Origin of the sequence: Streptomyces sp. L-9-10 (genome assembly GCF_004151105.1) — a bacterium.
Classification (GTDB): Bacteria; Actinomycetota; Actinomycetes; order Streptomycetales; family Streptomycetaceae; genus Streptomyces.
Genome location: NZ_PHRF01000048.1, coordinates 114,842 through 172,293 on the forward strand (window position 1 = coordinate 114,842; position 57,452 = coordinate 172,293).

Below are 57,452 nucleotides of genomic sequence, written 5' to 3' on the forward strand. Positions count from 1 at the left end.
TTCGTTCCAGCATCCGCCCGTCACGAGCCGCCGACAACTCAGGTGCCGTGCCCGGCGCCCCGCTCCTCGCGGATCTCCGAGACCACGTGGGCCACGGCCTGCCGTACCGCCTCGGTCTCGGTCAGGAAGTGCCAGTAATCGGGATGGCGGCCCTCCAGCGCGGCCACCGCCCGGTCCAGCCGGGCCACGGACTGGTCCAGCGGACGTGCGTGACGGGGCTCGGGCGTGTTCCGCCCGGTCATGGCCAGCCGCTGGGCGTCCCGGATCGCGAACCGGGTGCGGTCGATCTCCTGCTGCGGGTCCTTCGACACGGCGTTCAGCCGCCGCAGCCGGTCACCGGCGGCGGAGACCGCCTCGTCCGTACCGTTCAGCAGCGCCCGCGCGGTACTGAGCAGCGAGGTCGCGTCGGCCCACCGCTGCTCCTCGCGTGCCGTGCCGGCTTCCTTGAGCTTCTCCTCGGCCTGGTGAACGCTGGTCGCCGCATGGTCGGGGACCTGCTGGAGGTCCTGCCAGCACGCCGCGGTGAACCGGCGGCGCAGCTCGCTGAGCACCGGCTCCACCGTCCCCGCCCGGGTCGTCAGGGCCTGCGCGCGGGTACGGAGCGACACCAGCCGGCGGTCGATCTCCTGGGCCCGCTCGGGCAGCCGTGCCGCCTCGGCCCGTACTGCCTCGGCGTCGCGCAGGACCCGGTCGGCGCGCTGGAGCGTCTCCGCCACGCCATGCTGCCCCGCGCCCTGGTTGAGCTTCGTCAGGTCGGGCCCGAGCGCGGCGAGCCGGGCGGCGAGATCGTCCGCCCGCAGACCGGAGGCGCGCACCGCGTCGAGGGCGTTGCTCGCGGCGAGCAGCGCCTGCCGCGCCCGCTCCACGGCGGGGGCGAGCCGCGCCAGCTGCGTCTCGGCCTTGTCGAGCAGCGGCCCGAGCCCCTGCTCGAACCGGTCGAGATCGCCCTTGACGCGGATCAGCTCGTCCTTGGCCTTCGTCAGTTCGTTGCGCGCCTTGGACGCGGCGGACGGCTCCAGATCGTCGCGGTCCAGATCGTGCGCGTCGACGGCCTCGATATAGCCGTGGCTCACCTCGTCGATCCGCTGCCCCAGCGCCGCGAATCCCTCCACGGCCCTGCGGGCTCCCGGCGAGCTGTCCACCGCCGTGATCGTCTCTATCGAGATCCGCAGATCGCGCTGCGCCGTGTCCAGCTCGTAGAAAGCGGCAGCCGCGGCGTCCTTCGCCGCCTGCGCGTCCGCGCGCTGGCTCTCGCCCCTGCCGCCGAACCACCTCCGCGTACCCCCGCCGGCGAAGGTCAGCGGCAGCGCCGCCACCACCAGGGGCACCGGCAACAGCATCAACGTGAGGACATCACGGACGGCACTCGCTTTCGCTTTCGCTCCTGCGTGCGGCTGCGCGTGTGTCGCCGTCACATCCCTCTCCCGTGCCGAGTTCACCCTGCCTGGTTCATTGTCCCACCAGGTAGAGACGAACACACGGGCCGGTTAGTTCGCGGTTCGGATGGTGATCTTCCCGTTGTCGGTGCGGGCCTTCAGGATGTGGGCGCTGCTCTTGCTGGTCGGTACGCCGGCCTCGACCGAGCCGTTGTCGGTCGCGGTGGTCACCGCGTAGGAGGTCCCCGAGCTGGGCAGACGGATGTCGATCCGGCCGTTGTCCGCGATGGTGTCCACGCTGTCCGGTACGACGGCGAGTCCGATCCGGATCGCTCCATTGCCCGACTTCGCGGTCACGGTCCTGGCGGAGACGTTCTCCGCCGTGATCTTCCCGTTGTCGCTCTCCAGGTCGAGCGGCCCGCTGGAGTCCCGTACCGTCATCGCGCCGTTGTCCGAGGTCAGCTTCAGCGCGGTGGTGAACCCGGTGGCGGTGATCTGCCCGTTGTCGCCCGTCAGCGTCACCGCCACCCCGCGCGGCACCTTCACCTTGTGCAGCGACTCGCAGTTGCTCGCGACGGCCCTGCACTTCACCTTGAGCGTGAGCGTGTCGCCCGTCATCTTCCAGCTGGCATGGGGCCCGCTGCCCATGAACACCCAGCCGTCGACCTGCCGGGTCACCTCGACGTCCTTCACATCGGCGGGGACGAGTTCGACCGCCGCGTTCCCGGTGTCGACGGTGAGCGTCTTCCCCTGGAACGGGAACGACTTGGTCTCGACGGGGGCGTCGGAGGCGTTCGCGCCGCCGCACCCGCTGACGGCGAGTGCGATGAGCACGGCTCCGCCGGCGGCGAGAAGCGTACGAGAGCGGTGATGGCGTGTGGCCACGGTGATCGTCCCCCCAGAGAGTCCTTTGGCGCTGCCGGAGCCTACGGCCGAGCCGATGGCTCTCGGCGCGTCCTGGCCGGGCGGCGTCGGTGCCGCGTCCCGGCTGCGCCACCACCGTACGAACGGAAACCACCGAAGCCGATCCGGCCGCCCACCGTCTCCGGGGTGGGGATACCCCCCGTACACCGCGCCCTCCGGTACCGCGCCCCGCATACGGTTTGCGGCGCCGCCCGGTGGGCCATGTACGCTGTTGCCTCATCCACGGGTGCGTAGCTCAGGGGTAGAGCGCTGCTCTTACAAAGCAGATGTCGGCGGTTCGAAACCGTCCGCGCCCACCACAGCTCCAGGTCCTGACCTGGAGCGGAACCCTCTCGGGGGTTCGGAAGCGGCCCCGGACTCGTCGTCCGGGGCCTTTTGCGTGAGCGATGCGTGAGCGGCTGTGTCAGACATCCCGTTCGACGCCGAGCGGCGCCATTGGCGTCACTGGAGGCAGCCTTTCCGGTGATTGCCCAGCGCCTCGCGCGGCGGACAACTGCCGTGCGGGTATGGCGTCTCAGCAAGGGATCCACCCCGAACCCGCAAGGAGCGCCATGTACGCAGCAGTCCGCCGGTACGAAGGGGTAACCGATCCTACCGAGGTGGGCCGCCTCGTGAACGAGGGATTCATTCCCCTCGTTCGCCAGATCCCCGGCTTCGTGGCCTTCTACTGGATCAATCCCGGGAACGGAGTGGTCTTGTCGACCAGCGTCTTCCGGGACCAAGCCGGTGCCGATGAGTCGATCACGAGGGCGTCGGACTTTGTGCGGGACAACCTCTCGTCACTGCTTCCCAACGCTCCCCAGGTCATGGCCGGAGAGGTTGAGGCACACGCCTAGTCCGCGACCGGCAGCCTTTGCGCGGCGGGGCGCACCTTGCCGGGAGGCGGCCACCGGTGAGGCCGCGATGTCGTTGGCGTGATCAGTCACGGATACGTCACTCCTCAGACGCGCGCACCGACCTCGCGCAACGATGACCCCCTCTCATCCGCGCAGTCCTGGGGGGACCATGCGCACCATCCGTACCTCTGTCGCCGCGGCCATCGGGGCCTTACTGATCACCGGACTCGTCGCCGTCCCCGACGCCGCACGCAACCAAGTGCAGCGCCGTTGACAGCCCCAAGGCCGACCGGCCGGCCTCGCAGCGCTTCACGTACAAGGACGTCACCACCACCGAGGCCCAGGGCAAGACCATCAACACCGCCCTGAAGGACCTCGGTTTCTGTAACGCCCGACATCACCATCCCGGCCCGGCTGCGCACCGCGAGAACGCAGTCCTCACCGACGGCTGACGAGTGCGCCGCCGCCGAAGCGGCGCGAGGGCCGGCCGAAGCGGCCGTACGGTCATTGCCGAACGTAGTCGCGTGCGGAACAATGGATCAACGCGCTGGTCAGAGCATCCCGGAGCCACCCGGACCGCGTGAGCGGTGCGACACATCACCCGCTCCGGCCTGGCCTGGCCTGTCCGGACGACCGTGGACGAAGGGGCCGATCGCCATGTACCAGGCGCCGAAGCGGTCCGTCGCGTGAGTACGAGGGCCGGGGTTCTCGTACGGCCACTGACCGCCGCGCACGCCGCTCAGGTGCTGGCGATCTACCAGGCCGGCATCGAGGAGGGCGACGCGACGTTCGAAACGGCCGCCCCCTCCTGGGACGCCTTCGACGCGGGGAAGCTGGCCGGGCACCGTTTCGTCGCGCTGGCGCCGGACGGCGAACAGGTGCTGGGGTGGGTCGCCGTCGCCAAGGTGTCCGGACGGTCCGCCTACGCCGGGGTGGTCGAGCATTCCGTCTATGTCCGTCCCGAGGCCCGTGGCCAGGGGGTCGCGCGTTCGCTGCTCGACGCGCTGATCGCCTCGACCGAGGCCGCCGGGATCTGGACCATTCAGGCCGGTGTCTTCCCCGAGAACACCGCGAGTCTGGCGCTGCACCGGCGCGCGGGCTTCCGGCTCATCGGCACCCGCGAGCGCGTCGGCCGTCGGCACGGGGTCTGGCGGGACGTACAGCTCATCGAGCGCCGCAGCCCCGTCGTCGGCTGAGCGGGGGGCTGCGCGGGGGGCTGAACGGGGCCGAGCGGGACAGCCGGGTACGTGGCTACGCTGGGCGCGTGGCAGGCATGCGTGTGGAGCGTCTCGATCACCTCGTCCTCACCGTCGCCGATATCGAGGCGACCGTCGATTTCTACACCCGGGTTCTCGGTATGGAGCCGGTCGTGTTCGGCGGCGGGCGGCGCGGGCTGGCCTTCGGGCAGAGCAAGATCAACCTGCATCGGGCGGGTCACGAGTTCGAGCCCAAGGCCGAGCGGCCGACTCCGGGCAGCGCGGACCTCTGTTTCGTGGTCGCGGACCCACTCGAACGGGTGATCGCCGAGCTGGCGGCGCAAGGAGTCCCGGTCGAGGAGGGCCCGGTGGAGCGCACCGGTGCGCTGGGGCCGTTCGTCAGCGTGTATGTGCGCGACCCCGACGGCAATCTCATCGAGCTCAGCAACTACCCCGGCTGACGGACTCTCCCGCGCGGCCGGGCGCCGACGTGGTGAGAGACCGGCGTCCTTGGGCGCACACTGGGGCCATGAGCAACTACCAGGGGCCCGCGACTCTCGTCGCCGGTGACTCCGAGATCGCGGTCGAGGCCACACTGAGCGCGAGCCTGTCGGGTGAGGTGCGCCAGTGGGGCGGCAGCGTACAGACCGGGGAGGCGGGGGAGGCCCTGCGTGCGGCGCTGGACAGCGGAGATGTACGCATCAGGTTCCCCGACGGCCAGGAAGGCGCCGTCGTGGCCACGCATACGGCCATCGGCAGTGGGCGGCTGAGGGTTTCGGGGAGCGGCACGATTCCGTTCTGATGCCGGGACGGGCGCCAGGGCAGGTCCGCGCCTGCTCGCCACCGCCGTTACGGTCCGCTTCCGTCGCAGGCCGGGACCGTCCTGTTCGGGGGCCTGACGGGCGCACACCGCATCGGTCACACTGGAAACATGTGCCGCAGCATCAAGACCCTCCGCCCGCCCGTCCTCCCCGAAGAGGCCACCGAGGACGACATCCGCGCCGCCGCCCTCCAGTACGTACGCAAGGTGTCCGGCTTCCGCGCGCCCGCCGCGCACAATCGCGAGGTCTTCGAACAGGCCGTCGCCGAGATCGCGGAGTCGACCGCGAAACTGCTCGGCGGGATCGAGGTCCGGGGCGGAGCGGCCCGTACCGCGCCCCGGGCGGTCGACGCGTCCCACGCGGGCCAGGCGTCCTAGACGGTCGCCGGGGCCGGTGCCGGGCGTCGTATGACGTACGCGGCGAGCGCGCCCGCCGCGAACAGCGCCAGTACGGACACGCCCGCGCCGACCCAGGTCGTGCCGAGCCACTGGCCGCCGAAGTAGCCGAGGCCCGCGCTGTAGCCCGTCCACGCGACGGCCGCCAGCGCCGACCAGGGCAGGAACTCCTTCACCTTGCGGTGGGCCGCGCCCGCGCCCAGGGAGACCACCGAGCGTCCGGCCGGTGCGAACCGGGCGATGACGACGAGGATTCCGCGGCCCCCGCTGAGCGCCCCGCCGAGACGTTCCTGCGCGGTGGTCAGGCGGCGGGAGCGGGCGATCGCCCGGCCGAGCCGCTCACCGCCGCGCCGGGCGAGCCGGAAGGCGGCCAGATCGCCGAGTACGGACGCGCTGAACGCGCAGAGCATCAGCAGAAGCAGCGAGGGCACTTCGTCCGGTACCTGCGTCACCGTGCCGGTCGCACCCGCGACCGTGGTCGTACCGGCGGCGGCCGTCGTCGTGCCCGCCGCGGCGGCGGTGGCGGCCGTGATCACCAGAACACCGCTGGGCAGCACCGGAAGGAATACGTCCAGCAGTACGGAGAGGGCCACGACGGCGTAGATCCATGGGCTGCCCGCCAGCGACCCCAGACTCTCCAGCACCTACGTCACTTCCCGCCCGGTCCCGTCGACAGCGCCTCGATGTCGCGGGGGAGCGGCGGTGGCGGCTGCGGATCAGCCAGCGTACGCGGGTGCGGGAGGGGCGGACCGACCGGGTCGGCCGGGACCCGGCGAGGACCCCGCAGGCCGGTGCCCGGACCCGGCGGGCGGTCCGGGCACCCGGTGGGTCCGGTGCGGATCAGGCGGCCACGGCCGCGCGCTGATCGCGCCTCTCCTCTCCGGACCCGCCCCCGGCGCCGCGCGTTCCGAACAGCTGGTCCAGGGCGAACGCGCCCGGTCCGGTGAAGACGATGAGCAGGAACGCCCAGCAGAACATGGCCGCCGGTTCGCCGTTGTTCTCTATGGGGAAGAGGCCGTCGCCCTGGTGCACGTTGAAGTACGCGTACGCCATGGAGCCGGAGGCCAGCAGCGCTGCCACCCGGGTGCCGAGGCCGAGCAGTACGAGGGCCCCGGCGACGAGTTGGATGACGGCGGCGTACCAGCCTGGCCAGGCGCCGGCGGGGACGGTGTCCTTGGCGAAGTACCCGAAGAGCGAAGCCGCGCCGTGGCAGGCGAAGAGGAGTCCGACGACCACGCGGAACAGGCCGAGCGCATAGGGCTGGGCACGATTGAGGCGTGCGTACATGGGGGGTGTACTCCTTCGATCATTGGTCTGGACCGATGAGAAACTCCTTCCTCACGTTAGGGACGCCTAATCAATGCTTGCAAGTTCAACATTCAGCTGAGGATCAATTCGCGTCGCGTATTCGGGGCGCGGTATGTCCGGTGTCTGCAGGGTGGCACGTGCCACCGCGTCGGAGTCCGAGAGCATCACCGAGTCGACCCCGGGGCGCGCTCCCGCCGCCGTCACCCAGTGGACTCCTTCCGTGGGCACACCGAGCGCGAACCTCCGCGGGTGGGCTTCCCCCCGACGGTCTATCAGGCGGTATGGACGGCGCGTTACATCCAGCCCACCGGTTTCGTAACCGCCGATCCGGTGCGGCCGGCACTGACCGGTCTTCAGGAGGCGGGAGAGCAGCGGATCGCAGCTGCGCCTGAGATCCGGTTCCGGAAGCCGGGCTTCCACGAGCGTCGTGGCGTGGATCAGCGACCCCGGGACGTCGCGGGACTCGGCGGTGAACACACCGTCCCCCGTCCGTACGGTCGTGCGCGGGCCGATCACGTCCAGCACCCCCGCGTCGATCAGGGCCGCCATCTCCTCGATCCGGCGGCGTGGCGGCCCGATGGAGAGGAAAGCGTTCAGAGGCGTGTACCAGCGGTCGAGATGATCGCGCCGGGAGGTGCCGGAGAGACCGGCGTGGTCCACGATCTGCCGTACTTCGTTGCGGAGGTCGCGCAGCACGTCCAGGGCCGCCTTGGCCGGGCCCAGGACATTGCCGAGCGCCGCCTGGGCCGCGTCCTCGCGGAGACGGGCGAGGAGCCAGGCGCGGTGATCGGCGGGATCGCGGAAGGTCTCCCCGTGGTGCGGGCGCGAGATCCGGTCCCAGGACCAGCGGTCGGCGGGGGCGATCCCCGCCTCGTCGAGGACGGCGGTCTCCTGCGGGCTGCCGTGGGGCGCGGCGAGGAACCGGTCGAGGACGCGTTCCCACGAGCCCGCCGGGCGGGAGGACGCGCGGAGCGTCGCCTCGTAGAAGACCGCCTCCACCTCCTTGGCGACCAGTGGCCATATCTCCCGGAGGAAGTCCGGCGGGTCGCCCTCGTCCGCGCGTTTGCGGAACACCGCGATCACATCCGGGGTCAGCAGCAGCGGGAGGTGCCGGCCGGAGGGCCCCTTCGCGTTGTCCCCGCGTGCCTGGTACGGGACACCGCGCCGTGAGCCCGCGTACAACTGCGGTTCACGCCCGGACGGGTGGTATACGAGAACGCCGTCGGCGTCGCGTGTGAAGAGGCCGCCCCGGCCCGCCGTCAGCAGCGCCATGTGGTCGAAGAAGTTCAGCCCGAGTCCGCGCAGCAGCACCGGTTCGCCGGGGGCGACCGCCGAGAGATCGACATCCGCGGGGTTGGCGGGCGGCAGGTAGCGGAGCCGGTGACGGACCGCGTACTCCGCGAGCGCCGCCTGGGTCTGGCCGGAAACCACCGGCAGATGGCCCTGCGCGAGCACAACGGCGCTGAGGCCGGAAATCGTCGTGCCATCGTCGAGAAAGAGGGTTTGCGTGGGGCGGTGCGCGGTGGAGCTACCGGGTGTTTGGGGTGAAACAGGTGAGGCGGATGGGTTTGACGTGTCCAGAGCCGCGCCGTCGTTGTCGTCATCGAGCCGGATCGCACGGGCCCGGTGGACGATGACCGTCACGCTCTCCGGAGCGTTCTCTACCGTTCTGTGGAAAGCCCATTCCAGATATCGGCCATAGGCGGCACGGCTCGGATAGTCGTCGGGGCCGAGCCGTTCGTCCGGCCGGGACGTGGCCCACTCGTACAGACTCGGACCCGGGAGTATCGGACCCTCGCACTCGACGCTGTCGTCGGTGAAGACGGTCACCTGTGAGGCGACGGTGTTCATCAGCAACTCGGCGGACTGGTCGGTGCGCCAGACGAGCCCCGCGCCCGGGGGTGCGGGGTCGATGAGATGCACGGTGAGGGGCACGTCCGGAGCCAGTTCGGGTACGGACGCGCAGAGTCTTTCGAGGACCGAGGTGCCACGGGGGCCGGCGCCGACGACTGCGAGAGAGCGGGGCAGGGGCTGCCGTACATCGCACAAAGCTGTGACTCCCGGGGCGGGTGGGGTGCTGGAAGCGAGTAGTCCGCTCATCATGCCGTTCGTGCGTGGCGAGTTCGAACCCTTGGGTCAAACATCACGCCGTGTGGGAATGATCACGGCAACGTTGTCGGCGGAACGGGGAACCGCCGTAGGGCCCCCGGCGTCGGACAGTCGTCAGGAGCCCCGTCGGGGCGTCAAGGACCTTTCCTGTACGGTCACCAGCTCCGCGCCGGGCGTCCGGCCCGCTTCAGGGGCGCGCCCGCGCGCGCGGGCCTGTTCCAGGCGCAGATCGGCGGAACGGCCGCGCAGCGTCAGGGTCATCAGCTGATTTCCGAACCAGGGCCCGCCCGTTCTGCGCCAGTTGACGGCCGACCGCGCGACCCGCCCGTGCCGGACCAGCACATGCCCCAGCCGCCGGGCCACCCCGCTCCAGCCGAAGCGGAAGCCCAGCTTCATATAGCCGGGGATGGAGTTGTGCACGGGTGAACAGGTCAGCTGCACGACCCGCGCGTCCGGGCCGTGCGGACCGTCGGGGCCGCCGGACAAGCCGTGGGGGCTGTCCGGGCGGCCGTCCGCCGTCCAGGAGGGCTCGGCCACATACGCGTGGTGCACATCGCCGGACAGGACGCACACCGTCGCCGGGGCGTCGGGGCCGCTGCCCGCCTCCGCGATCAGCGCCGCCAGCTCTTCGAAGGAGTCGGGGAAGGCGGCCCAGTGCTCCAGGTCGGCCGCTCTGCGCAGCCGCTCGCCGAACCGCGCCCAGCGGGGGCCGCGTTCGCCGCCGCAGAGGGCGGAGTCCCAGGACTCGACGTCATGGATGAAGGGCGGCAGCAGCCAGGGCAGTGAGGTGCCGATCAGAAGGTGGTCGTACGGTCCGCGCGCGCCCGCGCCGTCGGGGCGTCCGCTGCCGGGGCGTCCGCTGTCCGTGTCCGGGTCCGGACCGCCCGTACCCCGGCCCTTCGGGCTCCGGCCGTCCAGCACCTGGTCGCGTACCCAGCGCGCCTCTGCCTCGTCCAGCATCGCGCGGTCCTGCTCCGCCAGCACCCGGGCGGCGCGGGAGTCGACCATCAGGAGCCGCGTACGCCCGAAGTCGCGCCGGTAACTCCAGCGCGCGCACGCCGGATCGCGGTCGGCCTCGGCGGCGAAGCGCCGCAGCAGTTCCGTGCCGTCCGGTTCCGCGCGGACCGCCGCGTACAGCGTGTCCGCCGCCAGTTCGGCGGGGGAGAGGTTGCCGAGGTGCTGGTAGACCCAGTACGACATCAGGCCGCCGAGGACCCGCTCCTGCCACCAGGGCTTCGCCCGCGTGTCGGCCAGCCAGGCGGCGCTGGTGTTCCAGTCGTCGATCAGATCGTGGTCGTCGAAGATCATGCAGCTGGGGACGGTGGAGAGCAGCCACCGTACGGCGGGGTCGCTCCAGGACTCGTCGTAGAGGTGGGTGTACTCCTCGTAGTCCGCCACCTCGGCGCCCGGCGGCTCGCTCAGATCGCGGCGCTCGGCCAGCCGCCGCCGCGTGGCCTTCGACGTCTCGTCCGCGTACACCTGGTCGCCCAGGAGCAGCAGGACGTCGGGGCGCGCGGCGGCGGGGTCGCCCGCGATACGCGTGGCGAGGGTGTCGAGCGCGTCCGGGCCGATCGGGTCGGGCTCGTCGTGCGGCGGTGACGCCCAGCGGCAGGAGCCGAAGGACACCCGCAGTTCGGCGGCGGGTACGGCCGGGGTACGGATCGTGCTCGGCGGGAACCGCGAGTCCTCGGGCGGCCAGACACGGCGGTCGTCGAGCAGCACCTCGTAGGGGGTGTCGGTGCCGGGGGTCAGACCCGTCACCGGGATCAGCGCGTAGTGGTGGCCGGCGATGTGGAACGTACGCGCGGTGCCGAACGCGCCGTCCCCGCAGCGGACCTCCGCCGTGGACGGCCGGTCGGCCTCGACCCATACGGTCGCGGTGCCGCCGCCGTCCCCGTCGACGTACCGCAGCAGTGGTCCCAGGCGCAGCCGGGTCATAAAAGCCTCCTCCGTCGCCCCGTACGGTACGGAACGACCGTACGGAGTCGACGGGAGGGACTACGGGACCGCTGAAGTGGTTGCTCAGCAGCCGTTCAGGGCGCTCTGGAGGGCGCTCTTCTCAGCGGAGTCGATCTTCAGGTTGTAGTAGTACTTCACGTGCACCCAGGCGCGGACGTAGGTGCACTTGTACGCGGCGCGCGACGGCATCCACTTGGCCGGGTCCTGGTCGCCCTTGGACTGGTTCACGTTGTCCGTGACGGCGATGAGCTGCGGGCGGGTCAGGTCGTTGGCGAAGGCCTGCCGCTGCGCCGTGCTCCAGCTGTTCGCGCCCGACTTCCACGCTTCGGAGAGCGGCACCATGTGGTCGATGTCCAGGTCGGACGCGGCGGTCCAGGTGGCGCCGTCGTACTCGGAGTACCAGGAGCCGCTGACGGCGGCACAGCTGGAGTCCTGCTGGACGTTCGAACCGTCGCGCTTCAGCACGACCTCACGGGTGTTGCAGGCGCCGGACTGGGTGATCCAGTGCGGGAACAGGTCGCGGCTGTAACCACTGGAGGAACCTTCCGCCTGAACGGTCAGCTGGCCGAGGTAGCTGCGCGCCGTGGAGGCGCTGACCGGGGTGGGCATGGCGGCCTGCGCCGAGGGGGCGGTGAGCAGGGTGGTGGCGGTGGCGAGAGCGGCCGTGGCGGCGAGGACGCCTGCACGGGACATTCGACGCGCGTAGACACCGGACATGTGAACTCCCTTGGAGTGGGGGGAACCTGACAGGACCATGCGGGGTGGTACGGGTGGAGCCGTGGGGGGCTGGACCATGCGGTACCTGGGCCGTACGTACGGGACCGTGCGGGGCCGTGGGCCCGGCCGCCATCGTGGTCGCGGTGGGTTTCCGGAAGGTGGGCTTCAGGTAACAGAGTGACGACATGAGCACGTCACATCAAGGGGGTCGGGGGAATCGGCTCTTCCTGAGGGGTGGGCAATTGTGTTCTATCCGGGCGAGGTTGGTGAGATCGGCGCGGGGCGGTACGCCGGCGCGCGGCCGGGCGCGCGGGGCGGACGGTCGTACGGTGCATGGCCGGGCTGTACGGGCCGGTGCGCCGTGGTGCGGCCGGGCGCGGCATAGGGTGGGCCCGTGCTGCTGCGGGTCGATATCACGTTCGGGGTCGTGCTCGGCGCGCTGCTGATCGTGGCCGTGGCGGTGGCCGCGTTCGCCCAGCTGGGCCGGGCCCGCGAAATCGCCGTCGCCGGTGTCAGGGCCGCGGTCCAGCTCGGCGTGGTCTCCCTGGTGATCGGGTGGGTGGTCGGCGCCGTACCGCCGTTGCTCGGCTTCGTCGCGCTCATGTACGCCGTCGCCGTATGGACCGCGGGCCGCCGGGTCACCGGCAACAGGACCTGGTGGTGGGCGGCCGTGCCGATCGGGGCGGGGGTGGCGCCCGTCATGACCGCGGTGCTGCTCACGGGGGTCGTGCCGGCCAAGGGCATCGCGATCATCCCCATCACCGGCATCCTCATCGGCGGCGCGCTCACCGCGACGGTGCTGGGCGGACGGCGGGCGCTCGACGAACTGCGCGCGCGGCGGGGGGAGGTGGAGGCGGGGCTCGCCCTCGGGCTGCTGGACCGTGACGCGCGTATGGAGGTGGCCAGACCGGCCGCGGCGGACGCGCTGCTGCCGGGGCTCGATCAGACGCGGACGGTGGGGCTCGTGACGCTGCCCGGCGCGTTCGTGGGCATGCTGCTGGGCGGCGCGTCACCGGTACTGGCGGGGGCGGTCCAGCTGTTCGTGCTGGTGGCGCTGATGGCGGTGCAGGCGGTGGCGGTCGGCGTGGTGCTCGAACTGGTGGCGCGGGGGCGGCTGCACCGGGACGAGTGAGTCCCGTGCGCCGCGCCCGGCTCCACACCTCGCGCGATGCCGGGCCCCGGACACCGGGGGACCCGGACCGGCGGATCAGCCGAAGCGCAGCGCGATCTCGCCCGACGGCAGCGCTTCCACCCGGAGTCGGGTGAGGTCCTCGACATGAGCGTCCGGCGACATCGCCTTCGCGCGCGGGCCCACGCCCACCACGCGCATACCGGCCGCCCGTGCCGCCTCGATGCCGGCCTCGGAGTCCTCGAAGACCACGCAGTCCTCCGGCGCGAAGCCGAGGGTCGCCGCGCCGAGGAGGAAACCCTCGGGGTGCGGCTTGCTGGCGCTGACGTTCTCGGCCGTGACGCGCGTCGTGGGCATGGGGAGGGCCGCCGCCGTCATACGGGCGTCGGACAGGGCGACGTTCGCCGAGGTGACCAGGGCGTGCGGGAGTTCGGCGATGGCGGACAGGAAGGCCGGGGCGCCGGGGATCGGGACGACCCCCTCCGTGTCGGCGGTCTCCTGGGCGAGCATGACGCGGTTGTCCGCGTAGTTCTGCTCCATGGGGCGGTCCGGGAGCAGGACGGCCATCGTGGCGTACCCCTGGCGGCCGTGGACGACCTTGAGGACCTCCTCGGGGTCCAGGCCGTGCTCGCGCGACCAGAGACGCCAGCAGCGCTCCACGGAGGCGTCGGAGTTGACGAGAGTGCCGTCCATGTCGAGCAGGAGGGCACGGGCGGTCAGGACGGACGTCGTGGTGGAAGCGGTGGCCGTCATCGGCGGACTCCAGAGCGCGGAAGCAGAGGCAAGCGGGGCCGGCAGGGCGAGCGGGGTGGGGCGGGACGAGAAGGACGCGCGGTGTGAGCGGTGCGGGCGGGACAAGTGGCTCCGCCCGCCGGTCAGGGTGAACGGGCGGAACCACTTTGTTTCGTCATTATACAAAGCGGCTCAGTGGCGGCGACCGGCACCCCTGGTGTCGGCCTCCAGGGCCCGCCTGGTGTGCGGTCCGTAGACGCCCCGAGGATCACCGTCAATCTGTTTGTACGACTGATAGAGCGTGACGGCACCCGCAACGCGGTCGTCGTACCGGCCGTCGGGGTCGCCGCGGAAGAGCCGGATCTCCGCCAGGCGCAGCTGAAGCCTCACGACCTCCGGCCCGGAGTCGCCCGGTCCGAGCGAGGTGCCCGCCGGTGTCCGGTCGGGCTCCCGCGACGGCTCGTTCACGGGCTCCGGGGCGGAGGGTGAGGCCGACTTCGTGCCGGCCGGCCGTGACGCGCTCGGGGCCGGGGCGGGCGGCGGGGGCGCGGCGGCCGGTGGTGTCGCCGACGGGGTCGGTGTCGGGGTCGGTGGGGGCGTCACCGGCGGCGAGGTGTCCGCCGGGCTCATCGACGGCAGCCAGGTGTGCGCCGCGTCGGGCCGCGCCCGTTCCTCTCCGGCGTCCTGCGAGAGGACCTTCCCGGCGAACGCCACGGTGCCGATCACCGCCACCGCCGCGGCGCCGATCGCCACCGCTCGGTACGGCTTGCGCCGGACGGGCGGCGGCGCCGGATGATCCTCGCCGGCTCCGGCCGGTGGCGGCGGCGCGGCGGGGCCGCCCGCCGGCGCGAGCGGCGGCAGCGGGCCCGCCGTACGGAACGACCGCGGCGGCTCGGACTGCGCGTCGAACGTCACGTACGGCCGTATCCGCAGCGGATCGAAATCCTCGGCCGCCGCGATCTCCGCCGCCCGCCCCGCCGCGTTCCCCGCCGCCGTCCCTTTCGCGTTCCCGCAGTCGCAGCCGGGTCTGTCGTCCGCGGCCCGCGGCGTACCGCAATCGGGACAGAGCTGTCCGGTCAACGTGGGTCCCCTCCCCTTGAACTGCCGCCGATTATGCAGCCCGTATCCGAACGGAGTGCGACGCACGGGCGTCCCGGTGGGACCCCGGCGCGCGCGGAGCGCGTGAGGGGTAGGTGCCTCGTAGGGCATAACGGGACAGAACGGTTCGAAGCGGCCAGGATGGAGATTCGGCGAACCCGAGGAGATGCCCCATGGCTCAGAAGGAGATACCCCCATGGCCCAGGAAGTGAGTACCCCGACCCTGAGTCCGGTCCCCGGCGAGGGCCAGAACCCGCGCGGGGTCCTCGTCGCCATCGGCGCTCTGCTGCTCGGCCTGCTGCTCGCCTCGCTCGACCAGACCATCGTCTCCACCGCGCTGCCGACCATCGTCAGCGACCTCGGCGGCCTGGAGCATCTGTCCTGGGTGGTCACCGCCTATCTGCTGGCCTCGACCGCCGCCACGCCCCTCTGGGGCAAACTCGGTGACCAGTACGGCCGCAAGAAGCTCTTCCAGATCGCGATCGTCATCTTCCTCATCGGATCCGCGCTCTGCGGCATCGCCCAGAACATGCCCCAGCTCATCGGCTTCCGCGCACTCCAGGGGCTGGGCGGCGGCGGGCTGATCGTGCTGTCGATGGCGATAGTCGGCGACATCGTGCCGCCGCGCGAACGCGGCAAGTACCAGGGCCTGTTCGGGGCCGTGTTCGGCGCGACCAGTGTGCTCGGCCCGCTGCTCGGCGGCTTCTTCACCCAGTCGCTCAGCTGGCGCTGGGTCTTCTACATCAATCTGCCCATAGGCATCGTCGCCCTGCTCGTCATCGCGGCCGTGCTGCGCATCCCGGTGCGCAGGACCGCGCACGCCATCGACTACCTCGGCACCTTCCTGATCGCGTCCGTCGCCATCTGCCTCGTGCTCGTCGCCTCGCTCGGCGGCACCACCTGGGCATGGGGCTCGCCCGAGACCATCGGACTCGCGCTCCTCGGGCTGCTGCTCCTCGCCGTCTTCGTACGGGTCGAGCGGCGCGCGGCCGAACCCGTACTGCCGCTGCGGCTCTTCCGGCTCAGGACCTTCACGCTGGTCGCGCTCATCAGCTTCATCGTCGGCTTCGCGATGTTCGGCGCGATGACCTATCTGCCGACGTTCCTCCAGGTGGCGCAGGGCGTGAGCCCCACCCTGTCCGGGGTGCACCTGCTGCCCATGGTGCTCGGACTGCTGATCACCTCCACCCTCTCCGGGCAGATCGTCAGCCGCACCGGCCGCTGGAAGGTCTTCCCCGTCCTCGGCACCGGCATCACCGCCGTCGGACTCCTGCTGCTCCACCAGCTCACCGAGTTCACCGGCACCTGGGTGATGAGCGTCTATCTCTTCGTCTTCGGCGCCGGTCTTGGCCTGGTCATGCAGATCCTCGTGCTGGCCGTCCAGAACTCCGTCAGCTACCAGGACCTCGGCGTCGCCACCTCGGGCGCGACGTTCTTCCGCTCCATCGGCGCCTCCTTCGGCGTCGCCGTCTTCGGCACGATCTTCAGCAACCTGCTCAGCGGCAAGATCAACGCCGCGCTGGCCGGCCGGACGCTGCCGCCGGGCGTGGCACCGGCCGACATCTCGTCCGACCCGCACGCCATCGGCCGGCTGCCGGCCGCGCTGCGGCCCCCCGTACTGCACGCGTTCGCGACCTCCATCACCGACGTCTTCCTGTACGCCGTGCCGGTCGTGCTCCTCGCCTTCCTCGTCGCGTGGTTCCTCAAGGAGGACAAGCTGCGCGGCTCGGTGACGGCTCCGGAGATCACCGAGACCCTGGCGTCCAACCCCGTCGAGCGCTCCTCGCGCGACGAGTGCGCCCGCGCCCTGTCGCTCCTCGGCACCCGCGAGGGCCACCGGCGGATCTACGAGACGATCGGCGAGAAGACGGGGTACGACCTGCTCCCGGCGGCCAGTTGGCTGCTGCTGCGCATCCGGCGCCATGGCTCGGTCGAACCCGCCCTGCTCGCGGACGTCACGCCCGTACCGCTCAGGACCATCACCGACGCGTCCCGGCAGCTGGAGATCCGGGGGCTGGCGCGGCGCGAGGGGCTGGGGCTGAGGCTCAGCGACCGGGGCGCGCGGGCGGCGGAGGTTCTGGCGAAGGCGCGCGAGGATTCCCTGTCGGAGTTGCTGGGCGACTGGTGGGGGCCCGACCGGCCGACCGATCTGGTGGCGCTGGTGCACGAGCTGACCAGCGAGATGTGCGGCTCGGACGGCGAACGGCCACGCGTCCCCGGACCGCCCGGGGACCATGTCGCCCGACCGCCCGACCGCCCGTCGGGCCACGTCGCCCGACCGCCGGTCTGACGGTCCGTCAGGCCGCTCGTCCGACCGCCCGTCCGGTCCTCCGTCCGGCGGCCCGTTGTTGGCCGCGCCCGCATCCGGCTGTTTGAGGAGTGGAATCGGGGCAACCCGAGGGGAAGAGCGATCCGTCACCCTCGGTGCCGTGTCGTGCACGACGGGCCCTGGCCCAGCCGAGCCGGAACAGGAAGGCAGACATGTCCACCGTACTGATCGTCGCAGCCCTGACCGTGGCCCTTGTGAGCGTGGTGGCCGCGGTCCTGTACGCGGGAGCCGGCAGGGGAGGCGGGCGCGGCGGGAGGATCGGGCGCGGAGGACTGAAGCGCCGGTTCGGCCCCGAGTACGAGCGCGTCCTCGCCCGGCACGACGGCGACTCCAAGGCCGCCGAACGTGAACTGGCCGCGCGGGTCGAACGCCACGGCGGCCTGCGTCCGCGCACTCTCGCCGGGGAACGGCGCGAACAGTACGTGGCCCACTGGGCCGGTCTCCAGGAGCGCTTCGTCGACTCCCCGCGCGAAGCGGTCACGGCGGCCGACGAGTTGGTGGTCCGGCTGGCGGAGGAGCGCGGCTATCCCGCGGGCGACCGCCGCGACGACCAGTTCGACGCCCTCTCCGTCCATCTTCCGCACCAGGTGAACGGATACCGCGTGCTGCGTCACATGGCCGCGGAAGAGGGGCGCACCGCGAGCACGGAGGAGCTGCGCGAGGCGATCGTCGGCGCGCGTGAGCTGTTCGAGCGGCTGATCCTCGCCCACGCCGGGGACGGCGCGGTGGGCCGCCCCCGTCGCGTCGGCCGCAACCGCGACCTCCTGCGGAGCTGACGCGGAGGCCGACGGCAGCAGACTCGGAGGCGGCGGGCAAGGGACGGCCCGCCGCCTCCGTCCTTGTGTTCCCGGGGTCCGGCCGCCCGCGGCCGGGTCAGCCGAGTACGCGGGCGAGCGCGAAGCCGTCGTACCCCTTGGACCCCACCGTCTGCACCGCGGTCGCCGACAGCCGCGGGTGCTCCGCGATCAGTTCGATCGCGCGCCGCGTGCCCAGCACGGCGGCGTCGGTGCTGTCCGCGTCGGCGACCGCCCCGTTCCGTACGACGTTGTCGACGATGATCACGCTGCCGGGACGCGTGAGCTTCAGCGCCCACTCCACATAGTGCGGATTGTTCTTCTTGTCCGCGTCGATGAAGACGAGATCGAAGGGGCCCGCGTCCTCGGCCGCGAGAACGGGCAGCGACTCCAGCGCGGGCCCCGTCCTGACCTCGGTGATCTTGTCGAGGCCCGCGTGCGCGAGATTGGCGCGGGCCACCTCCGCGTGGGCGGGGTCGTACTCCAGCGAGATCAGCTTGCCGTCCTCCGGCAGCGCGCGGGCCAGCCAGATGGTGCTGTAGCCGCCGAGTGTGCCGATTTCGAGGATCCTGCGCGCGCCCTGGAGGCGGGCCAGCAGGTGCAGCAACTTGCCCTCGTTCGGGGCGACGTTGATGGCGGGCAGACCGGCCGCGTCGCTCGCGGCGAGGGCGGCGGAGAGCGCTTCGTCGGCGGGTACGAGCTGATCGGTGAAGTAGCGCTCGACCGCGTTCCACTGCTCCTGGGACATGAGGGCCTTTCGTCGGTACGGGAGGTGACTGAGTGGTGACAGGGATACCGGAATCATTGTCCGTCGCCGGCCCGTCCCGTTGTCCTCGCAAGTCCGGAAATCATGGGCATCAGGACAAAACATGGATGACAGTCAGGCGAAGAGGGGGTTGCCTGAGTCTTCCCGACAGGGCAGTGCGAGGCTCTGTGCCTCAGGGACGGCGTTAATCGGACGGAGGGTCGGCGCGGCGTGGTGAATGCGGAGCACAGCGTGCACGGCGGTGCGGCGGCGGGTACGGCGGGGACCGGTTTCGGCGCGGCCCGCGCGGTTCTCTGGCTGGTCGTGGCCGTACTGGCGGTCAGACAGGCGGCGGCGGTGCTCCGGCATCCGCCCGGTGAACGGCTGACCGATCTGGAGACCTGGATCGGTGAGAACGGCGTGCTGCATGTGACGGGTTCGCTGTACGACACCGGGAGGTTCACCGGAACACCGTTCGCCGGCCTCGTACTCAAACCGCTGGCGCGCTCGGCCGAACAGAGCCTCGGGATCGCGTGGACCTTCGGGACGCTCCTGCTGGTCGTCGCCCTCGGTCTCGTCGCGGCCCGTGCTCTCCCCGGCCGGGTGTCGCGCCGTACAGGACTGCTGGCCGCGCCGGTCGCGATCAGTCTGCTGATGCTGTCGCTGCCCGTACGCAACAGCTTCTCGCTCGGGCAGACCAGCATCATTCCCGTCCTGCTGGTGCTGCTCGGCTGCTTCGTCGCCCGCGGTGAGCGTGTCTCCGGCGTGCTGACAGGCATCGGCGCGGCGTTCCAGCCCGCCATCCTGCTCTTCGTACCGCTGCTCTGGCTGACCGGCCGCAAAAAGGCCGCGGTGACGACGACCGGAGTCTTCGCCGCCGGTACGGCGGTGGCGTGGCTCGCGATGCCGGGCGACTCCTGGGCGTACTGGATGCACCATGTGGCGGGCGCGGGCCTCGGTGAGCGCCCCGACAGTCTCGCCAACCAGTCCCTGCACGGCGCGCTGCTCAGGATCGGCCTGGAAGGGCCCCTGGAAGTCGTGCTGTTCGTCGTGCTGGCCGCGGCCGTCGTCTTCCTGGGGCTGCGGCGCGCGGTCCGCTACGCGCGGGACGGGCAGCTGCTGCTGGCCGTCGCGCTGACCGGCTGTGTCGCGATCGCCGTCTCGCCGACCGCCTGGCAGCACCAGCTGCTGTGGGTGCTGCTGGCACTGGTCGGCCGGGTCGGCATACGGGCCAGGGACCGGCTGGTGTGGCCGGCGGTCGTGGTGCTGGTGATGACGCTGCCGGGGAAGATGCTCCTGCCGAACGTGGGCGTGCTCGTGCCCCTGCGGGAGAACGCCCCCCTGGTCGCGGCGCTCGCGGCGGCCTGCGCGGTGCCGTTCCTGACACGTACCGCGCCGTCCTTCGAGAAGCCCGTCCCGAACGAGTACGCGCGCCCCGTGCCCGCGCGCTGGGGACGGATACCGCTGCTGCCGTTCTGGAGGCGGCTGTTCAGCCGGCCGAACCTGCTGCTCGAAGTGCTCGCCATCCGGGTCGGTTTCTCCGTCTACACCCAGATCCGGCTCGCCGCGACGGGCGGTCGCGAGACCGCCGAGGAACACGGCCGGCAGATCCACTCGATCGAGCGGGCGCTCGGGATCGACATCGAGCGCTGGGTCAACCACACGGTGGTGGAGGTGAAGTGGGCCGAGAGCTTCTTCAACTTCTACTACTCGTCGTTCCACTTCCTGGTGCCGCTGGCGATCCTCGGCGTGCTCTACGTACGCCGCCCGGCGGACTACCGCTGGGCGCGCTCCTCGCTCGCCTTCGCCACGGTGCTCGCGCTGGTCGGCTTCTGGCTCTACCCGCTGGCGCCGCCGCGGCTGATGCCCGGCCTCGGCTTCATCGACACCGCGCACGGCCCGCAGGATCTGACCAACCCGGACTACGGGGCGCTGACCTCGCTCACCAACCAGTACGCGGCGATGCCGTCGCTGCACTTCGGCTGGTCGCTGTGGTGCGGCGTGGTGATCGTCGTCCTGGCACCCAAGGGGTGGATGAAACTGCTCGGGGTGCTCCACCCGCTCTTCACGGTGTGCGCGATCGTCGCCACCGCCAACCACTGGGTGCTCGACGCGGTGGGCGGCGCGGCGGTGGTGGGGGCGGGCTTCGGGCTGACGTATCTGCTGGCGGGCCCGCGGAAGCTGCTGCCACGGGCGGCGGCGCTCGCGACGGCGGATCCGTTCCCCGAGGGGGACGGACGCGCCGGTACGCGTGGTACGGACGACAGAGCGGACCGGCGGGCCCCGGCCGGCTGAGACTCTGGCCGCGGACCGTGCCGAGCGCGTGTGCCGGGCTCAGGCCCCGGCCGACGGGTCCTCGAACCTCGCCTCCGCCTCGAACGCGGCCCGGCGCGTCGCCCTCCGCAGCGCCTTGAGCACCGTCGCGCCGATCGTCAGGGTCAGGACGACCGTCAGCGCCGCCCGGCCCAGGTCCCAGCCGAACGAGGTCGCCGCGCAGTACGCCAGGAAGCGCGCCAGATTGTCGTGGACCGGATCGCCCGGATGGAAGGAGACGCCGGACGAGAGCCCGCCGAGATACGTCCACCCCTGGAGGTTCATGACCGTGCCGTACGCGAACGCCGCACACGCTCCGTAGAGCGCCAGCATCAGCGACTCGGCGCGGCCCCGCAGCCGGTCGGGGCCCGGCAGCAGCCCGGCGCCCATCGTGAACCAGCCCATCGCCAGCATCTGGAACGGCATCCACGGCCCGACACCGCCCGTGAGCAGCGCGGACGCGAACATCGTGACCGAGCCGAGTACGAAACCGAACCCCGGTCCGAGGACCCGGCCGCTCAGCACCATCAGGAAGAACATCGGCTCAAGTCCCGCCGTACCGGCCCCCAGTGGCCGCAGCGCCGCCCCGACGGCGGCCAGCACCCCCAGCATCGCCACGGCCTTCGCGTCCAGCCCGGAATCGGCGATCGTCGCGACGACGACGCCGACGAGGAGCGGGAGCAGCGCGGCGAAGAGCCATGGCGCGTCCTGGGAGTGCGCGAGTCCGGACGCGCGGTCGGCGAGCAGCGGCCAGCCGAAGGCGACCACGCCGATCGCGCCGATGAGGGCGAGGGCGCAGACGGCGCGAGGGCCGAGCCGTACGGCACGCGCCCGGGGCGTGCGGGCGCGGGGCGTGCCAGGACGTGGAGCACGGGCCCGGGAGGCGCGGGTCCCGGGTGTGCGGGCCCGGGGCGTGCCCGCCCCGGGGACCGGCGGCGTCATTCCGTCCCCTCCGTTTCCCGGGCCGAAGCCTCCGCCGACCCCGGGGCACCAGAAACCCCTGTGGTCCCCGGGGCCTCGGAGGCCGTCGCCGCCAGCGCCGTACGGACCTGAGCCACCGTCAGCCACTCCCGTGGCGCCATGATCTTCGCCACCTGCGGCGCGAAGGCAGGCGACGAGACCACCACCCGGGCCGTAGGGCCGTCCGCCACGATCTCGCCGTCGGCCAGGATCACCACCCGGTGCGCCAGCTCCGCGGCCAGTTCCACGTCGTGGGTCGCCAGGACGATCGCGTGCCCCTCGCCCGCCAGCGCGCGCAGCACCCCGACGAGACGGGCCTTCGCCGCGTAGTCCAGGCCGCGCGTCGGCTCGTCCAGGAGCAGCAGCGGCGGCCGTCCGGTCAGGACGACCGCGAGGGCCAGCGCCAGCCGCTGCCCCTCGGACAGATCGCGCGGATGCGTCGCGTCCGCGACCTCGGGCAGCAGTTCACGGACGAGCGCACGGCACCTCCCGGGCTCCGCGCCCGCGTCGCTGTCCGCCGCCGCGCACTCGGCCGCGACCGTGTCGGCGTACAGCAGATCGCGTGGTTCCTGCGGTACGAGACCGACGTGCCGGATCAGTTCGCCCGGCGGGGTGCGGTGCGGGGCGCGGTCGCCGACGAGGACGGATCCGGCGGCCGGCGCGACCATCCCGACCAGGGTGGACAGGAGCGTGGACTTGCCCGCGCCGTTACGGCCCATCAGGGCGATGGTCTCGCCCGGCACGACGGTCAGTGACACCTCGCGCAGCGCTTCGGTCCTGCCGCGCCGCACGGCGAGACCGGTCACGACGGCGAGCGGCCCGGAGCGGTCGGGGGCGCCGTCCCGCTCCGTCGTCGCGCGGCGGCGCAGCAGTCTGCCGAGCGGGGTGCGGGCGGCGGGCGCCGCTGTGGGAGCGGCCGTCCCCGTGCCCCCCACCGGCTCCGGCTCCCGGCCCGCCAGCCGCTCCCGCAGACCCGCCGCCCCGCGCCGCGCGTCCCGTACGGACAGGGGCAGCGGCTGCCAGCCGGCCAGCCGGCCCAGCGCCACCACCGGCGGATACACCGGCGACACCGCCATGATCCGCTCCGGGTCCCCGACGACCGGGGGCTGTCCCGGACCCGGCAGCAGGATGACCTGGTCCGCGTACTGCACCACCCGCTCCAGCCGGTGTTCGGCGAGCAGGACCGTCGTACCGAGATCGTGCACCAGCCGTTGCAGCACGGCGAGGACCTCCTCGGCCGCCGCCGGGTCGAGCGCCGAGGTCGGTTCGTCGAGCACCAGCACCCTGGGGTGCGGGGTCAGTACGGAACCGATCGCGACCCGCTGCCGCTGCCCGCCCGAGAGCGTGGCGATGGGCCGGTCGCGCAGTTCGGCCAGGCCCAGCAGGTCGAGCGTCTCCTCGACGCGGCGCCGCATCACATCGGGCGCCAGGCCCAGCGACTCCATGCCGTAGGCCAGCTCGTCCTCGACGGTGTCGGTGACGAAGTGCGCCAGCGGGTCCTGGCCCACGGTCCCGACCAGATCGGCGAGTTCGCGCGGCTTGTGGGTACGGGTGTCCCGGCCGCCGACGGTCACCCGGCCACGCAGCAGACCGCCGGTGAAGTGCGGGACGAGACCGGACACGGTCCCCAGCAACGTCGACTTGCCGACCCCGGAGGGGCCGACGAGCAGGACGAGTTCGCCCTCGGGCACGGTGAGATCGACCCCGGCGATCGCGGGCGCCGGGGCATCGCCGTACGTCACCGACATCTGCTCGAACCGGATCACGGCGCCGTCTTTCTCTGTGCGGGAAGTTCCACTGGGGAGGGGGTGGGTACGGGCGCGACGAACGCGGGCAGCAGCCCGAGCAGCGCCCCCGCCGCGGGCCAGAGCGGCAGCACCGGCGCCACCAGCGGGACGACACCGGGGTGCAGCGCCGCGGGATCGACGGCCGCCGCCCGGATCATCAGCGCCGCGACGGCCGCGCCCGACCCGGCCACCAGCCAGGCGCGGACGCCCCAGCGGTCGGGGCGGTAGCGGGTACGGACCGAGCGCCGGCCGCCGAGCCGCAGCCCGGCCAGCGCGGCGGCCAGCCCGGCGCCCAGCAGCGGCAGCCCGTAGCCCGCGCCCTCGGCGGCGAGCAGCGCGTACGAACCGGCGCAGACGCCCAGCAGCCCGCCGAGCGTGAGCGCGGTGGTGGTGGTGCGTACGGCGCGCGGGACCTCGGCCGTACGTCCGTAGCCGCGGGCGTCCATCGAGGCCGCGACCGCCACCGAACGCTCCAGCGCGCCCTCCAGAACCGGCAGTCCGATCTGGAGCACCGCCCGGATCCCGCCGGTGGGCCGGCCGCGCAGCCTGCGGGCGGTACGCAGCCGCCCGGCATCGGCGACCATGTTCGGCGCGAAGGTCATGGCGACGACGACGGCGACCCCGGCCTCGTACAGCGCGCCCGGCAGCGACTTGAGCAGCCGGGCCGGGGCGGCGAGCGCGTTCGCCGCGCCCACGCAGATCAGCAGCGTGGCCAGCTTCGCGCCGTCGTACAGCGCGAAGACCAGCTGCTCGGCCGTCACCCGGCCACCGATCCGTACCCCCGCCGCCCAGTCGGGGAGCGGCACTTCGGGCAGGGTGACCAGGAGGCGTTCGCCGGGGACGGGAGAGCCGAGGAAGACCGAGAACAGCAGCCTGATGACGATCACGGCCAGCCCCAGCTTGATGAACGCGCCGTACGAACGGGCCCAGGGCGCGTCGGTACGGCGGGCCGCCACCACATAGCCCGCGACCCCGACCAGCAGTCCGAGCAGCAGCGGGTTGGCCGTACGGGACGCGGCGACGGCCAGCCCGAGCGCCCAGAGCCACCAGGCCCCGGCGGGCAGGGCGTTGGAGCGGCTGGCCCCGGGCGCGCGGAGCGAAGGGCGCGAGGCGGGTGCGCTCCGACGTGGGGTGCTGCTCATCGCGTAGGGCTCATTTCGTACCGGTCATCTCGTACCGCTCATGGCGCTCATCCGCGCCGACGGCGGGCCTGCCGGAGGCCGGCCGCGGCGAGGACGGCCACGGCGGCGGCCCCGGCGAAGAGTCCGGCCGACGGACCGCCGCCTTCCCCGTCGCTCGCGCCGTCGCGCGAACCGCCCGCCGCCGGTGCGGAGGCCGACGAGGGCGTTCCGGAGGTCTCCGGCGTACGGGAGGTCTCCGGCGTACGGGAGGTCTCCGGCGTCGCCCCGCCGCCCGCCACCCGCTCGCCGCACCCCGACGCCGGATATCCCGAGACGGCGCAGAGCAGCGCCTCGCTGTTGTAGCGCAGCGGCTTCGCCACCGCCGCCAGCGCCTCCGCGCTGCTCGCGTCCTCGCCCACCCGGGCGCACTCCGCCCGGGGCGCGGGCGGCTTCTCCCCGTCCGGCGCGTCGGCGTCCGTACCGGAGTCGATGACGACGGCGATCCGCTTGTGGCCGTCCCGCGCGGGGGTACTACCGCACACCGCCGCGAAGTCCGGTGTCCCGCGCGGCCGGTCCGCGTCCGCGCTGTCCGCGCTCACCGCGAAGCGGAAGCCGTTGACCGCGCCGTCGGCGGGCCGCGCCGTCGCCGGGCCCTGGGTGGCGTACGTCCACTTCGCGCCGTCGCTCTCCCAGAACGACCAGTAGCGGTAACCGGCCGCCTGGGACGTCCCCGCCCCGGCGACGACAGCGCCGAGGGCGAGAACCACCAGACAGACGACGGTACGGAGACGTACCGGGGCCGAGACCGAGGCGCGGGCGCGTATCACGGCCGGGCGGTCTTTCCGCGGACACTGATCCGGAAGCCGATGTAGCCGGCCACGACCAGCCCGATCACGATGAGCCAGAGGACGGCGCGCCCGCCCTCGTCGACGCTCGTGCTCGCCGCCGCGGCCGGCGAGGCCGGTACGGCGATGGCCTTCGGCGCGGGGCCGGTCGCGTTCAGCCGCTCCACGAGGTCGATACCGCCGAAGTTGCGCGGGTCCGTGTCCGTGGCGTGGGCGGCCAGGATCAACTGCGCGTAGGCGGCGGGGCCGTTCTCCTGCGCCCACGCGCCGCTGTTCTGCTTCAGCCACTCCAGCGCCCGGTTGGCCTGGTCCCCGTAACCGGTGGCCGTCAGGGACACGACCGCTTCCGCCGTGTTCCCGATGTCGGGCAGCGGCGCGCTGTCCTCGGCACCGGGCATCGGCGGCTGGTCGAGATGGCCGGTGGCCGCGAGCACGGACGCCAGATAGGCGGCGCCGTTACGGGCCGCGCGCTCCGGCGAGAGATCCGCCGCGGGGACACAGGACGGCGCGGGGCCCGCCTTCACGGGACCGCTCACCAGCCGCTTGCCGACCCCGGCGAGCACGGCAGCGGTGGTGGCGTCGTCGTTGGCGGACAGTTTCCCGGCCGCGTCCGGCTGGTAGGCGAAACCACCGGCGTCCGCGCCCGACGCGGTGTCGCACGGGATCGACAGACCCACCAGCGCGTCGTAGGCGTTCTTCCCCGCGGCGGACCGTACCGATGAGGGCCGTACCCCGGCGACGGTCATCGCGCCGATCACCAGCGAGGTGGAGTTGGCGTCGCTCGGGGTGCCGGGGGCGTAGCTCCAGCCGCCGTCCTTGTTCTGTACGGACCGCAGCCAGGCGATCCCCCTGGTCATGGCCGGCCGCTGCCCGCCGAGAGAGGAGAGCGCCTGGATGGCCGCCGCGGTGGAGTTGGAGTCGACCGCCGTCTTCGCGTCGCACGGCCTGGCGGGCTCGGGGCGGTACGCGGGGAACGCGCCGTTGGCGCACTGCTGGCCCTTCAGCCAGGCCACCGCCTGGTTCGCGGGCCGGACATGCGCCGCGAACTGGCCCAGCATCGCCAGTGACTGCCGCCAGACCCCGTCGTACGTCGGATCCTTGTCGCCGTACAGGCCCGGCGGGATCTTCACAGGCGCGGGCTCGGCCGGGGACGACTCGGCCGGAGAGGGAGCGGGGGCCGGATCGGCGGACGGGGACGCGCCGGGGGCGGCCGGTACATCGCCCCCCGCGACGGCGGCCGGAGCGAGCGCCACGCAGAGCACGGCGGATGCGGCGAGCGCCGCTGCGCAGCGGCGAACGGTGGTCATGGCGGGCGGGCCTCTCCTGCGGGAGCCGGGCGCGGGCACACCAGCGGCCCCTCCCGGCAGCGTATTCCTCGACGATGCCGGCCACCGGCGGCGTCCGATGGCACGAGCCGGTCACGACCGCGTACGGGGCATTCCGGCTCGCCGCCGGGAAGGCGGCTCACGGCTGCGGGTCAGCGCCGGTTTCGCACCGGCTTCCCCCCATACGGGCATGATGACGACTCGCTCACTCTACCGGCCCCCGTTCCCCCTTCCCCGGCAGGATGCCCGGGGAGCGGCCCTCGCGGACGGCCCGGTGTCCCCGGCGCCGCGCCCGGTCCCACGCCTGCCGCGCGACCCGTTCTCCGACAACCAGGTTAAATCCGGCGAACAGTCGGGAAACACTTGTCATTTGGCGGGCACGGAGTCTTGTTGTGGCTCTGTCTACGCGCGTATCTTGAGCCGACTTTTCAGGGTTCTCATAGTTCGTGCGCTTCTCGTACGTCTCGTGCGCCTCGCACGTCTCCCACACATCACGTTCGCAAGGAAGAGCTGACCGTGTCCCCATCCATACCCCCGGCCCTGCGCGGCCGGCGTGCCAAGGCGATCGCCGTGGCACTCCCCGTCGGCCTGGCCGGATCGCTCATCGTGCTGCCGTTCACCGCTCAGGCGACGCCGTCCCCGGACGCCGTCATCTCCGAGGTCTACGGCGGCGGCGGGAACTCCGGTGCCACCCTGACCAACGACTTCATCGAGCTGGGCAACGCGGGCGACGGTCCCTTCGACCTCACCGGCTGGTCCGTCCAGTATCTGAGCGGCTCGCCCACCCCCAGCTCCAAGTGGCAGGTCACCGAGATCAAGGGCGCCATCCCCGCGGGTGGCAGCTACCTCGTCGAGGAGGCCAAGGGCTCCGGCGGCGACACCGCGCTGCCCGCCGCCGACGCGACCGGCACCATCGCCCTGTCGGCGAGCAGCGGTACTGTCGCGCTCGTCCGCTCCACCACCCCGCTGGCCTGCCTGACCGCCGCCGACTGCGCGGCCGACCCGAACGTCAAGGACCTGGTCGGCTTCGGCACCGCCACCGTCCGGGAGGGCTCGCCCGCCACCGGCGCCGACAACACCCACTCGGTGGCCCGCAGCGCGACGCTCACCGACATGGACACCAACTCCGCCGACTTCAGCGGCGCGACGCCGGCCCCGCGCAACAGCGCGGGCGCGGGCGACGGCGGCGGCGAGCCGACTCCCACCCCCTCGCCCACCGACACCACCCCGGGCGAGCTGCGGATCCACGACATCCAGGGCACCACCCGGATCTCCCCGCAGGCGGGGAAGACCGTCACCAACGTGCCGGGCGTGGTCACCGCGATCCGCGCGACCGGCTCCTCGCGCGGCTTCTGGATCCAGGACAGCGCGCCGGACAAGGACCCGGCCACCAGCGAGGGCGTCTTCGTCTTCACCGGCTCGGCCACCCCGCAGGTCAAGGTGGGCGACTCGGTCCTGGTCACCGCCAAGGTCACCGAGTACTACCCGGGCGGCCAGAGCTCGGGCGCCCAGTCCCTCACCGAGCTGACCGGCGCGACGACCGTCGTGCTCTCCTCCGGCGCCGCGCTGCCGGCGGCCGAGCTGATCGACGCCGGGACGCTGCCCGAGACGTACGCGCCGAAGGTGAAGGGGCTCAACATCGAGCCGCTCGCGCTGAAGCCCGGCAGGTACGCGCTGGACTGGTTCGAGTCCCGTGAGGGCATGCTGATCCGGATCGGCGACAGCCGGGTGGTGGGCGCCTCCAACACGTACGGCGAGACGTGGGTCACCACCAAGCCCAAGCAGAACCCGACCCCGCGCGGCGGCACCGTCTACCCCTCGTACGACGAGGTGAACTCGGGCCGTCTGCTGGTCACTTCGCTGACCGGCGCCAAGCCCGGGGCCAATGTGGGCGACACCCTCGCCGGTACGACCACCGGTCCGCTGGACTACTCCGGCTACGGCGGATACGGCCTCCAGGCGAGCACCCTGGGTACGGTCAAGTCCGGCGGTATCAAGCCGGAGGTGGCCAAGAAGGGCAGGGCCGACGAGCTGGCGGTCGCCACGTACAACGTCGAGAACCTCGACCCGACCGACCCGCAGGCCAAGTTCGACCGGCTGGCCGAGGGCATCGTCAAGAACCTCGCCACCCCGGACATCGTGAGCCTGGAGGAGATCCAGGACGACAACGGCGCCAAGGACGACGGCACGGTCGCCGCGGGCGAGACCCTCGCGCGGTTCGTCGCCGCGATCCAGGCGGCGGGCGGCCCGGCGTACGACTGGCGCTCCGTCGACCCGGCGGACAAGACCGACGGCGGTGAGCCGGGCGGCAACATCCGTAACGTCTTCCTCTTCAACCCGAAGCGGGTCGGCTTCGTGGACCGGCCCGGCGGCGACGCCACCACCGCCACCAAGGTCGTGACCACCGGCAAGCACGGCAAGGACATCACGCTGTCCGTGTCCCCGGGCCGGATCAACCCGACCTCGGACGCCTGGAAGAGCAGCCGCAAGCCGCTGGTGGGCGAGTTCACCTTCCGCGGCGAGCAGGTCTTCGTGATCGGCAACCACTTCAACTCCAAGGGCGGCGACCAGCCGACGCACGGCGCCTTCCAGCCGCCGACCCTCGGCTCCGAGACCCAGCGTCTGTCCCAGGCGAAGGAGGTCCACGACTTCGTCTCCGGCCTGCTCGCCAAGGACAGGAAGGCCAAGGTCGTCGTCCTCGGCGACCTGAACGACTACCAGTTCTCGAAGCCGCTCACCACCCTCACCCGGGGCGGTGTCCTCATCGACCTGATGGACAAGCTGCCGAAGAACGAGCGCTACAGCTACGTCTACGACGGCAACTCGCAGACCCTGGACCACATCCTGGTCAGCCCCGCCATCAAGAAGCCCGTGTACGACGTGGTGCACATCAACGCGGAGTTCGCCGACCAGGCGAGCGACCACGACCCGCAGGTCGTCCGCATCAAGTGAGCCGCGTGAAGTGACCTTCGTCGGGTGAGCCTCGTCGGGTGAGCCTCGTCGGGTGAGCCCGGCCGAGTGACCCGGCTCCCCGTCCGGACCGCGGCGTGTACGCGACCCGCGTACACGCCACGGTCGCGTCATCTCCTCATCAGAGACCGTCGGTGTAGAGGAGACGGTTGGGGGAGCCGGTGCTGATGGGGAACACGGTGTCCTTGTCGGCCCGCTCGGTGAGCCAGTCGGCCACATCCTCCGGGGCGGCCGACGGGTTGCTCTCCTTGTAGAGGGCCGCGACCCCGGCGACATGGGGGCTGGCCATGGAGGTGCCGTTCAGCGCGACGGAGCCGCCGCCGAGCCTGGCGGAGACGATGGCGACGCCGGGGGCGTAGGTCTCCAGACACGTGCCGCGGTTGCTGAACCGGGCCTCCTGGTCCTCACTGTCGGACGCGCCGACGGTGTAGACGTCCGAGGCGCGGGCGGGCGAGACGCCGCAGGCGTCCACCGCGTCGTTGCCGGCCGCGACGACGGGCAGCACGCCGTGCGCCGCGACGGCGTTGACCGCCGTGTCGACCGCGCTGGACGCGGGGCCGCCGAGAGAGGCGTTGAGGACCGCGGGCTGCCTGGCGTTCTTGGCCACCCAGTCGAGGCCCGCGATGACCCCGGCCCAGGTGCCGTTGCCCTTGCAGCCGAGCGTACGGACGCTGACGAGGGAGGCGGCACGGGCCACGCCATAGGTGGCGCCGCCGGTGGTGCCCGCCACATGGGTGCCATGACCGTTGCAGTCCTGGCCCATACGCCCGTCGCCGACGGCGTCGAAGCCGACGGTGGCACGCCCGCCGAACTCGCTGTGGGCGGTCTCGATCCCGGTGTCGACGATGTACGCCGTGACGCCCTTGCCGGTGCCGTTGACCGTGAACTCTCCGTCGAGCGGGAGTCTCCGCTGGTCGATCCGGTCCAGCCCCCAGCTCAGCGCGGGTACCCGGTCCCGCGTGGCCCCTGTCTGTTCCGCCCCCGCCTGCTCGGCCCGCCACTGCCCCGGCCGGGTCGACGTCGGGCTGACGGTGACCCGGCTGTTCTCCTCGATGGCCCGGACGGCCGGGAGCGCGCGCACCTGGGACAGCTGGGCCGCGGAGAAGGCGGCGGTGAATCCGTGCAGGACCTTGTCGTAGGTGAACAGGGGGGAGAGGCCGAACTGCCGCAGGACGGTGGCCGGCGAGAACCCGGGCTTGAGGGTGACGATGTACTGACCGGGGACCGCGTTGGAGGAACGCTCGACCGGGACGAGGCTCTCCCGGGGGACGGCCGTGGCGTCACCGCCGCTGGTGCCGCTGATCAGGGGGGCGAGCAGCAGAACGGCGGCGGATGCCCAGCGCGCGCTGAGACGCATAGATGCTCCTTGGATGGCGGGAACCGCTCGCGGCCGGAGGGGACCCGCGAGGTGTGAACACCCGTCCTTCGTCCACAACACACGGGCCGCTTGAGCGATGACCACCGGATGGAGCAAGAACACCTGCCCGGTGCCGCCGGGTGCCGTGCGGTGCCGCCGGGTGCCGGCCGGTGTCGCCCGGTGCCGTGCGGTGCCGCCCGGCCGGCGGTCCGTCAGACGGCAGGCCCGCCGGGTCCCGCGGCCGTCAGGTCGATCAGCCGGCAGACCGTCTCGATGTCCGACTTCACCTGTGCGATCGTGGCCCGGCCCGAGAGCCAGGTGATCAGGGCCGCGTGCCAGGTGTGCTCGACGACGCGTACGGCGGAGAGCTGCTCGGGCGTCGGGCCCTGCGGACCGATGGACGGGCCGATCGCGTCGAGGATGATCGCCGTCGTCCGTCCGATGACCCGGTCCACCTCGTCGCGCACCCCACGGTCCGCGAACGTCAGCGCCCGTACCATCGCGTCGGCGAGATACGGATCCCGCTGGAGCGCGCGGAAGGCCCGCAGCAGCGTCTCGGCCACCCGCTCCGCCGGGCTGTCGCTCGCGGGCGGCCTCTTGCGCAGGGTGGTGTGCAGATGTTCCAGCTGATCCTGCATCGTCGCGACCAGCAGATGGACCTTCGAGGGGAAGTACCGGTAGAGCGTCCCGAGCGCGACCCCGGCCTCCTCGGCGACCTCGCGCATCTGCACGGCGTCGAAACCTCCCCGGCAGGCCAGCAGGGTGGTGGCGTCCAGGATCCTGCGGCGCCGGGCTTCCTGGCGGCGCGTCAGCGGGGGTGACGCCGGTCTGATTTCCGCAGCCATCTGTCCCACTCCATTGAACGCGTCCGCTGAACGCGTCCGCATGCTTCGCCGCCTCCGGACCGCACAGCATGGCAGACACCCGCCGTGGCACGAATCACCTGCTCCGGCGGGTGCCGCGACGCTACTTGCCGGTAGATTCGAAGCCGTGGACGAACAACTCTGAAACTTGTTCTAGATTGTGGACAGCGGTTACGCTCCGGCGAAAACGCGGAGAGCGCAGTGAGACAGGGGGCCGAGAGTGACCGCTGAGGCCATAGAGGCGGGCACAGGACCGGGGCCCCGGGGCGGAAGTGACCGTCCGTCGGAGAGCGGCGGCGACCGGCCCCTGCGTATCGCCCTTCTCAGCTACAAGGGAAACCCGTTCTGCGGCGGCCAGGGCGTCTACGTCCGGCACCTGTCCCGTGAACTCGCCCGCCTCGGACACAGCGTCGAGGTCATCGGCGCCCAGCCGTACCCCGTACTCGACGAGGGCATACCGCTCACGGAACTGCCCAGTCTCGATCTCTACCGGCAGCCCGATCCGTTCCGCACCCCGAGGCGCGACGAGTTCCGCGACTGGATCGACGGCCTTGAGGTCGCCACGATGTGGACCGGCGGCTTCCCGGAGCCGCTGACGTTCTCGCTGCGGGCCAGGCGCCATCTGGCCGCCCGCGCGGGGCAGTTCGATGTCGTCCATGACAACCAGACGCTCGGATACGGCCTCCTCGGAAACCTCGGCGCCCCTCTCGTCACCACCATCCACCACCCCATCACCGTGGACCGGCGGCTGGATCTGGAGGCGGCGGAGAACTGGCGGCGCCGGGCCTCCGTACGCCGCTGGTACGGCTTCACCCGTATGCAGAAGCGCGTCGCGCGGCGGCTGCCCTCGGTGCTCACCGTCTCCGGCTCCTCCAAGCAGGAGATCACCGACCATCTCGGAGTACGGGCCGACCGTATCGAGGTCGTGCACATCGGTGCGGACACGGAGCTGTTCTCGCCGGACCCGGCCGTGCCCGAGATCCCGGGCCGTATCGTCACCACCTCCAGCGCGGACGTCCCCCTCAAGGGACTCGTCCATCTCGTCGAGGCCCTCGCCAAGCTCCGCACCGAACACCCCGGCGCCCATCTGGTCGTGGTCGGCAGACGGGCCGAGGACGGCCCGGTCGCGCAGGCCATCGAACGGTACGGACTCGAAGACGCCGTCGAGTTCGTCAAGGGCGTCTCCGACGCCGAGCTGGTCGATCTGGTCCGCGGCGCGCGGATCGCGTGCGTACCGTCCCTGTACGAGGGGTTCTCGCTGCCCGCCGCCGAGGCGATGGCCACCGGCACCCCGCTCGTCGCCACCACAGGCGGCGCGATCCCCGAGGTCGCGGGCGTGGACGGGGAGACCTGCCTGGCCGTACCCCCGGGCGACGCGGGCGCGCTGGCCCACGCCCTCGGCCGGCTGCTCGACGACCCGGAACTGCGCGCCAGGCTGGGCGCGGCCGGCCGCGAGCGGGTGCTGCGGCGCTTCACGTGGGCGCGGGCCGCACAGGGCACGGCCGAGCTGTACCGCGCGGCGATCGCGCACTCCCCGAAAGCCGGCTCCCCGAACGCCCGCTCCTCGGCAGCCGGCCCCTCGGCCGCCCGCCCCTCCGACCGCGAAAGCAGGACGACCCAGTGCTGACCGTGGACTTCACCCGCTTCCCGCTCGCCGCGGGTGACCGTGTGCTCGACCTGGGGTGCGGCGCGGGTCGGCACGCCTTCGAGTGCTACCGGCGCGGCGCCCAGGTCGTGGCCCTCGACCGGAACGGCGAGGAGATCCGCGAGGTCGCCAAGTGGTTCGCCGCGATGAGGGAGGCGGGGGAGGCCCCCGAGGGCGCCACCGCCACGGCGATGGAGGGCGACGCGCTCAACCTGCCGTTCCCCGACGCCTCCTTCGACGTGGTCATCATCTCCGAGGTCATGGAGCACATCCCGGACGACAAGGGCGTCCTGGCGGAGATGGTGCGCGTACTGCGTCCCGGCGGACGGATCGCGGTGACCGTGCCCCGGTACGGCCCGGAGAAGGTGTGCTGGGCGCTCTCGGACGCGTACCACGAGGTCGAGGGCGGCCATATCCGTATCTACAAGGCCGATGAACTGCTCGGCAGGATGCGGGAGGCCGGACTCAAGCCGTACGGCACCCACCACGCGCACGCGCTGCACGCGCCGTACTGGTGGCTCAAGTGCGCGTTCGGGGTCGACAACGACACGGCGCTGCCCGTCCGCGCGTACCACAAGCTGCTGGTCTGGGACATCATGAAGAAGCCCCTCGCGACCCGGCTCACCGAACAACTGCTCAACCCCGTCGTGGGCAAGAGCTTCGTGGCCTACGCGACCAAGCCGCACCTGCCGGCCGCGTCCGCGGTGGCCGCCAAGTGACCTTGGCCGGCCGTGGCCCCCGTGCTACGGAACACCTCGTCCTGCCCGGAGTCCTCACCGCCGAGCAGGCCACCGAGACGGTCGCGGGCATCCTGGCGGCGCAGCGTCCGGACGGGGCGATCCCGTGGTTCCGCGGACACCATCTCGATCCCTGGGACCACACCGAGGCGGCCATGGCGCTGGACGCCGCGGACGAACCCGAGGCGGCGGCGCGGGCGTACGAGTGGCTGGCCAGGAACCAGAACGAGGACGGCTCCTGGTACGCGGCGTACGCCGACAGCACGCCGTACGCCGACGGAACTCCGTACGCCGACGGCTCGCCGTACACCGGCACCGCGGCCATGCCGCCCGGCGACCGGGGCCGCGAGACCAACTTCTGCGCCTACGTGGCCGTCGGCATCTGGCACCACTATCTGGCCACCGGCGACGACGCGTTCCTCGACCGGATGTGGCCCGTCGTCCACGCCGCGATCGAGTTCGTCCTCGCACTCCAGCAGCCCGGCGGCCAGATCGGCTGGAAGCGCGAGGCGGACGGCACGGCCGTCGGCGACGCGCTGCTGACCGGGTGTTCCTCCGTGCACCAGGCGCTGCGCTGCGCGCTCGCGATCGCCGAGGAACGCGAGGAGCCGCAGCCGGACTGGGAGTTGGCGACGGGGGCGCTGCGGCACGCGATACGCGACCACCCCGAGCGGTTCCTCGACAAGAGTGCCTACTCGATGGACTGGTACTACCCCGTGCTCGGCGGCGCGGTGACGGGAGCGCGGGCCACCGCTCGGATAGCGGCGGACTGGGACCGCTTCGTCGTACCGGGCCTGGGGGTGCGCTGTGTCCTGCCCAACGCCTGGGTGACCGGCGGCGAGAGCTGTGAACTCGCCCTGGCGCTCTGGGTGATGGGGGAGTCCGACCGGGCGCTGGAGGTCCTCCAGTCCATCCAGCACCTGCGCGCCGACGGCGGCATGTACTGGACGGGGTACGTGTTCGAGGGCCATCGGGCCTTCTGGCCCGAGGAACTCACCACCTGGACGGCGGGGTCGCTGCTGCTCGCGGTGGCCGCCCTGGGAGGAGACGAGGCGACCACCGCGGTGTTCGGTGGCGAACGGCTGCCGCTCGGCCTGGAGCCGGACTGCTGCCGCTGATCGGCTGTCGCCGACCGGTGACTGATCAGAGCCGGCGCAGCCGGCCCGCGATGCCGTGGCCGACCAGCAGATAGACGACCGCGGCGAGACCGTAGCCGCAGACGACGCGCGCCCAGGCCTCGTTGAAGGTGAACAGATCGTAGGACCAACTGGCGAGCCAGCGGGCCGCGCCCTGGATGAAGTCCACCAGGTCGTTGGCGCGGTTGGCGTCCAGCAGGAACATCAGGATCCAGAGGCCCAGAATGAAGGCCATGATGTCCGCGACGACGATGATGATCGTCGCCACGGAGCCGCTTCCACTGCGATGTCGTGTGGCCATGTCAACCGTGTTACCGGTCGCGCCCGGCGGAAACCCATGGGTTATCGGTGATCCGTTCGAATCGCCCCGGACGTCGCGGCGGCGCACGTCACACGGCACACGACGACGGCCCCCCCACCGGAAGGCGGGGGGCCGTCGTCGTACCGCTGGGATACCGCGGCGCGTGATCAGCCGCGCTGTATGCCGGACGTGTCCTGGAGGACTCCGCGCCGGCCGTCCTGCGTCTGGGCCACCAGACCGGGACCACGCTGCTCGACCGCGAGGTACCAGGTGCCGGGGGCCAGCTCGGCGATCGGGGACGGCGAGCCGTCCTCACCGAACAGCGGGCGGGCCACCGGTACGGCGAACCAGAACGGCGAGAAGTCTCCGGCGGGAGCGGCGCCGCCCTGCGACGGGCCGCCCTGCGCCGGACCGCTCTGCCGCGCCGCGGCAGCGGCGGCGGGCTGGCCCGCCTGGGAGCCGTACGGCTGCGGCTGGCCCTGCGTACCGTACGGCTGCTGCCCGGCCGGGTAGCCGTAGCCCTGGCCGGGGATGCCCGGCTGCCCGCCGTACGGCTGCGGGGTCTGCGGCTTCGGGGCGCCGATGAGGGCGACCTTCAGGGCCGGGACGACCGGCGTGGCGACGGCGGCGCCCGCCAGGATGAGCGCGGCGATGAAGCCGAGGATCAGACCGCTGCCCGCGCTGCCGTCACCGAGCAGGTACCAGAGGCCCGTCCAGGCCGCGAAGACCGACAGCGCGACACCGAACTGACCGAGGTCGAGTCCCACGACCTTCCGCGGCTGGGGCAGCGCGCGTGCGGTGACGATCAGTGCCGCGGCGATGACCCCGGCCAGATGGATGCTCATCACGACGCCCAGCAAGTCCCAGGCATTCACGCCAGTGCTGAAGCTGGACTCGTAGAAATTGAGGAACGAGGCGATGAAGAGCAACACCGCTGCTCCGATCACCACGCCGTCGCCTCGAGTGAGGGAGCGGATGTTCACGTGAAAAGTCCTTCGTCTGTCGTCTGCGTCGGGGCGGTCGTCGCGGCCGCCGGTCTGGCGGTACACGGTGCGAAGCTCGGGGGCGGCTCCCTATCGTACGGATGAATGTATCGTCTCCCCGTTCCGGCCGTCTGCCGGGTATCGGGGGCCGGTATACGCCCGTTACGCGGGCCCCTGGGCGGAGTTCACCACTCCTGTCTCTCGTGCACCGTCCGCTTCACCGCTCCCGTTCGTTTCGCCCGCTCACCACTTCTTGTCGTCACCGTCGTCACGTCGTCACTGTTGTCACTTCTTGAGGAATCCGCGGATTCCGGCCGCCAGCCCCTGAGCCGCCTTCTGACGCCATTCCGCGTCGGTGAGCAGCGCGGCATCCGACGAATCGCGCATATTGCCGCATTCGATGAAGACCTTGGGCACGGTCGACAGATTCAGCCCGCCGAGGTCCGCGCGTACGTCGAGACCCGTGCCCTCGCCCAGATAGTTGGCGGGGGAGCCGCCGGTCTCGCGGACGAAATTTCCCACGATGTGTTCGCCGAGATCGCGCGAGGGGCCCACGATGGCCGTGGTGTCCGCTCCTCCGCCCTTGACCCGGGCGGGGAGGATCACATGGAATCCGCGATTGCCCGGAGCCGATCCGTCCGCGTGGACGGAGATCGCGGCATCGGCCTTCGCGGTGTTTCCGATACGGGCGCGCTCATCGACGCACGGGCCGTAAGGGCGTTCGTCGTCATGGGTGAATGTGACCGTCGCGCCCTCCTTTTCGAGCAGAGCGCGCAGGCGGTGGGAGACGTCGAGGGTGAACTCGGCCTCGGGGTAGCCGGCGTTGGTGGAGGTGCCGGTGGTGTCGCATTCTTTGGTGGTTGTTCCGATATCCACCGGCTCATTGATCTCGGCGGTGTGGTCGCGATTGCGCGGATTATGACCGGGGTCGATGACCACGACCTTGTCCGCGAGTGGTCGGGCGGGGGCGGAGGGCTCGGCCGGGGTGGTGCCACCGGGAACGTCGTCGTCCCGCGTGTCACCGGAGGTGGAGGAGGAGGCGGCGGCGCCGGCCACCGAGGCGGCGGACGGACCGCCGTCCGGGCCGCTCATCCCCTGCCAGACGAGCCACCCCGCCACGGCGGTCGGCACCAGTGCGGCGACCGCGAGGGTGAGGGTGCTCCGGCCGGAACGGCCGCGGGTGGGCTGCTGACTCTCGTCGTACGACACCGTCGCGATGGTAGACCGTCGGGCGGTGTGGGCCGGGGAGCGCGGCCGGTCAGCCGGCCGGTGCCGTAGGACTTGCCGGTGCAGTGGGGCTTCCCGATGCCGTACGGCGCAGGACGCGCAGCGAGTCGGTCACGGACACCTCGGTGAAGGCGCCGGAGGCCAGGGCCCGGAGGTGGACGCGGTACGGGGCCTGCCCGCCGGCCGCCGGGTCGGGGAACACGTCATGGATGACGAGCAGCCCGCCCTCGGCGAGACGCGGGGCCCAGCCCTCGTAGTCCCCGTTGGCGTGTTCGTCGGTGTGGCCGCCGTCGATGAAGACGAGTCCGAGCGGACCGCCCCAGACCTTCGCGACCTGCGGCGAACGGCCGACGACCGCGATCACCGCGTCCTCCAGGTCCGCCGCCCGGAGCGTGCGGCGGAACGTCGGGAGCGTGTCCATCAGGCCGGTGTCCGGATCGACGACGGACGGGTCGTGGTACTCCCAGCCGACCTGCTGCTCCTCGCTGCCGCGATGGTGGTCGACGGTGACGGCGACCGTACCGGCCTCGCGCGCGGCGGCGGCCAGCAGCAGGGTGGAGCGCCCGCAGTAGGTGCCGATCTCCAGCAGCGGCAGCCCGAGCGCGCCCGCCTCGGTGGCCGCCGCGTAGAGGGCGAGCCCTTCATGGACGGGCATGAACCCCTTGGCGGCCTCGAAGGCCGCGAGGATCTTCGGCGCGGGTGCCGGGGGCATCGACTCTCCTCGTGCTGGTGCGATGGGTGGTACGAACCGTGGTACGGAGCGTGGTACGAACCGTGGTGCGGAACGTGGTCGCCCATGCTGCCGTACACCCCCGGCCGGCCGGCTGCCGGGGGTGAGGGCGGGTCAGGGGGCGACGGTGGTACGGCGCTCCCGCGCGCCCTGTCCGAGGACCAGATCGACATCGACCGGCACGCCGTCGCCGGGATACTCCGCGGGGAGCGCGTGCGGCGCGTACCCCGTGGCCGTTCCGGCCAGTACGTACCGTCCGCCGGACGGGGGCAGCAGCGTGTAGCGGCCCTTCTCGTCGGCGGTGGCCCGGCCCGCCTGCCGGCCCCGGGGGTCGATGAGCGTCACGTTCGCCCGCGCCACCGGCGTACCGTCCGTGTCCACCACCCGCCCGCGGAACCCGCCCGACCCGGCGACCAGCGTGGGCTGTGCGGTCCGGTCGGCGCCGGCCGCCAGGGGCTCCTGTCCCGGGGACTGTTGCGCGGGCCGTAGCGCCGAGCTCCGCGACGGCAGGAACGCGGCCAGCACCAGGCCGACGATCACCGCGCCCGTCGCGATGAGGAACGAGATACGGAATCCGTCCATGCTGGGGACCGCGACGCCCCCCGTCCGGATCGAGGTGTGCGCCAGCACCATGCCGATCACCGCGCTCGACACCGAGGTGCCGATGGAGCGCATCAGGGTGTTCAGACCGTTGGCCGCGCCGGTCTCCGACGGGTCGACGGCGCCGATGATCAGGGCGGGGAGCGAGGAGTACGCGAGTCCGATTCCGGCGCCCACGACGACCGAGATGACGATGGTCTGCCAGGCCGCGTTCATCAGGCCGAGGCCCGCTCCGTACCCGATCCCGATGATCAGCATGCCGAGCATCAGCGAGACCTTGGGGCCGCGCCGGGCGGAGATCCGGGCATAGACGGGCGCGGTGAACATCATCGTCAGACCGAGGGGCGCCACGCACAGACCGGCCACCACCATCGACTGGCCCAGGCCGTAGCCGGTGGAGGCGGGCAGCTGGAGCAGCTGGGGAAGGACGAGCGAGATCGCGTAGAAGGCGACACCGACCATGATCGAGGCGAGGTTGGTGAGCAGCACCTCACGCCGGGCGGTGGTGCGCAGATCGACCAGCGGGGCGGCGCTGCGCAGCTCCATCACGCCCCACAGCAGCAGGATGGCCACCGCCAGGCCGAACAGCCCGAGCGTGGTCGGTGAACCCCAGCCCCAGTCGCTGCCCTTGGTGATCGGCAGCAGGAGCGAGACGAGCCCGGCGGACAGCCCGATCGCGCCGAGCCAGTCGAAGGTGCCGTTGGCCCGTACCGAGGACTCCGGTACGTACCGGACGGTCAGCAGCATCGACAGCACGCCGAGTCCGGCCGCGCCGAAGAACAGCGCGTGCCAGTCGGCGTTCTGGGCGACCAGGGCGGCGGCGGGCAGCGCGAGCCCGCCGCCGACGCCTATGGACGAGCTCATCAGCGCCATCGCCGAGCCGAGCTTCTCGCGCGGCAGCTCGTCGCGCATGATGCCGATACCGAGGGGTATCGCGCCCATCGCGAAGCCCTGGAGTGCCCTGCCGACGATCATGATGACCAGGTCGTCGGTGAATCCGCAGATCAGCGAGCCGACCACCATGACGGCGAGGCTGGCGAGCAGCATCCGCCGCTTGCCGAAGAGATCGCCGAGCCGCCCCATGATCGGGGTGGAGACGGCGCCGGCGAGCAGCGTCGCGGTCATGACCCAGGTGGCGTTGGCGGGTGCCGTGTGGAGCAGGACGGGCAGGTCCTTGATGACGGGCACGAGCAGGGTCTGCATCACCGCGACGGTGATGCCCGCGAAGGCGAGGACGGGAACGATCCCGCCGGCCTGGCGGGGCGACGGATCCGGGAGCTCCCCGGCGTACTGATCGGTCGTCGTCGGTGGCATACGTGCGTCCTCCGGGCAGGAAGTAAGGGCAGCTGTGACGTGCGTGACAGGCGCTGTGGGTGCGTGACCGCAAGTGGATGCAGGATGAAACCTTCCATCCGGCCGCGATATTCCGGCGAACGCGATGCGAACGGCGCCGGAAGACGACTCCGGTCCTTTCGCCCGTTTTTATGACGCTCCGTCAGACACGGGACACGCGCCCCCGGCTCTGCCCTCGGCGAATCTGCCACGGGCCGAGAACCCTTGGGCGGGCACCCGGCGGGACCGAGAGTGGGCACGACCGCGGCCACCAGCCGGCCGCGCCACCCGACGACCTACGGAGGACCCGATGCCCTCACTCCTCACCGGTGGGAACCCCGCCCTCGACCCGCGGGCCACCGCCGACGACACGCCCCCGACCCGGTTCGACGACCAGCTGGCGGCCCGGCTGCTGATGCAGCGGATCGTCTTCCTCGGCACCCAGGTGGACGAGGTCTCCGCGAACCGGGTCTGCGCCCAGCTGCTCCTGCTGTCGGCGGAGGACCCGCGTACCGACATCACCCTCTGCATCAACAGTCCGGGCGGCTCCGTGACGGCGGGGCTGGCGATCTACGACACGATGCGGCTGATCCCCAACGACGTCTCGACCCTCGCCATGGGGTTCGCCGCCAGCATGGGGCAGTTCCTGCTGAGCGTCGGGGAGCGGGGCAAGCGTCTCGCGCTGCCGAACGCGCGGATCATGATGCACCAGCCGTCGTCCGGCATCGGCGGGACGGCCGCCGACATCGCCATCCAGGCCGAGAACCTCGAATTCACGAAGAGGGCCATCGAGCGGATCACCGCGGAGCACACCGGCCAGACCGAGGAGACGATCTCCCGCGACGGCGACCGCGACCGGTGGTTCACGGCCGAGCAGGCGAGGGAGTACGGGATGGTCGACCGTGTGGTCGAGTCGCTCGATGACGTACGCCCGGCCGGTTCGCGGCGACGGATCGGACTCTGAGATGAGCCAGTACACGGAGGGGAGCCGGTACGCGATGGAGAGCCGGTACGCGGTGGAGATGAGCCAGTACACGATCCCTACCGTCGTGGAGCGCACCCCGCAGGGGGAGCGGGCGTACGACATCTACAGCCGGCTGCTGTCCGAGCGGGTCATCTTCCTCGGCACCGAGATCGACGACGGCGTCGCCAACGTGGTCATCGCCCAGCTCCTCCACCTGGAGTCGGCGAGCCCGGAGCGCGAGATCGCGATCTACATCAACTCGCCGGGCGGCTCGGTCACCTCACTCATGGCGATCTACGACACGATGACCTTCGTCGGCGCGCCGATCTCGACGTTCTGCGTCGGGCAGGCGGCCTCGACCGCGGCGGTGCTGCTGGCGGGCGGCGACCCCGGGCGGCGGTTCGTCCTGGAGCACGCCCGGGTGCTGCTGGGACAGCCGGCGAGCGGCGGCCGGCAGGGGACGGTCTCCGACCTCAGCCTCCAGGCGAAGGAGATGCTCAGGATCCGCTCGGAGATCGAGGAGGTGCTCTCCCGGCACACGCACCACGACCCCGCGACCCTCCGCGCCGACATGGACCGCGACAAGGTCTTCACCGCGCACGAGGCGGTGGCCTACGGGCTGGCCGACGAGGTCCTCAGCAGGCGGGCCGTGCCGGTCCCGGGTACATAGGGAGCGTCAGGCGGCGAGGAGGCGTGCCTCGTACGACTCCGGGCCGCCCCGTCCCCCGCCCCGCGTCCCGGGCCGCCCCGGCAGCCCCGGCCTCTCCTGGCCGAGGGGGGCCGGACCGATCCGGGTCGGACGGGGCTGGGCCCGGCGCGGGTGTGTCCCGCCGAGACGGGTCAGTTCGCCGTGGCTCAGGGCGAGCAGATCGGCCAGCCCGAGGCCGAGGGCGCGGGCGGCGGCCGCGAGGACTTCCGACGAAGCCTCCTTGCGGCCCCGCTCCAGCTCGGAGAGGTACGGCATCGAGATCCTGGCCGCCTCGGTGACATCCTTGAGCGTGCGCTCCTGGGCGAGGCGCTCGCGCCGCAGCACGTCACCCACGAGGTGCCGCCACAGCGGCTCTCTGGGTTTCCCGGTCCCCGCGGGCGGCGAGGCGGTGGCGTCCGGGGCCGGCGCGGCAGCCGCCGCCACCGGGCGCAGGGGAATGACGCGGGCTTGGTCGGTCGCGTGGCTGCTCACCTTCCCCAGGGTGGCGGAGCGTCGCGCCCGACGGGAAGAGAACGGCGTTCCGCCTTCGGCGAATTCGCGGAGACCGGGGCGTCCGGGGGCGTCCGGGGAGCGCGGTCCTGGGGCCTACGCCGAAATCCCGATGTACGGACCGTTCGACGCCTGCGACCATGACCGCCATGGTCCGAGCCCCCGCAGAAACCGACGCCGTCCGCATATCCGCGCCCGCGCGGCCGGCCCGTACCTGGGCCGTGCTCCTCGCCGCCTGCGCCGGGCAGTTCCTCGTCGTCCTCGACGTCTCCGTGGTGAATGTCGCCCTGCCCTCGATGCGCGCGGACCTCGGGCTCTCCGGAACCGGGTTGCAGTGGGTGCTCAACGCCTACTCGATCGCGTTCGCCGGATTCATGCTGCTCGGCGGGCGGGCCGCCGATCTCTTCGGCCGCAAGGCGATGTTCCTGACCGGGCTCACGGTGTTCACCCTGGCGTCCCTCGCGGGCGGACTCGCCCAGGAGGGCTGGCAGTTGCTCGCCGCCCGTGCCGTACAGGGGCTCGGCGCGGCCGTACTGGCGCCGGCGACGCTCACCATCCTGACGTCCGCCGTACCGGAAGGCGCCGCCAGAACCCGGGCCATAGGGACCTGGTCGGCGGTCGGCGCGGGCGGTGGCGCGGCCGGCGGGCTCGTCGGCGGAGTCCTCACCGACCTGCTGTCCTGGCGCTGGGTGCTGCTGATCAACGTGCCGGTCGGGGTGCTGGTCCTGGCGGGCGCGGCGTTCTGGCTGACCGAGTCCCGTACGGAGCGGGTACGGCGCCTCGATCTGCCCGGCGCGGTGCTGGTCACGGCCGGGCTCGCCACGGTCGCGTACGGCATCGTGCAGACCGAGGAACAGGGCTGGGGAGCGGCGGCGACGCTGCTGCCGCTGCTCGGCGGAGCGCTGCTGCTCGGCGCGTTCGTGGCGGTGGAGGCGCGGGCGAAGGCACCCCTGATGCCGCTCGGGCTGTTCCGGGTACGGGCCGTGTCCGCCGCCAACGCGGCGATGTTCGTCTGCGGCGCGGCCTCGTTCGCGATGTGGTTCTTCATGACGGTCTACGCCCAGAACGTGCTGGGATACACGCCGTTGGACGCCGGGCTCGCGCTCATCCCCAGCTCGCTGAGCATCGTGCTCGGCTCGAAGCTGGCGCCCCGGCTGATGCCACGGGCCGGTGCCCGGAATCTGGCGGTGCTCGGCACGCTGATGGCGGTGGCGGGGTTCGGCTGGCAGTCCACGATGACCGCCGACGGAACGTATCCCACGTCGATCCTCGGACCCGGTCTCCTGATGATGACCGGCATGGGGCTGGCCTCCACACCGCTGGCCGCGCTGGCCACGTCGGGCGCGGCGGCCGACGACGCGGGACTCGTCTCCGGCCTGATCAACACCTCCCGGACGATGGGCGGCGCGCTCGGTCTGGCGGTCCTCTCCACGGTGGCGGCGTCCCGTACGGCGGGCGGCACGAGCCCGGAAGCGCTGACCGAGGGGTACGCGCTGGCGTTCAGGACGGGCAGCGGGGTGCTGCTGGCGGGTGTCGTCCTGATGGTGCTGTGGCTGCCGCGCGGCTCCTCGAAGCCGTGACACCCGTACCCCGGATACCGGATACGGGAAAGCCCCTACAGCCAGCCCTGCCCGCGGGCCGTGCGCACGGCCTCCATGCGGTTGCGGGTGCCGGTCTTGCCGATGGCCGACGAGAGATAGTTCCGTACGGTCGACTCGGACAGCCGCAGCCGGTCCGCGATATCGGCGACCGTCGCCCCGTCCACGGCCGCGTTCAGCACATCCCGCTCCCGCGCCGTGAGCGGGCTCGGCCCCGCGCTCAGCGCGGCGGCGGCCAGGGCGGGATCGATGACGGTCTCGCCGGTCAGCACCCGCCGGATCGCGGCGGCCAGTTCCTCCACCGGGCCGTCCTTGACGAGGAAGCCCGCGGCCCCCGCCTCCATGGCCCGCCGCAGATAGCCGGGTCTGCCGAAGGTGGTCAGGATCAGGACCCGGCAGTCGGGCACCTCGTCGCGCAGTTCCGCGGCCGCGTCGAGACCGCTGAGTCCGGGCAGTTCGATGTCCAGCAGCGCCACATCGGGCCGGGAGGTGAGCGCGGCGTCCACGATGGCGTCGCCCCGCCCGACCTGCGCGACCACCTCGATGTCCGCCTCCATGCCGAGCAGCAGGGCGAGGGCGCCGCGCATCATGCCCTGGTCCTCGGCGAGGAGGACGCGTACGCACCTGGCAGGTCTGTGGTCCCGCGGCATCTCCGTCACGGGCACAGCGTAGGGCGGGGCGGACGATGCCACGGGCCCCGGAGCCAGGAGTCCCCGGCCGACCCGCTCCGGCGTGGCCGGACCGACCGTGACGCCGGGGCGGGATCGTCACCACCGCGGGTACGACGTGTCACGCGGGTGTCCGGTGGCGGACGCGGCGCCGACCGGGAGTTCGGCCGTCACACGGAAGCCCCGCACCGCCGGGTCCGTCGCCCCCGCCCCGGCCCCGGCCCCCGCGCCCGCCATCGCGCTCGCCACCGGGCCCGCTTCGAGTGAGCCGCCGGCCGCCGCGAGACGCTCGGTCAGGCCCTTCAGCCCCGTACCGCCGTACGGAACGGAGTCCTCGGCCGCCCCGGTCCCTACAGCCGCCCCGGTCCCTACCGCCGCCCCGGTCCGTACGGTCGCCCCCGCGCCGTCGTCCGTGACCGTCAGCCGTATCCGTTCCGGCGAGCCGTCCACCGTGATCAGGCACCGGGTCGCCGCGCTGTGCCGTACGGCGTTGGTGACGGCCTCCCGTACGACCCAGCCGAACAGCACCTCGGCCCACGGCTCCAGCGGCGGCCCCGACTGCCGTACGACCGGCTCGATCCCGGCGGCGGCCAGCGCCGAGCGCGCCCGGTCCAGATCCGTGGCGAGACTGCCCTCGCGATAGCCGGTGACGGCCTCCCTGACCTCGGTCAGCGCCTGCCGGCCGACGGACTCGATGTCGGAGACCTGCCCCAGGGCCGCGTCCAGATCGCGCGGCGCCACCCGGCGCGCGGCCTCCGCCTTGACCACGATCACGGAGAGGGTGTGGCCGAGCAGATCGTGCAGATCGCGCGAGAAGCGCAGCCGTTCCCGCTCCACCGCCGAACGGGCCAGCTCCTGGCGGGTGTCGCGCAGTTCGACGACGGTCTCGGACAGGGTGAGGATCGCGGCCGTCACCATCATCGAGATGAACGTCCCGTACGCGACGCCGACCGCGCCCCACCCGTCGTGGTACGCGGCGACGCCCCCGGCCGCGGCGGTCAGCGGGATCCCCACCAGCGCGAGAGCCCGGCCGCGCAGCACACTGCCGCAGGCGAGCCCGAACAGCGGCAGGAAGAGCAGCCAGCTGCCGCCGTACGCGCCGGCCAGCCCGAAGGTCATCAGCCCCATCACCACGAGTGTCCAGCGGGTGGCGCGGCTGTCCCGTGCCGCCCGGTCGAAGGACCGGAACACCACGGAGACATAGAGGGAGTTGAAGACCAGCAGGCCGATGGCGCCGAACCAGGGGTTGGGCGTCTCGCCCTGGACGAGATTGGAGAAGGAGCCCAGACCCAGCAGCAGCCACGGCAGCAGCGCGTAGCCGCTGGGCGGTCCCGGCCGCCCGCCCCGGTCCTGTGCGCCCGGTTGCCCGCACCGGTCCCGTGCCGTCTTCACGCGGTCCTCGCCGACCTGCGGTACGAGTACACCGCGTACGAGCCGAAGACGAGGAACCAGCCCGCGAGCACCGCGACCGTCAGTCCGTCCGGGGCCGCGCCCCGCGTGGTGGACCAGCCCAGGTCGGCGAAGCGGTTGGCGGGGGTGTACTCCGCGACCGTCCGCAGCCAGCCGGGGAAGGCGTCGATCGGGAACCAGAGTCCGCCGACCACGGACAGGAGCATCAGACAGCCCACGTTCACCACACCGGTCGTCTGCGCGGTGAGCCGGTAGCCGTTTCCGATGCCGAGCAGGGTGAAGGGAAGCGCGCCGGCCCACAACAGCACGACCAGGGCGGCCCATTCCCACGGAGCGAGCCGTACGCCGTTGACCAGACCGCCCGCGGCCAGTACGGAGAGCAGCGCGGGCAGGACGGTCACCGAACCGGCCATCGCCCGGCCCAGCACCACCTGGCGGGGCGGCATCGGGGTGACGCGCAGCTGGCGCAGCCAGCCGAGCGACTTGTCCTCGGCGATGCCGGTGCCCGTACCGACGGCCGCGCCGAGCGCGCCGTACGCGGCCATGCCGACCATGGAGGCGGTCTTCCACTCCATGGCGTCCGGGCCGGTGCCGCCGCCGACGTTGGTGAAGAGCAGATACATGAGCACCGGCATGCCGGTGCCGAAGATGATGAAGCCGGGATCGCGCAGCGTACGGCGGACTTCGAGCTTGATGTACTCCAGCATGGCGGGCATCACAGGCCGTCCTTCATGTGGTCCTGGGCGTCCTCGGTGTCCTGGACGTCCCGCGTCGTGTGCGTCAGCGCGAGGAAGGCGTCCTCCAGGGTGGCCGGGGCGACTTCGAGGCGGCGGATCGCGTCGAGTCCGGCGAGCGCGACGACGGTCGCGTCCGAGTCGTCCGTACGGAGCCGGGCGCGGCCCGCGCGTATCTCGGCCGAGACGACGCCGGGCAGCCGCGTCAGCTCCGCCGTGAAGCCCTCCGGCAGATCGAAGGCGACGAGATGGCCGCCGACCGACGACTTGATCAGCTCGCTGGTGCCGTCGGCGACGATCCGGCCGTGGTCGATGACGACGATCCGGTCGGCGTTGTCGTCGGCCTCCTCCAGGTAGTGCGTGGAGAAGAGCACGGTGTTGCCGCGGTCCGCGTAGGCGCGCATGGACGCCCAGAAGGCGCGGCGGGCCTCCACGTCCAGGGCGGCGGTGGGCTCGTCGAGGACGAGCAACTCGGGGCCGCCGGCCAGCGCGACCGCGAACCTGACCCGTTGCAGCTGACCGCCGGAGAGCTTGTCGACGCGGCGGTCGGCGAGTTCCGTGAGCCCGGCGAGGCCGAGCGCCTCGGCGAGGGGCAGGGGGCGCGGATAGGTGCTCGCGACGAACGTGAGCAGCTCCCGCACGGTCACCCGCCGGATCGGCCGGCCGTCCTGGAGCATCGCCCCGACCCGTCCGGCCGTGACGGCGCGCGAGGGCGCCCCGCCGAAGAGCCGCACCGTCCCGGCGTCCGGCTCGTCGAGGCCGAGGAGCAGCCCGATGGCGGTCGACTTGCCCGCGCCGTTACGGCCGAGCAGCGCGACGGCCTCGCCTCGCGGGACACCGAGATCGATGCCGTCCACGGCCCGGACGGCGCCGAAGGTCTTGACGACACCGGTGAAGCTCACGGCGTCCGCCGGGCCGGCGGACCCCGGGGCCGTGGTCATGAGGTGTGCGGGCGCGGGAGGCGAGGCCGCGGGGCGGGTGTCCGTGTCCGGGCTGTCTGTCGCCGGAGTACCGGCTGTCTGGCTCATGCCCACGACGCTACGGACCCGGCCCCGGGCCCGACAGATGCGTGTGTACGAACTCACGCGGTACAAATGTCCCGGCTCATGAGGAGAGGCCGCCACGGACGTGCCGTGGCGGCCTCTTCCCAGGTGCGGACGTTCAGACCCGTTTCGGACCCGTTTCAGGCCCGGACCATGTGAGGCCCGGACCGTTTCAGGCCGCGTAGCTGCTCTGTTCCGGGCGGCGGTGACGGCCGTGGACGGGAGACGCCGAGTCCTCCGTCGATGCCGCACCTCCCCGGTGCTTTCCGTGTGTTCCGACACCGCCGGTGTCGCCCCGGTCGGCGGCCGCCGTTCCCCGCGGACGCTCCTGGGACGTGTCGGTTCGGGCTTCAGACATGTGGGAAGTCACCCCGTCGTGATCGCTTCTTGTGTGGCGCAGGGGCTCCGGCCGCCCCGTACCGCCACGACAGCGTTACGGTCACGCGTCCGCATCACCGTCACCGACACATCCGGTCGGTACGGCCGCGAAGCCCCGGCCGGAAGTCTATCCAGGTGCCACACGGCCGGTGAGGGGAGCCTGCTGGAGCGGCACCGGCCTGCACATCACAGGAGTGCGGGGGGCGTTGGGCGGTTCCCCGTCCGGCGATTCCGCTTGTGCCGGTTCTGTGATCACTTCAGTGAGCACTTCAGGATCCGGATCCTGGGGGCCGTCCGGTACGGGGAGCAGCACATCGGCGGGGGCGCCGAGGCGTGCCACCCCGCACGGCACCGCCCTTGTGGCGTACGGAAGTTGGAGGACGGCGTCCTTGGTCCACACCCCGGATCCGGGCAACCATCCCTCGGGCGCCCGGCGTTGATGCAGCCGTCGGCCCGCCGGCCGCCACACCCCGAGCCAGCTGCCCGCCGCGCCGTCGATCCGCAGCGCCACCGCGCAGCTCTCCGGCATCAGCACCTGCCCCGGCTGTACGGCGAACGGCGTCACCGCGCAGTCCGCCGGCCGCAGGCACTCGGGGAACCGCACCGGCCGCCGGCTGCCCAGGACGCCCCACCCCAGCCGGTCGTGGCCCGCCGCGTCCGAGCGGATCAGCAGCAGTCCGCTGTCGGCGTCCGCCAGCAGCAGCCGGTCATTGCTCTCCTCGGTGATCTGGAGCAGCGGCGACACCTCGCCGCCCCGCCCCAGATCGACGGCGACGGCCTTCACCACGCCGTCCGTCTCCCGGTCGAGGGCCAGTATCCGGCCCGTACGGTCCAGCCAGACACCGCCCGAGCAGCGGCCGGGCACCTCGGCGACCCGTTCGGGGCCGAACGCGCCGCCCGCCACGAGCCAGACCGTCGTGCCGCGCGGTCCGGCCGACAGGGCGTACGCGCAGCGGCCGTCCGGCGACGGCGGGAGCAGGGTCAGCCCGGCGTGCTCGTCCGTGCGGCCGACCGCGCCGACCGGCAGCTGGCCCGTACCGGGGCCGGTGGGGTAGAGCAGCGAGAAGTCGTGCCGGTCCGCGACCAGCCGGCGGATGAGCACCCTGCCGTCGGCCAGTGGCAGCACCTCGGTGTCGGGCTCCTCGGGCTGGTCGAGGGGGAGGGGCACGGCGTACGGCTCGGGTCCGTCGAGGGTCCACCGCTCCGGGAACCACGCGTCGCCCTGAGCGGCCGGGCCGCCCTGTCGGGGCGCGCCGAGGGTCAGCCGCGCCGCGTAGGCGCCGTCCGCCGTGATCGCGAACTCCGGTTGACGTACCGCCGGGCGCGGGACTCCCGGGCCGCCCCCTCCGCTCGGGCCTCCCGGGCCTCCCGGACCGCCGGGACCTTCAGGGCCGCCGGGACCTCCCGGGCCGCCAGGACCCCCGGAGCCTCCCGGGCCGCTCGGCCCCGTCCCGTCCGCTCCGTCCGTTCCGCTTCCGCCCTCGGGAGCCGTAGGAGCCGCGGTCGCCGTAGTAGCCGTCTCGATAGCACAGGCCGTCATCGGTCTGTCACCTCCGGCGAAGAAGTTAGTTTTCGTACTTCCTGCCGAACAATGCGAGACCTCGCACTTCACACATAAGGGTGGCCATCGCGCGATTCCACTGAAAGCGCGGGGGTGGGTGTGCTGCCCGGGGACGGCGGTGCTTAAGGTAAGGCACGCCTTACCCATCGCGTTCGAACCCGTCTGTATCTCACCGAGCACCGCCCCCAGGAGCATCAAGATGTCCATAAGACGCCGTGGCACAGCCGCCGTCGTCGCTCTCGCCGCCGCGCTCTCCCTCGCGGCCTGCGGCAGCGGCGACTCCTCCGACAGTGGCTCCGGCGCGTCGGACGGAGGCGACAAGAAGGCCGCCGTCGCCACGGGCGGCAAGGACTTCGCCGCCGCGGCCAAGAAGACGGCCGGCTACGGGACCGACGCGAAGCCGGGGCAGTTCCCGCGCACGATCACCCACGCCATGGGCACGACGGAGCTGAAGAAGCGCCCCGAGCGGGTCGTCGTCCTGGACGTCGGCGAGTTCGACAACGTCGTCTCCCTCGGCCTGAAGCCCGTCGGGTACGCGCCGACCGAGGGCGACGAGGGCATCCCCAGCTATCTGCGGAAGGGCGCGGGCAGCCCCGCGAACGTCGGCACGATCAACAACCTGAACCTGGAGGCGATCGCCGGGCTGAAGCCCGACCTCATCCTGGGCAGCCAGCTGCGCGCCGCCGACAAGTACAAGGCGCTCGCGGAGATAGCCCCGACGGTCTTCTCCATCCGCCCCGGCTTCACCTGGAAGGAGAACTACCTCCTCAACGCCCAGGCGCTGGACCGCACCGCGGAGGCGAAGGCCGCACTCGCCGCGTACGAGAAGAAGGCGACCGCCCTCGGCACGGAGATCGGCCCCGACAAGCCGACCGTCTCGATGGTCCGCTACATGCCGGACCGGCTGCGGCTGTACGCGAAGGCGTCCTTCATCGGCACGATCCTCGACGACATCGGTCTGCCGCGGCCGGAGAACCAGCGGATCCACGATCTGGCCGTCGAGATCAGCCCGGAGAAGATCGACGACGCGGACGCCGACTGGATCTTCACGGGCGTGTACGGCGACCCGGAGAAGACCCAGCGGGACACCGCGCGCTCCAACCCGCTGTGGAAGAACCTGAAGGCGGTCGAGGCGGGCCGGGCCAAGGACGTCAAGGACGAGACCTGGTACCTGGGCCTGGGCGTTACGGCGGCCGGCCAGGTCCTCGACGACCTGCGCGGCTACCTCGTCAAGTAGGGGCCCCGTCGCGGCGATCCGGTGCCACGCGCCGGACACGGACCGGGTGGGGGTTGGGCGGGGGCCGGGCGGGGTCGCTCCCGCCAGGGCCCCCGCGCCGCCCCCGTCCGGTCCCCGCGCCGCCCCCGCCCCGCGCCTGTCCGGCGTTGTCCACAGGCATGGTGGGTGGGACACCTGGGGCAGGTAGCCTTTGCACCGTGCCCCCTGTCCCCTCAGCCGTCCCCGCAGACGCTCCCTCCGCGCCCCGTCTGGCGGATGTCCTCGCCGCGCTCGACGCCCTCTGGCCGCCCGAGCGGGCCGAGCAGTGGGACGCCGTCGGCACCGTCTGCGGTGACCCCGGCGCCACGGTCACCCGGGTCCTGTTCGCGGTCGACCCCGTCCAGGAGATCGCCGACGAAGCGGTACGGCTCGGCGCCGAGCTGATCGTCACCCACCACCCGCTCTATCTGCGCGGTACGACGACGGTCGCGGCCTCCACGTTCAAGGGGCGCGTCGTGCACACCCTCATCAAGCACGACATCGCGCTGCATGTCGCGCACACCAACGCCGACACCGCCGACCCCGGTGTCTCCGACGCCCTCGCCGGCGCGCTCGACCTGCGGGTCGTACGGCCCCTCGTACCCGATCCCACGGACCCCGCCGGACGGCGCGGCCTCGGCAGGATCTGCGAGCTGGACCGCCCCGCGACCCTCCGCGACTTCGCCGCACGCGTCGCGCACCGGCTGCCCGGCACCGCCCAGGGCATCCGGATCGCGGGTGACCCGGACGCGCCCGTCCGTACGGTCGCCGTCAGCGGCGGCTCGGGCGACAGCCTCTTCGACCAGGTCAGAGCGGCGGGTGTGGACGCGTTCCTCACCGCCGACCTGCGCCACCACCCGGTCTCCGAGGCCACTCAGCACAGCGCCCTCGGGCTGGTCGACGCCGCGCACTGGGCCACCGAATGGCCCTGGTGCGAGCAGGCCGCCGCCCAGCTCGACGAGATCTCCGACCGTCATGGCTGGGACCTGCGGGTCCATGTCTCGAAGACGGTCACCGACCCCTGGTCAGCCCACCACTCCTCCGACTCCTCAGGAGCCCCCAACTGAACGCCGCGCCCGCCGACCAGATCCGACTCCTCGACGTCCAGGCCCTCGACGTACGACTGTCGCAGCTCGCCCACAAGCGCACCGCGCTGTCCGAGCACGCCGAGATCGAGTCGCTCACCAAGGACCTCGCCCAACTGCGCGACCTGCTCGTCGCCTCGACGACCGAGGAGAGCGACACCGCCCGCGAGCAGACCAAGGCCGAGCAGGACGTCGACCAGGTGCGCCAGCGCGCCGTGCGCGACCAGCAGCGCCTGGACTCCGGTGCGGTCACCTCGCCCAAGGACCTGGAGAGCCTCCAGCGCGAGATCGTCTCCCTCGCCAAGCGGCAGGGGGATCTGGAGGACGTCGTCCTCGAGGTCATGGAGCGCCGCGAGTCCGCGCAGGAGCGGGTCGCCGAACTGACGGGACGTGTCTCCTCCGTGGAGGCCAAGACCGAGGACGCCGCCGCGCGCCGGGACGCCGCCCTCGCGGAGTTCGACCGCGAGGCCGCGACGGTGACGAAGGAGCGCGAGGTCGTCGCCGCCTCCGTACCGGCCGACCTGCTCAAGCTGTACGAGAAGCTGCGCGTCCAGCAGGGCGGGGTCGGCGCGGCGCGGCTGTTCCGGCGCCGCTGCGAGGGCTGCCAGCTGGAGCTGAACATCACTGAGGTCAACGAGGTCAAGGCGGCCGCCGCCGACGCCGTGCTGCGGTGCGAGAACTGCCGCCGGATTCTGGTGCGTACCGCCGATTCGGGTCTGTGATGCGGCAGTTGATCGTCGAGGCGGACGGCGGCTCCCGGGGCAACCCGGGGCCCGCCGGGTACGGCGCGGTCGTCCTCGACGGCCCGACCGGTGAACCGCTCGCCGAGGCCGCCGAGTACATCGGTGTCGCGACGAACAACGTCGCCGAGTACAAGGGCCTGATCGCCGGACTCAAGGCCGCCAAGGCGCTGGACCCGGCCGCCGCCGTCCGGGTCCGGATGGACTCCAAGCTCGTCGTCGAGCAGATGTCGGGGCGCTGGCAGATCAAGCACCCGGACATGAGGCCGCTGGCGGCCGAGGCGGCGCGGATCTTCCCCGCGGGACAGGTCACCTTCGAGTGGATCCCGCGCGAGCGCAACAAGCACGCGGACCGGCTGGCCAACGAGGCGATGGACGCGGGCAGGGACGGCGGCCAGTGGGACGCGTCGGCGTCCACGGCGGCGCTGGACGCGAGCGCGGCGCGGGCGGCGGCGATGACGGAGCCGGGAGCGAACGAGGCCGTGGGGCGGGCGGCACGGACGGAGCGGTCGGAGGCGGAGCGGACGGAAACGCCGACGTCTTCCGCGCCCGCCTCCTCCGCGCCCGCCCCCTCTGCGACCACCCCATCCGCGCCCACCCCCTCCTCCGCGCCTTCCGGTTCCGCCGCGTCTTCGGGTACCGCGTCCGTGGGCTGGGGATCCTCCGCCGACCTCGGCGCCCCCGTCACCTTCGTCCTGCTGCGGCACGGCGAGACCGCGCTCACCCCCGAGAAGCGCTTCTCGGGCAGCGGCGGCAGCGACCCGGAGCTGTCGGCGGCCGGCCGCCGACAGGCCGAGGCCGTCGCCGCGTCGCTGGCCGCGCGCGGCACCATCCAGGAGATCGTCTCCTCACCGCTCAGGCGCTGCCGCGAGACGGCGGGGGCCGTGGCGTCCCGGCTCGGTCTTGAGGTCACCGTCGAAGAGGGCCTGCGCGAGACGGACTTCGGCGCCTGGGAGGGGCTGACGTTCGCGGAGGTACGGGAGCGGTACGCCGACGATCTGAGCGCCTGGCTCGCCTCACCCGATGTCGCGCCGACCGGCGGTGGCGAGAGCTTCGCGGCCGTGGGACGGCGCGTGGCGGCCGTCCGCGACGTGCTGCTGGAGCGGTACCGGGGCAGAACGGTGCTGGTGGTCACGCATGTCACCCCGGTGAAGACCCTGGTACGGCTGGCTCTCGGCGCACCTCCGGAGTCCCTGTTCCGGATGGAGCTGTCGGCGGCGTCGCTGTCGGCGGTGGCGTACTACGCCGACGGCAACGCGTCGGTGCGGCTCCTGAACGACACCTCGCATCTGCGCTGACGCCGTGGGCGAGGATCGCGGCGCACGCCCACGGGAGTTACGCTCACGGGAGTTACATGGGGGAACTGGAGCGGACGTGACCGGAGTTCCTGTCATCGCGGCGGACGGTGCGACGGTCGTACTGGGTGACACGACACGGCTCGCGCCCACGACGTTCACGGTCATGCCGGGCGAGTTCCGGTGTGTCACCGGCGGCAACGGCTCGGGGAAGACCACGCTCCTGCGCGCCTTCCTGGGCAGCCGGAGTCTGACGGCCGGTTCGTGTTCGGTCAGGGGCGAACCCGCCGACATGGCAAGACCTCCGCACCGACGTCTCGTGGCGTCGCTCGTCGAACAGATCCCCGTCGCCCGTGACATGACGCTGCGCGAGCAGGTGACACTGGTCGCCGCCTCCTGGTACGGCAATGCCCCGGAAACCGGCGAACGCGCCGAACAGGTCATCGGGCGGCTGGGATTGTCCTCACTGGGTGAACGGTTTCCCCATCAGGTCCCGTCCGGACAGTCGCAGCTCTTCAGCCTCGCGCTGACCCTCGTGCGTCCCGCCGACGTCGTCCTGCTCGACGAGCCCGAGCGGCACCTCGACAGCCGCCGCGTCGATCTGGTGGCCACACTGCTCACCGAGCGGGCGAAGGAGGGCACGGCGTTCCTGGTCGCCACCCACGAGGCCGCTCTGGTGGACGTCTGCGACGGCCGCGTGGAGCTGGGATGACGGCGCACGGCATCGCGGCATCCGGCTCCGATGCCGGAACCCGCGTCCACGCCGTACGGCAGCGGTACGCCCGCCGCGGCGGCCGTGCCACGGTGCGTGGCCGTGCGTACGCCGCCTATCTCGTCGTGCTGTTCGCCGTCTTCTACCTGGTGCCGGCCTTCCACGCCGCGAGCACCTCGCCGGCGCTGGTCTCCGTGGGGTCTCTCGCCGGGGCGACGCCCGTGGCCTGCGCGCTCGCGGTCGCGGTGTGCTGGGGTGCCCAACTCGCCGGCCGGTTCTGGGGACCGCTGGTGATCCAGCCGTTCCTGCTGCACGTGTTCCTGTCGACGGACCTCTCCCCGGCGTACTACCTCGGCACGATCGCCCGGCGCCGACTGCTGTACGCGAGCACGGCCACGCTGCTGTCGGCGTGCGCGGCGGCGTACCTCACGACCGACCTGTTCGATCACCCCGACACCGCGCTGCGGGGTCTCGCGGTCGTGGTGGGTCTCGGTGCCGTCGCCGCGGTGGCCTGGCTGTGGGGCCAGGTCCGGGCGGTGCCGGACAATCTCGTGCTCGCTTCCGCCGCGGGCGCCGTGGCGCTCGTCGTGACAGCGATCAGCCGGATGACCTCGGCCGGCGGGGGCGGCCCGTGGCTCGTCGCGGGCGTGCCGGCGGCCACGGCCGCGGCCCTCGGACGGGCGGCCTTCCGGTCGATCCGTACGGTCGACCTCGCCAGACTCGCGCGCGAGTCGGCACGCGCCTCCCAGGCCCACGCGTACGCGTGGACGGGGACGCTCCACCACGCGCTCGACCTGTACCGGCCGGAGCCGCGCGGGCTCACCTCGGCCCTGATCCGTTCGGACGGACGTCTTCGCGGATACCTCGCCCAGGGGGCGATCCGGGCGCTTCGCACGCCCGGTCGCGTGATCGCGGCCGTGACGCTCCTGCTGATCGGCGGCGCCGTGCTGTCGCTCGGGGCGGCCGGGCCGGAAGACGGTCCGGCGTTGTTCTGGTGGGTGGCCGGGGCGGTCTGTGTGTACCTGGGATCCGGGTGGGTGAGCGAGACATGGCGCGGTCTGCGCGACGAACTGACCCTGGCCCCGCTGTTCGGTGAGTGGTGGGGCGGGACGCTCGCCCGCACGCTGGCCTGGCCCGTCGTCGCCGTAACGGTCGGAGCGTGCCTGGGAGGCGGCCTCGCGATCATCACCCGGTGGCCGCCGCACAGCGGACGCCCGGTGGACACGGTCCTGCTCCTCGCGGGGTCGGTGGTGCTGGTGCTCGGTGCCAGGTTCCTGCGTGAGATGAAGCTGCACCTGCCGCTCGAACTGCTTCTCCCGGTCATCACGCCACTCGGCGACCTCTCCGGGCTGCGCATTGTGGCGTGGCAGTTCGACGGAGTCGTCGTGGTGGTGCTCGGCATCGCCGTGCTGGACGCCGTCCCGTCCGCGCTCGGTGCGACCGCGCTCGCGCTCGGCCTGGCCGCCTGCTGCGTGTGGACGGGGCTGCGCCGGACGGGATGGGCGCACCGGGGACTGCTCTCCCGTCTCAGCCGGGCGTAGGCCCTGTCGTGGTGGTCCCCCGGGCGAGCGGGCGCGGCACCGGCCGGCTGGCAGGCGTTTCCCCGGTCCGGCCGGCTCAGGAGCGGCGCGTCTCGCGCAGTGTCGACGCCTCGCGGGCCAGTGACTCGACCCGGTCCCAGTCCTTGGCCGCCAGCGCGTCCGCCGGGAGCATCCATGTGCCGCCGACGCAGCCGACGTTCGGCAGGGCGAGATACGACGGTGCCTTCTCCGCCGTGATGCCGCCCGTGGGGCAGAACCGGGCCCCCGGGAGCGGACCGGCCAGGGACTTGAGGTAGGCCGTGCCGCCCGCGGCCTCCGCAGGGAAGAACTTCATCTCCGTCACCCCGCGCTCCAGCAGCGCCACGACCTCGGAGGTGGTCGACACCCCCGGCAGGAACGGCACATCCGAGTCCCGCATCGCGGCCAGCAGCGTGTCCGTCCACCCGGGGCTGACCAGAAAGCGCGCGCCCGCCCGCACCGAGCCGGCCACGGCGTCGGCCGTGATGACCGTGCCCGCGCCGACCACCGCGTCCGGCACCTCCGCCGCGATCGCGCGGATCGCCGCCAACG

51 protein-coding genes, 1 tRNA gene and 1 riboswitch (1 of these 53 cut by a window edge) are annotated in these 57,452 nt (G+C 72.3%); of the genes, 23 read left to right on the plus strand and 29 right to left on the minus strand.

Annotation, left to right across the window (positions count from 1 at the left end):
- Positions 1-38: 38 nt before the first annotated feature.
- On the minus strand, positions 39-1,415 hold the full coding sequence (locus tag CU044_RS13105; RefSeq protein WP_129768721.1) for a hypothetical protein: 1,377 nt from the start codon (positions 1,413-1,415) through the stop codon (positions 39-41).
- A 72-nt stretch (positions 1,416-1,487) separates the two neighbouring features.
- Positions 1,488-2,261: a DUF4097 family beta strand repeat-containing protein gene (locus CU044_RS13110; RefSeq protein ID WP_345790132.1), complete on the minus strand. Its 774-nt coding sequence runs from the start codon at positions 2,259-2,261 to the stop codon at positions 1,488-1,490.
- Positions 2,262-2,524: 263 nt separating this feature from the next.
- On the opposite strand from CU044_RS13110, the gene CU044_RS13115 reads away from it, so the two are divergent.
- The 6 genes from CU044_RS13115 to CU044_RS13140 all read left to right on the plus strand — a co-directional run bounded on the left by CU044_RS13115 (position 2,525) and on the right by CU044_RS13140 (position 5,530).
- Positions 2,525-2,599, plus strand: a tRNA-Val gene (locus tag CU044_RS13115).
- A 252-nt stretch (positions 2,600-2,851) separates the two neighbouring features.
- On the plus strand, positions 2,852-3,136 hold the full coding sequence (locus CU044_RS13120) for a hypothetical protein (RefSeq protein WP_129768723.1): 285 nt from the start codon (positions 2,852-2,854) through the stop codon (positions 3,134-3,136).
- A 686-nt stretch (positions 3,137-3,822) separates the two neighbouring features.
- Positions 3,823-4,332 carry a GNAT family N-acetyltransferase gene (locus CU044_RS13125; protein ID WP_240045540.1) on the plus strand — a complete coding sequence of 170 codons (510 nt, stop codon included), beginning with the start codon at positions 3,823-3,825 and terminating at the stop codon, positions 4,330-4,332.
- A 77-nt stretch (positions 4,333-4,409) separates the two neighbouring features.
- On the plus strand, positions 4,410-4,793 hold the full coding sequence (locus CU044_RS13130) for a VOC family protein (protein ID WP_129768796.1): 384 nt from the start codon (positions 4,410-4,412) through the stop codon (positions 4,791-4,793).
- Between the two features lie 68 nt (positions 4,794-4,861).
- Positions 4,862-5,134: a DUF4873 domain-containing protein gene (locus CU044_RS13135; protein ID WP_129768724.1), complete on the plus strand. Its 273-nt coding sequence runs from the start codon at positions 4,862-4,864 to the stop codon at positions 5,132-5,134.
- Between the two features lie 129 nt (positions 5,135-5,263).
- Positions 5,264-5,530 carry a DUF2277 domain-containing protein gene (locus CU044_RS13140; protein WP_129768725.1) on the plus strand — a complete coding sequence of 89 codons (267 nt, stop codon included), beginning with the start codon at positions 5,264-5,266 and terminating at the stop codon, positions 5,528-5,530.
- On the opposite strand, the gene CU044_RS13145 is transcribed toward CU044_RS13140, so the two are convergent.
- From CU044_RS13145 to CU044_RS13165, 5 genes are all read right to left on the minus strand, one after another.
- Complete coding sequence (locus tag CU044_RS13145; protein WP_129768726.1) at positions 5,527-6,192, minus strand: VTT domain-containing protein; 666 nt, start codon at positions 6,190-6,192, stop codon at positions 5,527-5,529. The genes CU044_RS13140 and CU044_RS13145 overlap by 4 nt on opposite strands.
- A 196-nt stretch (positions 6,193-6,388) precedes the next feature.
- The gene (locus CU044_RS13150) at positions 6,389-6,835 is read right to left on the minus strand and encodes a DoxX family protein (protein WP_129768727.1); all 447 of its coding nucleotides are present in this window, start codon (positions 6,833-6,835) and stop codon (positions 6,389-6,391) included.
- 66 nt (positions 6,836-6,901) lie between these two features.
- Positions 6,902-8,905 carry an FAD/NAD(P)-binding domain-containing protein gene (locus CU044_RS13155; RefSeq protein WP_240045542.1) on the minus strand — a complete coding sequence of 668 codons (2,004 nt, stop codon included), beginning with the start codon at positions 8,903-8,905 and terminating at the stop codon, positions 6,902-6,904.
- A 174-nt stretch (positions 8,906-9,079) separates the two neighbouring features.
- Complete coding sequence (locus tag CU044_RS13160) at positions 9,080-10,903, minus strand: alkaline phosphatase D family protein (protein ID WP_129768729.1); 1,824 nt, start codon at positions 10,901-10,903, stop codon at positions 9,080-9,082.
- Between the two features lie 84 nt (positions 10,904-10,987).
- The gene (locus tag CU044_RS13165) at positions 10,988-11,641 is read right to left on the minus strand and encodes an HNH endonuclease family protein (RefSeq protein WP_129768730.1); all 654 of its coding nucleotides are present in this window, start codon (positions 11,639-11,641) and stop codon (positions 10,988-10,990) included.
- Between the two features lie 394 nt (positions 11,642-12,035).
- Between CU044_RS13165 and CU044_RS13170 the strand changes: the two genes are divergently transcribed.
- Positions 12,036-12,773 (plus strand): ABC transporter permease, encoded by a 738-nt coding sequence (locus CU044_RS13170; protein ID WP_129768731.1) that lies wholly within the window; start codon positions 12,036-12,038, stop codon positions 12,771-12,773.
- Positions 12,774-12,848: 75 nt separating this feature from the next.
- On the opposite strand, the gene CU044_RS13175 is transcribed toward CU044_RS13170, so the two are convergent.
- Both CU044_RS13175 and CU044_RS13180 read right to left on the minus strand, forming a co-directional pair.
- Positions 12,849-13,523: an HAD-IA family hydrolase gene (locus CU044_RS13175; protein WP_129768732.1), complete on the minus strand. Its 675-nt coding sequence runs from the start codon at positions 13,521-13,523 to the stop codon at positions 12,849-12,851.
- A gap of 171 nt (positions 13,524-13,694) precedes the next feature.
- Positions 13,695-14,582, minus strand: a complete 888-nt coding sequence (locus CU044_RS13180; protein WP_240045543.1) for a peptidoglycan-binding domain-containing protein — start codon at positions 14,580-14,582, stop codon at positions 13,695-13,697.
- 214 nt (positions 14,583-14,796) lie between these two features.
- On the opposite strand from CU044_RS13180, the gene CU044_RS13185 reads away from it, so the two are divergent.
- Both CU044_RS13185 and CU044_RS13190 read left to right on the plus strand, forming a co-directional pair.
- Positions 14,797-16,890 (plus strand): MDR family MFS transporter, encoded by a 2,094-nt coding sequence (locus CU044_RS13185; RefSeq protein ID WP_129768734.1) that lies wholly within the window; start codon positions 14,797-14,799, stop codon positions 16,888-16,890.
- Between the two features lie 191 nt (positions 16,891-17,081).
- On the plus strand, positions 17,082-17,705 hold the full coding sequence (locus CU044_RS13190) for a hypothetical protein (RefSeq protein WP_129768735.1): 624 nt from the start codon (positions 17,082-17,084) through the stop codon (positions 17,703-17,705).
- Between the two features lie 97 nt (positions 17,706-17,802).
- Here CU044_RS13190 and CU044_RS13195 read toward each other — a convergent pair whose 3' ends face one another.
- A complete protein-coding gene (locus CU044_RS13195) occupies positions 17,803-18,471 on the minus strand; it encodes an O-methyltransferase (protein WP_129768736.1) in 669 nt (222 codons plus the stop codon).
- 228 nt (positions 18,472-18,699) lie between these two features.
- Between CU044_RS13195 and CU044_RS13200 the strand changes: the two genes are divergently transcribed.
- On the plus strand, positions 18,700-20,763 hold the full coding sequence (locus CU044_RS13200; RefSeq protein WP_129768737.1) for a bifunctional glycosyltransferase 87/phosphatase PAP2 family protein: 2,064 nt from the start codon (positions 18,700-18,702) through the stop codon (positions 20,761-20,763).
- Between the two features lie 39 nt (positions 20,764-20,802).
- Here CU044_RS13200 and CU044_RS13205 read toward each other — a convergent pair whose 3' ends face one another.
- From CU044_RS13205 to CU044_RS13225, 5 genes are read right to left on the minus strand one after another with little or no spacing between them, the layout of a single operon-like run.
- Positions 20,803-21,723: an ECF transporter S component gene (locus CU044_RS13205; protein WP_129768738.1), complete on the minus strand. Its 921-nt coding sequence runs from the start codon at positions 21,721-21,723 to the stop codon at positions 20,803-20,805.
- Positions 21,720-23,507: an ABC transporter ATP-binding protein gene (locus tag CU044_RS13210; RefSeq protein WP_129768739.1), complete on the minus strand. Its 1,788-nt coding sequence runs from the start codon at positions 23,505-23,507 to the stop codon at positions 21,720-21,722. The genes CU044_RS13205 and CU044_RS13210 overlap by 4 nt, the downstream gene beginning before the upstream one ends.
- The gene (locus tag CU044_RS13215; RefSeq protein WP_129768740.1) at positions 23,504-24,670 is read right to left on the minus strand and encodes an energy-coupling factor transporter transmembrane protein EcfT; all 1,167 of its coding nucleotides are present in this window, start codon (positions 24,668-24,670) and stop codon (positions 23,504-23,506) included. The genes CU044_RS13210 and CU044_RS13215 overlap by 4 nt, the downstream gene beginning before the upstream one ends.
- A gap of 47 nt (positions 24,671-24,717) precedes the next feature.
- Positions 24,718-25,473, minus strand: a complete 756-nt coding sequence (locus CU044_RS13220; protein WP_193563958.1) for an SCO2322 family protein — start codon at positions 25,471-25,473, stop codon at positions 24,718-24,720.
- Positions 25,473-26,801, minus strand: a complete 1,329-nt coding sequence (locus CU044_RS13225) for a prenyltransferase/squalene oxidase repeat-containing protein (protein ID WP_129768741.1) — start codon at positions 26,799-26,801, stop codon at positions 25,473-25,475. The genes CU044_RS13220 and CU044_RS13225 overlap by 1 nt, the downstream gene beginning before the upstream one ends.
- A 126-nt stretch (positions 26,802-26,927) precedes the next feature.
- Positions 26,928-26,999, minus strand: a riboswitch (cobalamin riboswitch).
- Between the two features lie 360 nt (positions 27,000-27,359).
- On the opposite strand from CU044_RS13225, the gene CU044_RS13230 reads away from it, so the two are divergent.
- Positions 27,360-29,771, plus strand: a complete 2,412-nt coding sequence (locus CU044_RS13230) for a lamin tail domain-containing protein (protein WP_165371884.1) — start codon at positions 27,360-27,362, stop codon at positions 29,769-29,771.
- Between the two features lie 139 nt (positions 29,772-29,910).
- On the opposite strand, the gene CU044_RS13235 is transcribed toward CU044_RS13230, so the two are convergent.
- Together CU044_RS13235 and CU044_RS13240 are read right to left on the minus strand one after the other, a co-directional pair.
- Positions 29,911-31,146 carry a S8 family peptidase gene (locus CU044_RS13235; RefSeq protein WP_129768743.1) on the minus strand — a complete coding sequence of 412 codons (1,236 nt, stop codon included), beginning with the start codon at positions 31,144-31,146 and terminating at the stop codon, positions 29,911-29,913.
- Between the two features lie 212 nt (positions 31,147-31,358).
- A complete protein-coding gene (locus tag CU044_RS13240) occupies positions 31,359-31,991 on the minus strand; it encodes a TetR family transcriptional regulator (protein ID WP_129768744.1) in 633 nt (210 codons plus the stop codon).
- 238 nt (positions 31,992-32,229) lie between these two features.
- On the opposite strand from CU044_RS13240, the gene CU044_RS13245 reads away from it, so the two are divergent.
- From CU044_RS13245 to CU044_RS13255, 3 genes are read left to right on the plus strand one after another with little or no spacing between them, the layout of a single operon-like run.
- On the plus strand, positions 32,230-33,636 hold the full coding sequence (locus CU044_RS13245; protein WP_129768745.1) for a glycosyltransferase family 4 protein: 1,407 nt from the start codon (positions 32,230-32,232) through the stop codon (positions 33,634-33,636).
- On the plus strand, positions 33,630-34,373 hold the full coding sequence (locus tag CU044_RS13250) for a class I SAM-dependent methyltransferase (RefSeq protein ID WP_129768746.1): 744 nt from the start codon (positions 33,630-33,632) through the stop codon (positions 34,371-34,373). The genes CU044_RS13245 and CU044_RS13250 overlap by 7 nt, the downstream gene beginning before the upstream one ends.
- Before the next feature lie 2 nt (positions 34,374-34,375).
- Positions 34,376-35,509, plus strand: coding sequence for a prenyltransferase (locus CU044_RS13255; protein WP_129768798.1), 1,134 nt, complete (start codon positions 34,376-34,378; stop codon positions 35,507-35,509).
- Between the two features lie 25 nt (positions 35,510-35,534).
- Here CU044_RS13255 and CU044_RS13260 read toward each other — a convergent pair whose 3' ends face one another.
- The 5 genes from CU044_RS13260 to CU044_RS13280 form a co-directional block, all read right to left on the minus strand.
- Positions 35,535-35,828, minus strand: coding sequence for a hypothetical protein (locus CU044_RS13260; RefSeq protein ID WP_129768747.1), 294 nt, complete (start codon positions 35,826-35,828; stop codon positions 35,535-35,537).
- A gap of 167 nt (positions 35,829-35,995) precedes the next feature.
- Complete coding sequence (locus tag CU044_RS13265) at positions 35,996-36,811, minus strand: DUF5336 domain-containing protein (protein ID WP_129768748.1); 816 nt, start codon at positions 36,809-36,811, stop codon at positions 35,996-35,998.
- A gap of 285 nt (positions 36,812-37,096) precedes the next feature.
- Positions 37,097-38,020, minus strand: a complete 924-nt coding sequence (locus tag CU044_RS13270) for an N-acetylmuramoyl-L-alanine amidase (RefSeq protein ID WP_240045544.1) — start codon at positions 38,018-38,020, stop codon at positions 37,097-37,099.
- Between the two features lie 49 nt (positions 38,021-38,069).
- Positions 38,070-38,750: a class I SAM-dependent methyltransferase gene (locus CU044_RS13275; RefSeq protein WP_129768749.1), complete on the minus strand. Its 681-nt coding sequence runs from the start codon at positions 38,748-38,750 to the stop codon at positions 38,070-38,072.
- A 132-nt stretch (positions 38,751-38,882) separates the two neighbouring features.
- Positions 38,883-40,808, minus strand: coding sequence for an MFS transporter (locus CU044_RS13280; RefSeq protein WP_345790135.1), 1,926 nt, complete (start codon positions 40,806-40,808; stop codon positions 38,883-38,885).
- Between the two features lie 202 nt (positions 40,809-41,010).
- Between CU044_RS13280 and CU044_RS13285 the strand changes: the two genes are divergently transcribed.
- Positions 41,011-41,664, plus strand: a complete 654-nt coding sequence (locus CU044_RS13285) for an ATP-dependent Clp protease proteolytic subunit (protein ID WP_129768751.1) — start codon at positions 41,011-41,013, stop codon at positions 41,662-41,664.
- Positions 41,665-41,722: 58 nt separating this feature from the next.
- Positions 41,723-42,334, plus strand: a complete 612-nt coding sequence (locus CU044_RS13290; protein ID WP_129768800.1) for an ATP-dependent Clp protease proteolytic subunit — start codon at positions 41,723-41,725, stop codon at positions 42,332-42,334.
- Between the two features lie 6 nt (positions 42,335-42,340).
- Here the strand turns inward: CU044_RS13290 and CU044_RS13295 are convergent, their stop codons facing one another.
- Positions 42,341-42,844: a helix-turn-helix transcriptional regulator gene (locus CU044_RS13295; RefSeq protein WP_129768752.1), complete on the minus strand. Its 504-nt coding sequence runs from the start codon at positions 42,842-42,844 to the stop codon at positions 42,341-42,343.
- 167 nt (positions 42,845-43,011) lie between these two features.
- Here CU044_RS13295 and CU044_RS13300 point away from each other — a divergent pair, with 167 nt between their 5' ends.
- Positions 43,012-44,442: an MFS transporter gene (locus CU044_RS13300; protein WP_240045545.1), complete on the plus strand. Its 1,431-nt coding sequence runs from the start codon at positions 43,012-43,014 to the stop codon at positions 44,440-44,442.
- 35 nt (positions 44,443-44,477) lie between these two features.
- On the opposite strand, the gene CU044_RS13305 is transcribed toward CU044_RS13300, so the two are convergent.
- From CU044_RS13305 to CU044_RS13330, 5 genes are all read right to left on the minus strand, one after another.
- A complete protein-coding gene (locus CU044_RS13305; protein WP_129768801.1) occupies positions 44,478-45,110 on the minus strand; it encodes a response regulator transcription factor in 633 nt (210 codons plus the stop codon).
- Between the two features lie 117 nt (positions 45,111-45,227).
- Entirely contained in the window at positions 45,228-46,520 is a 1,293-nt protein-coding gene (locus CU044_RS13310; protein ID WP_129768754.1) for a histidine kinase, read from the minus strand.
- Entirely contained in the window at positions 46,517-47,245 is a 729-nt protein-coding gene (locus CU044_RS39525) for an ABC transporter permease (RefSeq protein WP_129768802.1), read from the minus strand. The genes CU044_RS13310 and CU044_RS39525 overlap by 4 nt, the downstream gene beginning before the upstream one ends.
- A gap of 8 nt (positions 47,246-47,253) precedes the next feature.
- Complete coding sequence (locus CU044_RS13320) at positions 47,254-48,213, minus strand: ABC transporter ATP-binding protein (protein ID WP_129768803.1); 960 nt, start codon at positions 48,211-48,213, stop codon at positions 47,254-47,256.
- A 607-nt stretch (positions 48,214-48,820) separates the two neighbouring features.
- Entirely contained in the window at positions 48,821-50,233 is a 1,413-nt protein-coding gene (locus CU044_RS13330; protein ID WP_129768756.1) for a hypothetical protein, read from the minus strand.
- A gap of 220 nt (positions 50,234-50,453) precedes the next feature.
- On the opposite strand from CU044_RS13330, the gene CU044_RS13335 reads away from it, so the two are divergent.
- The 6 genes from CU044_RS13335 (at position 50,454) to CU044_RS13360 (ending at position 56,882) form a co-directional block, all read left to right on the plus strand.
- Positions 50,454-51,491 carry an iron-siderophore ABC transporter substrate-binding protein gene (locus CU044_RS13335; protein ID WP_129768757.1) on the plus strand — a complete coding sequence of 346 codons (1,038 nt, stop codon included), beginning with the start codon at positions 50,454-50,456 and terminating at the stop codon, positions 51,489-51,491.
- 197 nt (positions 51,492-51,688) lie between these two features.
- A complete protein-coding gene (locus CU044_RS13340; protein WP_240045551.1) occupies positions 51,689-52,576 on the plus strand; it encodes a Nif3-like dinuclear metal center hexameric protein in 888 nt (295 codons plus the stop codon).
- Positions 52,573-53,316 carry a C4-type zinc ribbon domain-containing protein gene (locus CU044_RS13345; protein WP_193563960.1) on the plus strand — a complete coding sequence of 248 codons (744 nt, stop codon included), beginning with the start codon at positions 52,573-52,575 and terminating at the stop codon, positions 53,314-53,316. The genes CU044_RS13340 and CU044_RS13345 overlap by 4 nt, the downstream gene beginning before the upstream one ends.
- Entirely contained in the window at positions 53,316-54,632 is a 1,317-nt protein-coding gene (locus CU044_RS13350; protein WP_129768758.1) for a bifunctional RNase H/acid phosphatase, read from the plus strand. The genes CU044_RS13345 and CU044_RS13350 overlap by 1 nt, the downstream gene beginning before the upstream one ends.
- 76 nt (positions 54,633-54,708) lie before the next feature.
- Positions 54,709-55,341: an ATP-binding cassette domain-containing protein gene (locus tag CU044_RS13355; protein ID WP_129768759.1), complete on the plus strand. Its 633-nt coding sequence runs from the start codon at positions 54,709-54,711 to the stop codon at positions 55,339-55,341.
- Entirely contained in the window at positions 55,338-56,882 is a 1,545-nt protein-coding gene (locus tag CU044_RS13360; protein ID WP_129768760.1) for a hypothetical protein, read from the plus strand. Before CU044_RS13355 ends, CU044_RS13360 begins: the two co-directional genes overlap by 4 nt.
- A gap of 76 nt (positions 56,883-56,958) precedes the next feature.
- Here CU044_RS13360 and eda read toward each other — a convergent pair whose 3' ends face one another.
- Positions 56,959-57,452: the 3' portion of a bifunctional 4-hydroxy-2-oxoglutarate aldolase/2-dehydro-3-deoxy-phosphogluconate aldolase gene (gene eda, locus CU044_RS13365; protein ID WP_129768761.1), read on the minus strand. It continues 151 nt past the right edge of the window; the window shows 494 of its 645 coding nt (coding positions 152-645); its start codon lies beyond the right edge, outside the window; its stop codon occupies positions 56,959-56,961.

Bases quoted from the DNA above. Each gene is read 5' to 3' on its own strand.
- CU044_RS13320 (WP_129768803.1), bottom strand. From the start codon at position 48,213: ATGACCACGGCCCCGGGGTCCGCCGGCCCGGCGGACGCCGTGAGCTTC.
- CU044_RS13205 (WP_129768738.1), bottom strand. From the start codon at position 21,723: ATGACGCCGCCGGTCCCCGGGGCGGGCACGCCCCGGGCCCGCACACCC.
- CU044_RS39525 (WP_129768802.1), bottom strand. From the start codon at position 47,245: ATGCTGGAGTACATCAAGCTCGAAGTCCGCCGTACGCTGCGCGATCCC.
- CU044_RS13305 (WP_129768801.1), bottom strand. From the start codon at position 45,110: ATGCCGCGGGACCACAGACCTGCCAGGTGCGTACGCGTCCTCCTCGCC.
- CU044_RS13300 (WP_240045545.1), top strand. From the start codon at position 43,012: ATGGTCCGAGCCCCCGCAGAAACCGACGCCGTCCGCATATCCGCGCCC.
- CU044_RS13175 (WP_129768732.1), bottom strand. From the start codon at position 13,523: ATGACGGCCACCGCTTCCACCACGACGTCCGTCCTGACCGCCCGTGCC.
- CU044_RS13130 (WP_129768796.1), top strand. From the start codon at position 4,410: ATGCGTGTGGAGCGTCTCGATCACCTCGTCCTCACCGTCGCCGATATC.
- CU044_RS13225 (WP_129768741.1), bottom strand. From the start codon at position 26,801: ATGACCACCGTTCGCCGCTGCGCAGCGGCGCTCGCCGCATCCGCCGTG.
- CU044_RS13335 (WP_129768757.1), top strand. From the start codon at position 50,454: ATGTCCATAAGACGCCGTGGCACAGCCGCCGTCGTCGCTCTCGCCGCC.
- CU044_RS13195 (WP_129768736.1), bottom strand. From the start codon at position 18,471: ATGTCCCAGGAGCAGTGGAACGCGGTCGAGCGCTACTTCACCGATCAG.
- CU044_RS13350 (WP_129768758.1), top strand. From the start codon at position 53,316: ATGCGGCAGTTGATCGTCGAGGCGGACGGCGGCTCCCGGGGCAACCCG.
- CU044_RS13190 (WP_129768735.1), top strand. From the start codon at position 17,082: ATGTCCACCGTACTGATCGTCGCAGCCCTGACCGTGGCCCTTGTGAGC.
- CU044_RS13160 (WP_129768729.1), bottom strand. From the start codon at position 10,903: ATGACCCGGCTGCGCCTGGGACCACTGCTGCGGTACGTCGACGGGGAC.
- CU044_RS13275 (WP_129768749.1), bottom strand. From the start codon at position 38,750: ATGCCCCCGGCACCCGCGCCGAAGATCCTCGCGGCCTTCGAGGCCGCC.
- CU044_RS13290 (WP_129768800.1), top strand. From the start codon at position 41,723: ATGAGCCAGTACACGATCCCTACCGTCGTGGAGCGCACCCCGCAGGGG.
- CU044_RS13165 (WP_129768730.1), bottom strand. From the start codon at position 11,641: ATGTCCGGTGTCTACGCGCGTCGAATGTCCCGTGCAGGCGTCCTCGCC.
- CU044_RS13150 (WP_129768727.1), bottom strand. From the start codon at position 6,835: ATGTACGCACGCCTCAATCGTGCCCAGCCCTATGCGCTCGGCCTGTTC.
- CU044_RS13235 (WP_129768743.1), bottom strand. From the start codon at position 31,146: ATGCGTCTCAGCGCGCGCTGGGCATCCGCCGCCGTTCTGCTGCTCGCC.
- CU044_RS13215 (WP_129768740.1), bottom strand. From the start codon at position 24,670: ATGAGCAGCACCCCACGTCGGAGCGCACCCGCCTCGCGCCCTTCGCTC.
- CU044_RS13140 (WP_129768725.1), top strand. From the start codon at position 5,264: ATGTGCCGCAGCATCAAGACCCTCCGCCCGCCCGTCCTCCCCGAAGAG.
- CU044_RS13330 (WP_129768756.1), bottom strand. From the start codon at position 50,233: ATGACGGCCTGTGCTATCGAGACGGCTACTACGGCGACCGCGGCTCCT.
- CU044_RS13240 (WP_129768744.1), bottom strand. From the start codon at position 31,991: ATGGCTGCGGAAATCAGACCGGCGTCACCCCCGCTGACGCGCCGCCAG.
- CU044_RS13285 (WP_129768751.1), top strand. From the start codon at position 41,011: ATGCCCTCACTCCTCACCGGTGGGAACCCCGCCCTCGACCCGCGGGCC.
- CU044_RS13260 (WP_129768747.1), bottom strand. From the start codon at position 35,828: ATGGCCACACGACATCGCAGTGGAAGCGGCTCCGTGGCGACGATCATC.
- CU044_RS13185 (WP_129768734.1), top strand. From the start codon at position 14,797: ATGGCCCAGGAAGTGAGTACCCCGACCCTGAGTCCGGTCCCCGGCGAG.
- CU044_RS13120 (WP_129768723.1), top strand. From the start codon at position 2,852: ATGTACGCAGCAGTCCGCCGGTACGAAGGGGTAACCGATCCTACCGAG.
- CU044_RS13360 (WP_129768760.1), top strand. From the start codon at position 55,338: ATGACGGCGCACGGCATCGCGGCATCCGGCTCCGATGCCGGAACCCGC.
- CU044_RS13135 (WP_129768724.1), top strand. From the start codon at position 4,862: ATGAGCAACTACCAGGGGCCCGCGACTCTCGTCGCCGGTGACTCCGAG.